Source organism: Barrientosiimonas humi (assembly GCF_006716095.1).
Classification (GTDB): domain Bacteria; phylum Actinomycetota; class Actinomycetes; order Actinomycetales; family Dermatophilaceae; genus Barrientosiimonas; species Barrientosiimonas humi.
Window position 1 is genome coordinate 904,936 of the sequence record NZ_VFOK01000001.1, and the last position, 57,671, is coordinate 962,606.

Annotated in this window: 47 protein-coding genes and 2 riboswitches (2 of these 49 only partly in view); of the genes, 34 read left to right on the forward strand and 13 right to left on the reverse strand. The window is 73.0% G+C overall.

Translation table 11 applies throughout. The features are described from left to right. The 4 genes from FB554_RS04295 to holA form a co-directional block, all read left to right on the forward strand. Nucleotides 1–1,851 carry the 3' portion of an MGH1-like glycoside hydrolase domain-containing protein gene (locus FB554_RS04295; protein ID WP_211344528.1) on the forward strand. Its footprint begins 783 nt before the window's first position, so 1,851 of the gene's 2,634 nt are visible here — the last part of the coding sequence; its start codon lies beyond the left edge, outside the window; the stop codon is at nt 1,849–1,851. A gap of 116 nt (nt 1,852–1,967) precedes the next feature. Beyond that, nucleotides 1,968–2,447 (forward strand): glutathione peroxidase, encoded by a 480-nt coding sequence (locus tag FB554_RS04300; protein ID WP_142004790.1) that lies wholly within the window; start codon nt 1,968–1,970, stop codon nt 2,445–2,447. A 183-nt stretch (nt 2,448–2,630) separates the two neighbouring features. Then, complete coding sequence (locus tag FB554_RS04305) at nt 2,631–4,853, forward strand: ATP-dependent DNA helicase (RefSeq protein WP_142004791.1); 2,223 nt, start codon at nt 2,631–2,633, stop codon at nt 4,851–4,853. A 58-nt stretch (nt 4,854–4,911) separates the two neighbouring features. Continuing rightward, on the forward strand, nt 4,912–5,868 hold the full coding sequence (holA, locus tag FB554_RS04310) for a DNA polymerase III subunit delta (RefSeq protein ID WP_142004792.1): 957 nt from the start codon (nt 4,912–4,914) through the stop codon (nt 5,866–5,868). A gap of 192 nt (nt 5,869–6,060) precedes the next feature. On the opposite strand, the gene FB554_RS04315 is transcribed toward holA, so the two are convergent. Further along, entirely contained in the window at nt 6,061–6,924 is an 864-nt protein-coding gene (locus FB554_RS04315; protein ID WP_236022261.1) for a S1 family peptidase, read from the reverse strand. A gap of 299 nt (nt 6,925–7,223) precedes the next feature. Between FB554_RS04315 and rpsT the strand changes: the two genes are divergently transcribed. The 5 genes from rpsT to FB554_RS04340 all read left to right on the forward strand — a co-directional run bounded on the left by rpsT (nt 7,224) and on the right by FB554_RS04340 (nt 15,427). After that, entirely contained in the window at nt 7,224–7,484 is a 261-nt protein-coding gene (gene rpsT / locus FB554_RS04320) for a 30S ribosomal protein S20 (RefSeq protein ID WP_142004793.1), read from the forward strand. Between the two features lie 336 nt (nt 7,485–7,820). After that, nucleotides 7,821–10,691: a leucine--tRNA ligase gene (leuS, locus tag FB554_RS04325; protein WP_142004794.1), complete on the forward strand. Its 2,871-nt coding sequence runs from the start codon at nt 7,821–7,823 to the stop codon at nt 10,689–10,691. Between the two features lie 12 nt (nt 10,692–10,703). Then, a complete protein-coding gene (locus FB554_RS04330) occupies nt 10,704–11,594 on the forward strand; it encodes a DegV family protein (RefSeq protein WP_142004795.1) in 891 nt (296 codons plus the stop codon). A 232-nt stretch (nt 11,595–11,826) separates the two neighbouring features. Beyond that, complete coding sequence (locus FB554_RS17555) at nt 11,827–13,020, forward strand: ComEA family DNA-binding protein (protein ID WP_236022262.1); 1,194 nt, start codon at nt 11,827–11,829, stop codon at nt 13,018–13,020. A gap of 4 nt (nt 13,021–13,024) precedes the next feature. Beyond that, nucleotides 13,025–15,427: a ComEC/Rec2 family competence protein gene (locus FB554_RS04340; protein WP_142004796.1), complete on the forward strand. Its 2,403-nt coding sequence runs from the start codon at nt 13,025–13,027 to the stop codon at nt 15,425–15,427. Between the two features lie 66 nt (nt 15,428–15,493). On the opposite strand, the gene FB554_RS04345 is transcribed toward FB554_RS04340, so the two are convergent. Then, nucleotides 15,494–16,438 carry a LysR family transcriptional regulator gene (locus tag FB554_RS04345; protein ID WP_142004797.1) on the reverse strand — a complete coding sequence of 315 codons (945 nt, stop codon included), beginning with the start codon at nt 16,436–16,438 and terminating at the stop codon, nt 15,494–15,496. Nucleotides 16,439–16,478: 40 nt separating this feature from the next. Here FB554_RS04345 and FB554_RS04350 point away from each other — a divergent pair, with 40 nt between their 5' ends. Continuing rightward, a complete protein-coding gene (locus FB554_RS04350; protein WP_236022263.1) occupies nt 16,479–17,339 on the forward strand; it encodes an NAD-dependent protein deacetylase in 861 nt (286 codons plus the stop codon). Between the two features lie 25 nt (nt 17,340–17,364). On the opposite strand, the gene lexA is transcribed toward FB554_RS04350, so the two are convergent. Then, on the reverse strand, nt 17,365–18,081 hold the full coding sequence (lexA, locus tag FB554_RS04355) for a transcriptional repressor LexA (RefSeq protein WP_142004799.1): 717 nt from the start codon (nt 18,079–18,081) through the stop codon (nt 17,365–17,367). Nucleotides 18,082–18,376: 295 nt separating this feature from the next. On the opposite strand from lexA, the gene FB554_RS04360 reads away from it, so the two are divergent. From FB554_RS04360 to FB554_RS04385, 5 genes are all read left to right on the forward strand, one after another. Next, nucleotides 18,377–18,772, forward strand: coding sequence for a LysM peptidoglycan-binding domain-containing protein (locus FB554_RS04360; RefSeq protein WP_142004801.1), 396 nt, complete (start codon nt 18,377–18,379; stop codon nt 18,770–18,772). Between the two features lie 359 nt (nt 18,773–19,131). Then, nucleotides 19,132–19,677 (forward strand): transcriptional regulator NrdR, encoded by a 546-nt coding sequence (nrdR, locus tag FB554_RS04365; RefSeq protein ID WP_142004803.1) that lies wholly within the window; start codon nt 19,132–19,134, stop codon nt 19,675–19,677. Nucleotides 19,678–19,732: 55 nt separating this feature from the next. After that, complete coding sequence (locus FB554_RS04370; RefSeq protein ID WP_142004805.1) at nt 19,733–22,630, forward strand: vitamin B12-dependent ribonucleotide reductase; 2,898 nt, start codon at nt 19,733–19,735, stop codon at nt 22,628–22,630. A 698-nt stretch (nt 22,631–23,328) separates the two neighbouring features. Next, complete coding sequence (locus tag FB554_RS04380; RefSeq protein WP_170206779.1) at nt 23,329–23,808, forward strand: cysteine dioxygenase; 480 nt, start codon at nt 23,329–23,331, stop codon at nt 23,806–23,808. After that, complete coding sequence (locus FB554_RS04385) at nt 23,805–24,233, forward strand: rhodanese-like domain-containing protein (RefSeq protein ID WP_420809460.1); 429 nt, start codon at nt 23,805–23,807, stop codon at nt 24,231–24,233. Before FB554_RS04380 ends, FB554_RS04385 begins: the two co-directional genes overlap by 4 nt. A gap of 113 nt (nt 24,234–24,346) precedes the next feature. Here the strand turns inward: FB554_RS04385 and FB554_RS04390 are convergent, their stop codons facing one another. Continuing rightward, on the reverse strand, nt 24,347–25,933 hold the full coding sequence (locus tag FB554_RS04390; protein ID WP_142004809.1) for an alkaline phosphatase D family protein: 1,587 nt from the start codon (nt 25,931–25,933) through the stop codon (nt 24,347–24,349). A 99-nt stretch (nt 25,934–26,032) separates the two neighbouring features. Here FB554_RS04390 and FB554_RS04395 point away from each other — a divergent pair, with 99 nt between their 5' ends. Continuing rightward, nucleotides 26,033–26,395, forward strand: coding sequence for a hypothetical protein (locus tag FB554_RS04395; RefSeq protein ID WP_142004811.1), 363 nt, complete (start codon nt 26,033–26,035; stop codon nt 26,393–26,395). A 40-nt stretch (nt 26,396–26,435) separates the two neighbouring features. Beyond that, the gene (locus FB554_RS04400) at nt 26,436–27,041 is read left to right on the forward strand and encodes an HD domain-containing protein (protein WP_211344529.1); all 606 of its coding nucleotides are present in this window, start codon (nt 26,436–26,438) and stop codon (nt 27,039–27,041) included. A 40-nt stretch (nt 27,042–27,081) separates the two neighbouring features. Here the strand turns inward: FB554_RS04400 and FB554_RS04405 are convergent, their stop codons facing one another. Continuing rightward, entirely contained in the window at nt 27,082–28,050 is a 969-nt protein-coding gene (locus tag FB554_RS04405) for an NADPH:quinone oxidoreductase family protein (protein ID WP_142004815.1), read from the reverse strand. Nucleotides 28,051–28,168: 118 nt separating this feature from the next. On the opposite strand from FB554_RS04405, the gene serA reads away from it, so the two are divergent. After that, complete coding sequence (gene serA / locus FB554_RS04410; protein WP_236022264.1) at nt 28,169–29,365, forward strand: phosphoglycerate dehydrogenase; 1,197 nt, start codon at nt 28,169–28,171, stop codon at nt 29,363–29,365. Here the strand turns inward: serA and FB554_RS04415 are convergent. Then, nucleotides 29,355–30,026, reverse strand: coding sequence for a DUF6891 domain-containing protein (locus tag FB554_RS04415; protein ID WP_142004818.1), 672 nt, complete (start codon nt 30,024–30,026; stop codon nt 29,355–29,357). The genes serA and FB554_RS04415 overlap by 11 nt on opposite strands. Nucleotides 30,027–30,099: 73 nt before the next feature. Here FB554_RS04415 and FB554_RS04420 point away from each other — a divergent pair, with 73 nt between their 5' ends. The 8 genes from FB554_RS04420 to hrpA all read left to right on the forward strand — a co-directional run bounded on the left by FB554_RS04420 (nt 30,100) and on the right by hrpA (nt 40,564). After that, the gene (locus tag FB554_RS04420; RefSeq protein WP_142004820.1) at nt 30,100–30,636 is read left to right on the forward strand and encodes a hypothetical protein; all 537 of its coding nucleotides are present in this window, start codon (nt 30,100–30,102) and stop codon (nt 30,634–30,636) included. A 110-nt stretch (nt 30,637–30,746) separates the two neighbouring features. Further along, the gene (locus FB554_RS04425) at nt 30,747–31,484 is read left to right on the forward strand and encodes a hypothetical protein (protein WP_142004821.1); all 738 of its coding nucleotides are present in this window, start codon (nt 30,747–30,749) and stop codon (nt 31,482–31,484) included. Between the two features lie 401 nt (nt 31,485–31,885). Beyond that, nucleotides 31,886–32,302, forward strand: coding sequence for a hypothetical protein (locus FB554_RS17560; RefSeq protein ID WP_236022265.1), 417 nt, complete (start codon nt 31,886–31,888; stop codon nt 32,300–32,302). Nucleotides 32,303–32,469: 167 nt separating this feature from the next. After that, entirely contained in the window at nt 32,470–33,744 is a 1,275-nt protein-coding gene (locus FB554_RS04435; RefSeq protein WP_338070553.1) for a DUF445 domain-containing protein, read from the forward strand. Between the two features lie 77 nt (nt 33,745–33,821). Beyond that, nucleotides 33,822–33,938: riboswitch (SAM riboswitch) on the forward strand. A 68-nt stretch (nt 33,939–34,006) separates the two neighbouring features. Next, nucleotides 34,007–35,335 (forward strand): bifunctional o-acetylhomoserine/o-acetylserine sulfhydrylase, encoded by a 1,329-nt coding sequence (locus FB554_RS04440; protein WP_142004825.1) that lies wholly within the window; start codon nt 34,007–34,009, stop codon nt 35,333–35,335. Between the two features lie 124 nt (nt 35,336–35,459). After that, complete coding sequence (locus tag FB554_RS04445; protein ID WP_142004826.1) at nt 35,460–36,167, forward strand: DsbA family protein; 708 nt, start codon at nt 35,460–35,462, stop codon at nt 36,165–36,167. After that, nucleotides 36,164–36,637 (forward strand): vitamin K epoxide reductase family protein, encoded by a 474-nt coding sequence (locus FB554_RS04450; protein ID WP_142004828.1) that lies wholly within the window; start codon nt 36,164–36,166, stop codon nt 36,635–36,637. Before FB554_RS04445 ends, FB554_RS04450 begins: the two co-directional genes overlap by 4 nt. 48 nt (nt 36,638–36,685) lie before the next feature. Then, nucleotides 36,686–40,564: an ATP-dependent RNA helicase HrpA gene (gene hrpA / locus FB554_RS04455; RefSeq protein WP_142004830.1), complete on the forward strand. Its 3,879-nt coding sequence runs from the start codon at nt 36,686–36,688 to the stop codon at nt 40,562–40,564. Between the two features lie 171 nt (nt 40,565–40,735). Here the strand turns inward: hrpA and FB554_RS04460 are convergent, their stop codons facing one another. Beyond that, nucleotides 40,736–42,007, reverse strand: coding sequence for a class I SAM-dependent methyltransferase (locus FB554_RS04460; RefSeq protein WP_142004831.1), 1,272 nt, complete (start codon nt 42,005–42,007; stop codon nt 40,736–40,738). 281 nt (nt 42,008–42,288) lie between these two features. Between FB554_RS04460 and FB554_RS04465 the strand changes: the two genes are divergently transcribed. Together FB554_RS04465 and FB554_RS04470 are read left to right on the forward strand one after the other, a co-directional pair. Beyond that, nucleotides 42,289–42,714 carry an HIT family protein gene (locus FB554_RS04465; RefSeq protein ID WP_142004833.1) on the forward strand — a complete coding sequence of 142 codons (426 nt, stop codon included), beginning with the start codon at nt 42,289–42,291 and terminating at the stop codon, nt 42,712–42,714. A gap of 109 nt (nt 42,715–42,823) precedes the next feature. Beyond that, nucleotides 42,824–43,792, forward strand: coding sequence for a PAC2 family protein (locus tag FB554_RS04470; RefSeq protein ID WP_142004834.1), 969 nt, complete (start codon nt 42,824–42,826; stop codon nt 43,790–43,792). Between the two features lie 75 nt (nt 43,793–43,867). On the opposite strand, the gene FB554_RS04475 is transcribed toward FB554_RS04470, so the two are convergent. The 4 genes from FB554_RS04475 to FB554_RS04490 are packed head-to-tail and all read right to left on the reverse strand — an operon-like array spanning nt 43,868 to nt 48,283. Then, on the reverse strand, nt 43,868–45,628 hold the full coding sequence (locus tag FB554_RS04475) for a DNA polymerase (RefSeq protein WP_170206780.1): 1,761 nt from the start codon (nt 45,626–45,628) through the stop codon (nt 43,868–43,870). A gap of 35 nt (nt 45,629–45,663) precedes the next feature. Next, nucleotides 45,664–46,884, reverse strand: a complete 1,221-nt coding sequence (locus tag FB554_RS17295; RefSeq protein WP_211344530.1) for a hypothetical protein — start codon at nt 46,882–46,884, stop codon at nt 45,664–45,666. After that, entirely contained in the window at nt 46,833–47,399 is a 567-nt protein-coding gene (locus FB554_RS04485; RefSeq protein WP_142004837.1) for a SufE family protein, read from the reverse strand. The genes FB554_RS17295 and FB554_RS04485 overlap by 52 nt, the downstream gene beginning before the upstream one ends. Beyond that, entirely contained in the window at nt 47,396–48,283 is an 888-nt protein-coding gene (locus tag FB554_RS04490) for a sulfurtransferase (protein ID WP_142004838.1), read from the reverse strand. The genes FB554_RS04485 and FB554_RS04490 overlap by 4 nt, the downstream gene beginning before the upstream one ends. A gap of 89 nt (nt 48,284–48,372) precedes the next feature. Here FB554_RS04490 and FB554_RS04495 point away from each other — a divergent pair, with 89 nt between their 5' ends. The 6 genes from FB554_RS04495 to FB554_RS04520 all read left to right on the forward strand — a co-directional run bounded on the left by FB554_RS04495 (nt 48,373) and on the right by FB554_RS04520 (nt 54,420). Further along, entirely contained in the window at nt 48,373–49,074 is a 702-nt protein-coding gene (locus FB554_RS04495) for an EcsC family protein (RefSeq protein WP_142004840.1), read from the forward strand. 57 nt (nt 49,075–49,131) lie between these two features. After that, nucleotides 49,132–49,467: a YkvA family protein gene (locus FB554_RS04500; protein ID WP_236022266.1), complete on the forward strand. Its 336-nt coding sequence runs from the start codon at nt 49,132–49,134 to the stop codon at nt 49,465–49,467. Between the two features lie 104 nt (nt 49,468–49,571). Next, a complete protein-coding gene (locus tag FB554_RS04505) occupies nt 49,572–50,900 on the forward strand; it encodes a DUF4192 domain-containing protein (protein ID WP_142004842.1) in 1,329 nt (442 codons plus the stop codon). Between the two features lie 28 nt (nt 50,901–50,928). After that, nucleotides 50,929–51,037: riboswitch (SAM riboswitch) on the forward strand. Nucleotides 51,038–51,075: 38 nt separating this feature from the next. Next, nucleotides 51,076–52,263: a homoserine O-acetyltransferase MetX gene (metX, locus tag FB554_RS04510; protein ID WP_170206781.1), complete on the forward strand. Its 1,188-nt coding sequence runs from the start codon at nt 51,076–51,078 to the stop codon at nt 52,261–52,263. A gap of 58 nt (nt 52,264–52,321) precedes the next feature. Continuing rightward, on the forward strand, nt 52,322–52,696 hold the full coding sequence (locus FB554_RS04515; protein WP_142004844.1) for a universal stress protein: 375 nt from the start codon (nt 52,322–52,324) through the stop codon (nt 52,694–52,696). Between the two features lie 248 nt (nt 52,697–52,944). Next, nucleotides 52,945–54,420 carry an RNA polymerase sigma factor gene (locus FB554_RS04520; protein WP_420809461.1) on the forward strand — a complete coding sequence of 492 codons (1,476 nt, stop codon included), beginning with the start codon at nt 52,945–52,947 and terminating at the stop codon, nt 54,418–54,420. A 196-nt stretch (nt 54,421–54,616) separates the two neighbouring features. Here the strand turns inward: FB554_RS04520 and FB554_RS04525 are convergent, their stop codons facing one another. Beyond that, a complete protein-coding gene (locus FB554_RS04525; RefSeq protein ID WP_142004848.1) occupies nt 54,617–56,962 on the reverse strand; it encodes a transglutaminase TgpA family protein in 2,346 nt (781 codons plus the stop codon). Beyond that, nucleotides 56,962–57,671 carry the 3' portion of a DUF58 domain-containing protein gene (locus FB554_RS04530; RefSeq protein WP_142004850.1) on the reverse strand. The gene runs 553 nt beyond the window's last position, so only the last 710 of its 1,263 coding nucleotides appear in the window; its start codon lies beyond the right edge, outside the window; it ends in the stop codon at nt 56,962–56,964. Before FB554_RS04530 ends, FB554_RS04525 begins: the two co-directional genes overlap by 1 nt.

Consider the following 57,671-nt stretch of genomic DNA (forward strand, 5'->3'; position numbering starts at 1 on the left):
GCGACGTTCGGCGGTGCGGACGGGCAGCCGGCGTACCCGATCACGGCGGTCGACCGGGCGGTCGTGCACGGCGACGACTCGCTCCTCGCGCCCGACGACCACGCCGCGACCAAGGCCGGGCTGTGGTGGCACTTCGAGCAGGTCGCACCGGGCGAGACGGTCGGCGTGACGCTGCGGCTGACCCGCACCGACCAGGACGCCGGCGCGACCGCCGACGAGGTCGTCGCCCGCGGGCGCCGCGAGGCCGACGAGTTCTACGGCCAGGTCATCCCGGCCGGCACCAGCGAGGTCGACCGGCAGGTGGCCCGCCGCGCGTTCGCCGGGCTGCTGTGGTGCAAGCAGCTCTACCGCTACGACGTGCGGCAGTGGCTCGAGGGCGACCCGGCGCAGCCGGCACCGCCGCCCGAGCGGCTGCAGCCCCAGCCGGCGGGTCGCAACACCGACTGGCGCACGCTGTCGCTCGCCGACGTGATCTCGATGCCGGACGAGTGGGAGTACCCCTGGTTCGCGTGCTGGGACCTGGCGTTCCACACGGTGGCGCTGGCCCACCTCGACCCGTGGTTCGCCAAGGAGCAGCTGGTCCTGATGTGCCGCGAGTGGGCGATGCACCCCAACGGCCAGCTCCCGGCGTACGAGTGGAACTTCTCCGACGTCAACCCGCCCGTGCACGCGTGGGCGGCCTGGCAGGTGTACGAGCTCGACGGCCGGACCGACACCGGGTTCCTCGTGCGGATCTTCACCAAGCTGCTGCTCAACTTCGGCTGGTGGGTCAACCGCAAGGACTCCGACGACTCCAACCTGTTCGAGGGCGGCTTCCTCGGGATGGACAACATCGGCCCGTTCGACCGCTCCGCACCGCTGCCGGAGGGGCAGCGGCTGGAGCAGTCCGACGCGACGAGCTGGATGGCGTTCTTCTGCCTGTCGATGCTGCGCATGGGGTGGGAGCTGGCGCGCATCGACCGGGCCTGGGACGACACGGCCACGAAGTTCCTCGAGCACTTCCTGTCGATCGCCGAGGCGATGGACAGCTTCGGCACCACCAACGTCTCGCTGTGGGACGAGGACGACGGCTTCTTCTACGACGTGGTCGTCGACGACGACGGCAGCGTCACGCAGGTGCGGGTCCGCTCGCTCGTCGGTCTGCTGCCGCTGCTCGCGGTCGTCTGCGAACCCGACTGGGTGCGAACGGATCTCGCCGACTACACCGCTCGGATGGGGTGGCTGCTGGAGCGGCGCCCGGAGCTCACCGACGCGGTGGTGCACAGCGAGCACGACGGCAGTCCCGACACCACGCTGTCGGTGCTCACGAACGAGCGGCTGCAACGGCTCCTCGGGCGGATGCTCGACGAGGGCGAGTTCCTCTCGCCGCACGGCATCCGGTCGCTGTCGGCGGTCTACCGGCAGGGCACGACCGTGCCGATCGACGGGGCCGACCTGCCGATCGCGTACGAGCCCGCCGAGTCGCGCAGCAACCTGTTCGGCGGCAACTCCAACTGGCGCGGACCCGTGTGGTTCCCGATCAACCTGCTGCTCACCGACGCCCTGCGCACCTTCGCCACGGACATGGCCCGCGACCTGCAGGTGGAGTTCCCCACCGGGTCGGGTCGCCAGGCCGGTCTCGTCGAGGTCGCCGACGCGATCGACGACCGGCTCATCGCGCTGTTCCGGCCCGACGCGTCGGCCGACGGGCGGCGGCCGAGCGACCCGGTGCACGTGCCGACGGGGGAGCGGTGGCAGGCGCACCCGACGTTCAGCGAGTACTTCCACGGCGACACCGGCCGCGGCCTCGGCGCCTCCCACCAGACCGGCTGGACCGCCGGCGTCGCCCACCTGATCTGCCGCCCGCGCTGACCCGGCCCCTCCCCGCCCCGAGTCCGTCCGCATGAAACCGGGTTAGGTGCATGTGACCCTGATCCAGTGGGGTCAGATGCACCTAACCCGGTTTCATGCCGGCGTAGCCTCCGACCATGACCTCCCTCTCGCAGTTCAGCGCCACCACGATCAGCGGCGAGGACAAGCTGCTGTCCGACTACGACGGACAGGTCGTGCTGGTCGTCAACACCGCGAGCGAGTGCGGTTTCACCCCGCAGTACGCCGGGCTCGAGGAGCTGCAGGGCAAGTTCGCCGGCCGCGGGTTCACCGTGCTGGGCTTCCCCTGCAACCAGTTCGGCGGGCAGGAGCCGGGCGACGCGCAGCAGATCGGCGCGTTCTGCGAGAAGAGCTACGGCGTCACCTTCCCGATGTTCGACAAGGTCGAGGTGAACGGCTCCGGCGCGCACCCGCTCTTCGCGTGGCTGCGCACCCAGAAGTCGGGGCTGCTCGGCGACCGCATCAAGTGGAACTTCACCAAGTTCCTGCTCGGCCGCGACGGGCAGGTGATCGAGCGCTACGCCCCGACCACCAAGCCCGAGGCGCTCGAGGCCGACATCGAGCGCGCGCTGGGCTGACGCGCCCGGGCCCGCACGGCGCCGGAGGTCCGTTCCGCTGCTGCGGTGCTCCGCCGGAGGGTGCGCTGAGCCGCACGGTTCTGCGGTGGTCCGCGAGGGCGTACGCCCGCGGCGGAGCCGCCGTGCACCGCACCTGGGGACGACGCTCCGACCCGTGCGCCGGATCGGCCTACCCTGGGCCGCATGCCACCGACGCCCTCGCTCGACGAGCTGATCCATCAGGCGGTCACGGCGATCGGGGGGACCGAGCGCCCCGGCCAGGTGCAGATGGCGCACGCGGTCGCCGAGGCCGTGCAGACCGGCGAGCACCTGCTCGTCCAGGCCGGGACGGGCACCGGCAAGTCGCTGGCCTACCTCGTGCCGGCCGTGGTGCACGCCCAGCGCAGCTCGCGCCCGGCGATCGTCGCGACCGCGACCCTGGCCCTGCAGGCGCAGATCGTCGACCGCGACCTGCCCCGGCTCGCCGACGCGCTGCAGCCGGTGCTGGGCCGCCGCCCGACGTACGCCCTCGTCAAGGGCCGCCGCAACTACCTGTGCAAGCACAAGCTCGAGGGCGGTTACCCCGACGACGACGAGGGCCTGCTCTCCGTCGGTGAGGTCGACTCCGCCGCCGGGCGCGTCGGCCAGGAGGTCGTGCGCCTGCGCGAGTGGGCCGACGAGACCGAGTCGGGCGACCGCGACGAGCTGGTGCCCGGGGTGTCCGAGCGGGCGTGGCGGCAGGTGTCGGTCTCGGCCCGCGAGTGCCTCGGCAGCAAGTGCCCGATGGTGCAGGAGTGCTTCGTCGAGCAGGCGCGGGCCGTGGCGAAGGACTCCGACGTCGTCGTCACCAACCACGCGTTCCTCGCGATCGACGCCTTCGAGGGGCGGCACATGCTGCCCGAGCACGACCTGCTGGTGGTCGACGAGGGCCACGAGCTGGTCGACCGGGTCACCTCGACCATCACCGACGAGATCGCCGCCGGCTCGGTCGCGGGCGCCGCCAAGCGGGTCGGGCGGCTCGCCGAGACCGAGGCGCTGGTCGACGCCGGCGAGGGCCTCGGGCAGGCGCTGGGGCAGATCGCCGAGGGGCGGGTGCTCAACCTGCCCGAGGTGCTGGTCGCCGCGCTCGGCCGGGTGCGCGACACCTCGCGCGACCTGCTGTCGGAGCTGAAGTCGCAGGGCTCCGGCGAGGGCGACGGCGGCCGCCAGATGGCCCGCGCCGCCGTGCAGGAGCTGTTCGACATGGCCGAGCGGGTGCTCGAGCAGCGCGAGCTCGACGTGGTGTGGGTCTCCGAGGACCCCCGCCGCGGCCCCGTGCTGCGGGTGGCGCCGATGAGCGTCGCGATGCTGCTGCGCGACGCGATCTTCGACGAGCGCACCGTGGTGCTGACCTCTGCGACCCTCGAGCTCGGCGGCACCTTCGACGCGGTGGCCGGGCAGCTCGGCCTGCGCGGCGAGGGCGGCCCGAAGTGGCGCGGCCTCGACGTCGGGTCGCCGTTCGACTACCCCCAGCAGGCGATGGCGTACGTCGCCCAGCACCTCCCCGCGCCCGGTCGCGACGGCATGTCGGGGCAGGCGTTCGACGAGATCGAGGCGTTGATCCGCGCGGCCGGCGGCCGCACGCTCGGGCTGTTCTCCTCGCGCCGCGCCGCCGAGGCGGCGGCCGAGGAGATGCGCGCCCGGTTCGGCGACGAGATCCCCGTGCTGTGCCAGGGGGACGACCAGCTGCCCACGCTGGTGCGTCAGTTCGCGGCCGACGGCCCGACCTGCCTGTTCGGCACCCTGTCGCTGTGGCAGGGCGTCGACGTGCCCGGCTCGGCCTGCCAGCTGGTGATCATCGACCGCATCCCCTTCCCCCGCCCCGACGACCCGCTGTCGTCGGCGCGCTCGCAGGCGATCGCCAAGATGGGCGGCAACGGGTTCATGGCCGTCTCGGCGACCCACGCGGCGCTGCGCCTGGCGCAGGGGGCCGGCCGGCTCGTACGCCGTTCCACCGACCGCGGGGTCGTCGCCTTCCTCGACTCGCGGATGATGACGGCCCGCTACGCCGGGTTCCTGCAGCGCTCGCTGCCGCCGTTCTGGCCCACGACCGACCGCACGCTCGTGCTCAAGGCGCTCGGCCGGCTGGACGCGACGGCGCCCGAGGTCGTCGGGGTCGACACCCCGGCGCTGCGCGGGGTCGGCGGGGGAGCGCCGGCCACCCCCGCGCCGGACGCGGTGCCCGACGCCCCGGTCGAGACGCCGGTCGCCGACTCGTCGCGCACCGCCGTGACCGATGGCCGGGCCTGGAGCGAGGAGGACGACGAGGAGCTGCGCGACGGCGCCGACATGGGCCTGACCGTCGAGGAGCTCGCCGACCACCTCGACGTCTCCGCCGAGCAGGTGAGCGCCCGCGCCGGCCAGCTCGGCCTGGTGCTCGAGGGGTGAGCGCCGCGGCCGGGGCAGCGCGCGTCCCCGTGTCGGTGGCGCCTGGCAGGCTGGCCCCGTGAGCGTGCCACCCCTGGTCCTGATCTCCGGGCCCGAGCAGGTCATCGCCGACCGGGCGCTCGCCGAGACGCTCGACGCGGTGCGCCAGGACGACCCCGAGGCCGAGATCATCCGCATCGACGGCTCGGCCTACGCCCCCGGCGACCTCTCGATCCACACCAGCCCGAGCCTGTTCGGCGGCACCAAGGTCGTCGTCGTGCGCGACCTCGACGAGGGCACCGACGCGCTGATCGACGAGCTCACCACCGTCGTGCAGCAGGGCGTCGACGGCGTGCTGATCGTCACCCACAAGAGCGGCCAGCGCGGCAAGCGCGCGCTCGACGCGATCAAGAAGGCCGGTCCGCGGGTCGTCAACGCCCCGGCGATCAAGAGCGACCGCGACAAGAGCGCCTTCGTCACCAACGAGTTCCGCGCCCGCCGGCGCAAGGTCACGCCCGACGCGGTGCGCGCGCTGCTCGAGGCCGTCGGCAAGGACCTGCGCGAGCTGGTGCAGGCCTGCCAGCAGCTGGTCGACGACACCGAGGGCCTCATCGACGCCGACGTGGTGGCGAGATATCACGGCGGCAAGGTCGAGGCCACCGGCTTCCGGGTCGCCGACGCCGCCGTCGCGGGCGACGCCCCCGAGGCGCTGCGCCTGCTGCGGCACGCCCTCGCGAGCGGGGTCGACCCGGTGCCGATCGTGGCGGTGCTCGCGAGCCAGCTGCGCCAGGTCGCCCGGGTGGCCAGCGCCGGCCGCGGCCGCTCCGACCAGCTCGCCAAGCAGCTGGGCATGGCCCCCTGGCAGATCGACCGCGCCCGCGCCGCCTCCCGCGGCTGGGACGGCGACCGCCTCGGCCGGGCGATCCAGGCGGTCGCCGCCGCCGACTTCGACGTCAAGGGCGGCGGGCGCGACCCGGTCTACGCCGTCGAGCGGGCCGTCCTGGAGATCACCCGCCAGCGGCACGCCACCGCCTGACCGCCCGCAGACCCTCGCCCTGTCCCCGGCGAGCCCCGCCCCGGCATCCTCCTGCGCACCCGGCTGCCCGCCGGACCGCCCGCGCGACGACGGCGGACCAGAAACCACGACGGCGGCACAGATCAGATCTGTGCCGCCGTCGTCGTACGTGGGCCGCCGTCGTCGGGCGGCGGGCCACCGCGCGAGCCGGCCTCAGCCGGCCGTCACGCCGAACGTCGCCAGCCAGTCCTGCACGCCCTGGATGTCGACGCGCTGCATGCCGTCGAGGTAGCGGCAGTTCTGGGTGTAGCCGTAGCTGGTGACCGTGACGACCTGCCCCTGGTAGAACGTCGGGCCGCCGGAGTCGCCGAAGCAGGACCCGCCGCCGCCGCGCACGTCGTTCGGGTTGCCGTTGAGCTGCAGGATCTGCGGCGTCAGCTTCTGCCCGGGCGCGGTGGTGTTGCGCCGGATCAGCGGGTAGCTCATCGGCGTCGGCTTCTGCGGGCCGCTCTCGGGCTTGCGCACCTCGGTGCCGTATCCGACGATCGTGAACAGCGTGTGCGCCAGCTGCGACCGCGGGATCTCGTCCAGCGTGCCGACGGGAGCGATCTCGGCGGGCTCGATGCCGGTGATCGGCTCGTCGAGCACGATCACGCCGACGTCGTTCCAGTTCGCCATGTCGGTGAAGTCGGAGTAGTCGGGGTGGCTGTAGGCCGTGCCGATGTACCAACCCTCCTCACCCGCGATGTCCTCGGGCGTGTAGCCGACGGAGGGGTCGGACGCCTCCGGGATGCCCGACGGGGGCTCCTCGGCGATGACCGGGTCGAAGGTGACGATCGTCTGGCCGACGGTGCCGCTGGTGCAGTGCGCCGCGGTCAGCAGCACGGTCGGGCTGACCAGCGTGGCGCTGCAGCGATAACGACCGGTGCCGTCGTAGAACAGGATCAGCCCCACGTTGGGGTGCTGGTTGCCGTCCGGCTCGCCGCCGGTGATCGCGGTGGCACGCAGCGCGGGCGCGAACATCATCGCCATGGCCACCAGGATCACGGCGATGAAGCGCCGATAGGTGCGGGTCACGGGTTCTCCCTTGTCCGGTGTGCGGATCCCCGAGACTTCGCAGTCAACTCCCGCCCGGGCGGGGTGTCCAGCGATTCCCGCGATTGACGTACGCCCTCGCCGGGCTCCGCGCGGCCGGCTCGTTTTGGGGGAGCGGCGCCAGCGCTGGTAACTTTGCTCATTGCGTGCGCGCTCTGGTCGTGCGCGCATGCAAGCACCAACCACCGCCGCTCGTCGCCGGGTGTCCCCACGCCCCATCCCGAGCCGGCGGACCGTCGCCCTCAACGACACCGACACAGACCGACCGAGGAAGAGTTTTCGTGGCAAACATCAAGTCGCAGATGAAGCGGATCAAGACCAACCAGGTCCGCACCGAGCGCAACCGGGCCTACAAGTCCGAGCTGCGCACCTGGATCCGCAAGTTCCGCGAGGCCGCCGAGTCCGGCGACAAGGCCGCTGCCGCGGACGCGCTGCGCGCGGCGTCGACCAAGCTCGACAAGGCCGTCACCAAGGGCGTCATCCACAAGAACCAGGCGGCCAACAAGAAGTCCGCCATGGCCAAGGCGCTCAACAAGATCTAGTTCGTTCTGCCGCGTCTCCTCCTCCCGGTGGACTCGCGGGCTCGCCCACCCGGCATCGTCGACACGGCGATGCTCCCGGGCCGGCACGAATCCGACGGCCGCCTTCCCTCGGGGAGGCGGCCGTCGGCGTACCCGCTCCCGGCTGCGCTATCCTGCGGCCATGAAGCGCTCGCTGCTCCTTACCCGGCCGCGTTGACCGACTCGGACATCAACGCGGCGAACCCCTCCATGGTGAGGGGTTTTCTCATGGGCGAGTCCGCGCCTCCCGACCGAGACCCGGTCACCTGAGCCTTCGAGCACCACCTGAGCTTCGAGCAACCCGCGAGGACGACCACTGTGAACGCACAGACCGACGCAGACACCCCTGCACACCGGTACACCGCCACGCTGGCCGGCGAGATCGAGCGCCGCTGGCAGGACCGGTGGGAGGCCGACGGCACCTTCGAGGCGCCGAACCCGAGCGGCCCGTGGGGCGAGCCGGGCGTGGCCGAGCAGCCCAAGCTGATGATCCAGGACATGTTCCCCTACCCCTCCGGGGCGGGGCTGCACGTCGGGCACCCGCTGCCGTTCATCTCGACCGACGTCTACGCGCGCTACCAGCGCATGCGCGGCAAGAACGTCCTCTACACCCAGGGTTTCGACGCGTTCGGCCTGCCCGCCGAGCAGCACGCCGTGCAGACCGGGCAGCACCCGCGCAAGACGACCGAGGACAACATCGTCAACTTCACCCGGCAGACGCGACTGCTGGGGCTCTCGCACGACCCGCGCCGCCGGATCCAGACCATCGACCCCGGCTACTACCGCTGGACGCAGTGGATCTTCCTGAAGATCTACGACAGCTGGTACGACCAGCGCGCCGGCAAGGCCCGTCCGGTCAGCGAGCTGCGGGCCGGGCTGGAGAGCGGCGAGATCGAGACGCGCGCGGGCCGCCCGTGGTCGGAGCTGACCGAGGACGAGCGGCGCGAGGAGATCGACGGGCGGCGGCTGGCGTACCGCAAGGACGTGCCGGTCAACTGGGCGCCCGGCCTGGGCACCGTCGTCGCCAACGAGGAGGTCACCAACGAGGGCCTCACCGAGCGCGGCGACATGCCTGTCTTCCGGCGCAACCTGCCGCAGTGGATGATGCGCATCACCGACTACGCCGACCGGCTGCTCGACGACCTGGACCGCGTGGAGTGGACCGAGTCGATCAAGCTGATGCAGCGCAACTGGATCGGCCGGTCGCACGGTGCGTCGGTGCGCTTCCCCGTCGAGGGCGCCGCGCCGCTGGAGGTCTTCACCACCCGTCCCGACACCATCTTCGGCGCGACGTTCATGGTCGTGGCCCCGGAGCACCCGCTGCTGGTCGGCGCGGTGCCGCAGGCGTGGCCCGAGGGCACCAAGGAGGCCTGGACCGGCGGGGCGAGCACGCCGCGCGAGGCGGTCACGGCCTACCAGGCGCAGGCGGCCCGCAGGTCCGAGCTCGACCGGCAGACCGACGACAAGGCCAAGACGGGCGTCTTCACCGGCATCCTGGCCACGAATCCCGTGACGGGCCAACAGGTTCCGGTCTTCACGGCCGACTACGTGCTGATGGGCTACGGCACCGGCGCGATCATGGCGGTGCCGGGGGAGGACCCCCGCGACTGGGCGTTCGCCGCGGCCTACGACCTGCCGGTCGTGCGCACCGTACAGCCGCCCGAGGGGCACGACGAGAACACCGCCTACACCGGCGCCGGCCCGCTGATCAACTCCTCCAACGACCGAATCTCGTTGGACGGCAAGGAGATCGAGGAGGCGAAGGCCGAGACCATCGCGTTCCTCGAGCGCGAGGGGACGGGACGCGGCACGGTCACCTACAAGCTGCGCGACTGGCTGTTCAGCCGGCAGCGCTACTGGGGCGAGCCGTTCCCGATCGTCTACGACGAGCAGGGCAACGCGCACGCGGTGCCCGACGAGCTGCTCCCCGTCGAGCTGCCCGAGGTCGCGGACTACTCGCCGAAGACGTACGCCCCCGACGACGCCGCCTCGATGCCGGAGTCGCCGCTGTCGCGCGCGACGGACTGGGTCGAGGTCGAGCTCGACCTGGGCGACGGGCCGAAGACGTACCGCCGAGAGACCGACACCATGCCCAACTGGGCCGGATCCTGTTGGTACGAGCTGCGATACACCGACCCCGACAACACCGAGCGCTTCGTCGACCGCGGCTGCGAGGAGTACTGGATGGGTCCCGGGCGCGGCGCCGGCGAGGGCGTCGCGAACGACCCCGGCGGCGTCGACCTGTACGTCGGTGGCCCGGAGCACGCCGTGCTCCACCTGCTCTACGCCCGGTTCTGGCACAAGGTGCTGTTCGACCTGGGCGAGGTCAGCTCGGAGGAGCCGTTCCGCCGGCTGTTCATCCACGGTTACGTGCAGGCCTACGCCTTCCGCGACGGCCGTGGTCAGCCGGTCCCGGCGGCCGAGGTCGAGGAGGGCGTCTCCGCCGACGGCACCACGGCGAGCTGGACCTGGCAGGGCCAGCCGGTCACCCGTGAGTACGGCAAGATGGGCAAGTCGCTGAAGAACGTCGTGACGCCTGACGAGATGGCGCGCGACTACGGCGCCGACACCTTCCGCGTCTACGAGATGTCCACCGGGCCGCTGGACCAGTCGCGTCCGTGGGAGACGCACGCCATCGTCGGCGCGCACCGCTTCCTGCAGCGGCTGTGGCGCACCGTCGTCGACGAGACGACCGGCGAGGTGCGGCTGGCCGACGAGATGCCGCTGGAGCTGCAGCGGGAGCTGCACCGCACCATCGACGGCGTCACGCGCGACTACGACGAGCTGGGCTTCAACACCGCGGTGGCCAAGCTGACGTCGTGGGTCAACTCGGTGACCAAGGCCGGGGCCATGACCCGTGAGGCGGCCGAGGCGACCGTGCTGCTGCTGGCGCCGCTGGCGCCGCACGTCGCCGAGGAGCTGTGGTCGCGGCTGGGGCACGAGGAGTCGCTGGCGCACCAGCCGTTCCCGACGGCCGACCCGGCGCTGCTGGTGCAGGAGTCGGTGACCTGCGTGGTGCAGGTGCAGGGGAAGGTGCGCGACCGCCTGGAGGTGTCGCCCGACGTCTCCGACGAGGAGCTGGAGGAGCTGGCGCGAGCCAGCGAACGCGTACGGGCTGCGTTGGGGGACAAGCAGATTCGCAAGGTGATCGTGCGCGCCCCCAAGCTGGTCAACATCGTCGCGGGCTGAGCCGAGCCGCCCATGATCGCGCTCGTCACCGACTCGACCGCCGGGCTCCCGCCGGAGCTCGCGGCCGAGCTCGGTGCGCGCGTGGTGCCGCTGCACGTGCTCCTCGACGGGGAGTCGTTCGTCGAGGGCGTGGACATCGGCCCCGACGAGGTGGCGGCGGCGCTGCGCGAGGGTCGGCGGGTGTCGACCTCGAAGCCGTCGGCCGGGGCCTTCCTCGACGTCTACGAGGAGGCGGTCGCGGCGGGGGCCGAGCAGATCGTCTCGGTGCACCTGTCGAGCGCGATGTCGGGCACGATCGCGTCGGCGCGGGTCGCGGCCGACGAGGTGCCCGTGCCCGTCACCGTCGTCGACTCCCGGTCGCTCGGCATGGCCCTCGGCTATGCCGTCGCGAGCGCCTCGGAGGCCGTCGCCTCCGGCCGGTCGGCGCTGGCGACCGCCGCCTCCGCGCGGGAGCGGGCCGAGGCCGCCTCCACGGTGTTCTACGTCGACACGCTGGAGTACCTCCGTCGCGGCGGGCGCATCGGCCGCGCGTCCGCCCTCGTCGGGTCCGCGCTGGCGATCAAGCCGCTGCTGCAGCTCAGCGAGGGCGAGGTGGGTCCGCTGGAGCGGGTGCGCACGTCGTCCAAGGCGCTGGCCCGGCTCGAGGAGCGCACGGTCGAGGCGGCCGAGGCGGCGGCCGACAACCCGCTCGGCCTCGATATCGCGGTGCAGCACGTCGACGCCGGGGAGCGGGCCGAGGCGCTGCGCGACCGGTTGCGCGAGCGGTGCGCCGACGCCCACGAGGTACGTCTGGTCGGGCTCGGCGCGGTCGTCGCCGCCCACGCCGGGCCGGGAGCGATCGGCACCGTGGTGAGCCCGCGCGTGCGCACCACGCCCCCGGTGATCGGCGCCGCCGCGGTCTGAGCGGCCGGCGGCGCGGCCGTGCCGCTGCGTGCCCAGCCCCCCTTGGCGAGGAGGGGCGGCCCAGATGATGCAGGGGCGGCCCAGTTAACAAGGGGGCCACCCCTGTCGTATGGGGGCCGCCCCTCCTCGGCGGGAGGCGGCCGTCCACAGGGCATACGTCCGGGGCCGGGTTGTCCACAGGGCCGTCGGCGGCCGCAGCGGGAACCTCGTTGTCCCGCTTAGGTTCTCGGACATGTCACGCCAGACGTCGTCTCCGCCGCCCGACCGGCTCGCCGCCGTGCTGGGCGAGGTCGACCGTGCGCGCCGGGGCGAGGGGTGGACCCCGGCTGAGCCACCGGACGACCGGGGCCGGCGGCGTGCCCGCAGGGGTGGCGCGGCGGGCGACCGCGAGCTGGACCAGCGGTCCGGTCGGCGCAGCGGCCGCGGGCGGGAAGGGGCCGCGCGCGACGAGCCGGGGGAGCGGCGGCGCGGCGGGCGCCACCGGCGCGACCCCGACGCCGACGACGACGTGCTGCGCCCGCACACCCCGCTGGTCCGGGCGCCGGTGAGCCTGCGCGACGCCGTGGTGGCGCCCGGGAGGCTCGCGGCGGTCGCGGTGCTCGTGCTGGTGATCGCGGCCGGGTCGGTGCTGGGCGGTCGGCTGCTGTGGATGCGGGCGACCAGCGAGCCGCGTCCGGCGTCGGCCTCGATGCTGCCCGACGCGTCCGGCAGCCCCGGGCTGCAGGGCACGCCCCGGGCCTCGGCACCGGCTGCCGCAGGGGTGCAGCCGGGCGGGGCGCCAGGCGTGCCCGGACCAGGGGCGAGCGGACCGGGCGCGGCACCCGGCGCGGCAGCACCCGGTGCCGCGGGGCCTGGTGTGGCAGGGCCTGGTGCGGCAGGGCCCGGGGCCGCGAGCACCGGTGCCGCCGCACCCGCCACCGTGTTCGTCCACGTGGTCGGCCAGGTCGCACGCCCGGGCGTGGTGACCCTGCGGCCCGGCGCGCGGGTGCGCGACGCGGTCGCCGCGGCCGGCGGCGCTCGTGACGGCGCCGACCTGGCCAGGGTCAACCTGGCCCGGCCGGTGTCGGACGGCGAGCAGGTCGTGGTCCCGAAGCCGGGGGAGGAGGTGACCCCGGCCCCCGGAGCCCCCGCCCCCGGCGGCCTCCCAGGATCACCCGGCGGGGCGCCCGGTGCGGGCGGCGCCCCGCCGGGCGGGGCCGCGGGCAGCGCGCCCGGGGCGGCCGGTCCGGCGACGGGGCCGGTCAACCTCAACCAGGCCGACGCGGCGGCCCTCGACACGCTGCCGGGCATCGGACCGGTGCTCGCCTCACGCATCGTGCAGTGGCGCACCGACAACGGCCGGTTCACGTCGGTCGACGAGCTGGGCGAGGTGAGCGGCATCGGCGACAAGCTGCTCGAGCAGGTGCGGCCGCTGGTCACCGTCTGAGGCGGTGACCGACCACGAGAGCGACGAGCCGGACGCGGCGGACGCGGCGGACGCCGTCCGCCGGCTCGACGTCCGGCTGCTGCTCCCGGCCGGGTGCGCCTGGATCGCCGTGCTCGTCGGGCTGCGCTTGACCCCGGCCGTCCTGCTGCCGACCGCGGTCGCCGCCGGGTCCACCGCGCTGCTGCTGGCCCGGCGCGACCTCGGCAGCGCGCGCAGCATCGCCGCCCTGTGCCTCGCCGCGACGTCGCTCACGACGCTCGCCACCGGGCTGCACCAGGCCACCGCCCAGGTCGGCCTGGTCGACGAGCTGACCGCCCAGCGCGCGACCGTCACGGTGCGTGCCTCGCTGGCGACCGACCCCCGGCTGGTCAGCAGGCGCTCGGACGCCGCCGGAGCCGACGACCCGATGTACGTCCTCACCCTCACCGTGCGCGAGGTCGCCGGCCGCGGGGAGCAGAGCGGTTCGGGCGCCCGAGTGCTCGTCTTCGGCGACGAGGCGTGGGCCGAGATGCGTTGGGGCCAAACGGTTCTCGTGACCGGACGCCTGTCCGAGCCCGACCCGGGAGCGGCCGAGACGGCCGTGCTCGCGGTGTCCCGGCCGCCCCGGCTCGTGGCCGACGCCCCGGCGCCCTTCCGCGCCGTCGAGGTGCTGCGCGAGCGGTTGCGTGAGGCCACCGACCCGCTGCCGGCCGACCCCCGCGGGCTCGTCCCCGCGCTGGTGATCGGCGACACCTCGCGGCTGCCGGGCGACCTCGTCGACGACATGCGGGCGACGGGCATGACCCACCTGACCGCCGTGAGCGGCGCCAACGTCTCGATCCTGCTGCTGGCGGTGGTGTGGTGCTGCGGCTGGCTGCGCATCCCGCGCCGTGGCCGGCTGCCGGTCTGCCTCGTGGCGCTGGCCGTCTTCGTGCTGCTGTGCCGACCCGAGCCGAGCGTGGTGCGCGCCTCGGCCATGGGGGTCGTCGGGCTGCTCGCCACCAGCTCGGGCCGCCCCCGCGCCGCGGCACCCGCGCTCGGTGCCGCCGTCGTCGGACTGCTGGTCATCGACCCGTGGCTCGCGGCGTCGTACGGCTTCGCGCTGTCCGTGCTGGCCACGCTCGGCCTGGTGCTGTTCGCCCGCAGCTGGGGCCGGCGGATCGCATCAGCGCTGCCGCGCAGGCTCGCCTGGCTGGGGGAGCCGATCGCGATTCCCGTTGCGGCACAAGCGATGTGCGCGCCCGTCATCGTCCTGCTGCAGAGCTCGGTGAGCGTGGTCGGCGTGCCGGCCAACCTGCTCGCCGCACCCCTCGTCGCGCCCGCCACGCTCGGCGGCATCGCAGTGGTGCTCCTCGCTCCGCTGTCCCTGCCGCTCGGGGTCGCGATCGCCTGGGTCGCCGGCCTGCCGGCCTGGGGCATCGCGGCCGTCGCTCACCTGGCGGCCCAGGTGCCGTGGGGCAACCTGCCCTGGCCGGCGGGTCCGCCCGGGGCGCTGTTGCTGGCCGCGCTCGTGCTGCTCGCCCTGCTCACCGGCCCGCGGCTGGTCGTGCGCGGCCGCCGGCACCCGGTCGTCGTGCTGGCCTGCGCGTTGCTGGTCTCGGCGGCCGTGTGGCCGCTGCCGCAGCCGGGCTGGCCACCCCCGGGCTGGGTGCTCGTCGTCTGCGACGTGGGCCAGGGCGACGCCGCGGTGCTGCGCACCGGCCCCGACCGGGCGCTCGTGATCGACGCCGGACCCGACGAGGCCGCCGTCGGCCGGTGCCTCGACGACCTGGGCGTGCGCCGCGTCGAGGCCGTCGTCCTGACCCACCTGCACGCCGACCACGTCACCGGCCTCCCGACCCTGCTCGACGGACGCGGCGTCGGTGAGGTCGTCACCACCCCGGTCCGCGCCGAGGACTCCGGCGCCGCCGAGCAGCCGACCGTGGGTCCGCTCGTGGTGCGCGCGTCGGCCGCCGCCGGCGTACCGCTCACCGAGGCGCGCGCCGGGGACCGGTTGTCCTGGGGGCGGGTGCAGGCCACGGTGCTGTGGCCGGGCCGCACCATCCGCACCGGTTCGCTGCAGAACAACGGCTCGGTGGTGCTCGACGTGCGCGTCGCGGGCGTACGCCTGCTGCTGCTCGGCGACGCCGAGCAGGAGGCGCAGCGCGAGACGCGGCGAGCCCTGGCCCGCCTCGGTGACCCCACCCCGGTGCTGGCCATGAAGGTGGCCCACCACGGCTCGTCCAACCACGACCCGGCGCTGCTGCGCCAGGTGCGGGCGACGTACGGGCTGATCAGCGTGGGGTCCGACAACGACTACGGGCACCCGGCGCCGCGGCTGCTCGGCTCGCTGCGCGACTCCGGGACGCTCGCCGTGCGCACCGACCGCGGGGGCGACCTGGCGGTCGTGGTGCGCGAGGGGCGCGGGTCGGTGGTGAGCCGACGATGACGCGACGGGCGCCGCGACCGGGCCGGGCCCGTGGGCTCGACCGGCGGGGCCTCACCCTGCGAGGCCTCAGCCCGCGGGCGCCGCCTCGACGTCGGGCCGGCAACCGGTCTGCTTGGCCGCCTCGGCGAGCGCCTCGACGGTCGCCTGCACCGCGGGCACGCGGGCGAGGTCGGGGGTGGTCACCAGCTGCACGGTGCGGCGGTTGGGCGGGTTCATCGGCCGCACGACCACGCCGTCGTTGCTGGTGGAGCGCAGGATCAGCTCGGGCACGAGCGCCACCCCGAGGCCCGCGGCCACGAGCGCGAGCACCGCGACGTAGTCCTCGGTCTCGAAGGCCACCTCGGGCTCGAAGCCCGACTGCTGCGCGAGCGAGAGCAGGTGACCGCGACAGCGCGGGCAGCCGGCGATCCAGGCCGACTCGTCGAGGTCGGCGAGGTCGACGCGCTCCTGCGCGGCCAGCGGGTGGTCGCGGGGGAGAACGATGCGCACCTCGTCCTCGAGCAGCGTCTGCACCGAGAACGGGTCGAGGTCGTCCTCGCCGCGCGGCAGGGTGTCACCGTCGTAGACGAACGTCACCGCCACGTCGCAGTCGCCCGCGCGCAGCGAGGCCAGCGCCTCGGGCGGCTCGGCCTCGGTGAAGGCGACCCGCACGTCGGGGAAGCGCTGCTTGACCAGCGCCAGGGCCTGCGGCACCAGCGTCGAGGCGGCCGACGGGAACGCGGTGAGACGCACCCGCCCCGACTGCAGCCCCGCGATGGCGCGGATCTCGCCCTCGGCCCGGTCCAGCGCGGTGAGCACCGGCACGGCGTGCCGCGCGAGCACCTCGCCGGCCTCGGTGAGCCGCACGCTGCGCCCGATGCGCTCGACGAGCACGGTTCCGGTGCGTTCCTCGAGGCGGCGCACCATCTGGGAGATGGCGGGCTGGGAGTAGCCCAGCGACGCGGCCGCCGCGGTGAAGCTGCCCTCTTCGGCGATGGCGCGCATCACGCGCAGCCCAGCGGCGTCGATCATGCCTCCGGATCCTACGTTCTCGCTGACGGATACTGGTCGGGTGCTGACCTCCACCACCCCTGACCCGGCCCTGGCGCCGGGCCTGTGGGACGAGCTCGTCCGGCTGGTGCGCGGCGGCGACGTGTGCGTGCTGACCGGCGCCGGCATCTCCACCGAGTCGGGCATCCCGGCCTACCGCGGCGCCGACGGCGAGCGGCGCGTGACCCCCATGACCGTGTCCGAGCTGCTCCGGAGCCCGGCGGCGCGACAGCGCTACTGGGCGCGGGCGTACACAGGCTGGCCGAGGTTCGCCGCGGCCGAGCCGAACGACGGGCACCGCGCGGTCGCGCGGCTACAGGACCTCGGCCTGGTCGGCGCGGTCATCACCCAGAACGTCGACGGGCTGCACCAGCAGGCGGGCGCGCGCGACGTCACCGAGCTGCACGGGTCGTTGTCGTTCGTCGTCTGCGCCGACTGCGGGGAGCGGTACGCCCGCGAGGTCGTCGACGAGTGGCTCGCCGGGGCGAACCCGCACTTCGACCGGGAGATCAGCGGTCAGGTCCGGCCCGACGGCGACGTCGTGCTCACCGACGAGCAGGTGGCCGGCTTCCGGATCGCCGCGTGCGTGGTCTGCCGGTCGGACCGGCTCAAGCCCGACGTCGTGATGTTCGGCGAGTCGGTCGTGCGGCCGGTGGTCGACGCGTGCTTCGAGGCGGTCGACCGGTCCCGGGCGCTGCTGGTGCTGGGCTCGTCGCTGATGGTCATGTCGGGCTACCGCTTCGCCCGGCACGCGGCCCGCGAGGGCATCCCGGTCGCCGCGATCACCCACGGCGTCACCCGGGCCGACGACCTGATCGACGTGAAGGTGGACGCCCCGCTGGGGCCGACCCTGCGCAGGCTCGTCGAGGCGGTCGCGGCGTAGAGCCCGCGCCGGGTAGGCCCGGCGGTCAGACGCGGCGCAGGACCGCGGTGACCTTGCCGAGGATGGTGGCGTCGCTGCCGTCGATCGGCTCGTAGGCCTCGTTGTGCGGCATCAGCCAGACCTTGCCCTTGGTGCGCTTGAAGGTCTTGACGGTCGCCTCGTTGTCGAGCATCGCGGCCACGATGTCGCCGTTGCTGGCGGTCGGCTGCTGCCGCACGACCACCCAGTCGCCGTCGCAGATGGCCGCGTCGACCATCGAGTCGCCGACCACCTTGAGCAGGAACATGTCACCCTCGCCGACGATCTGGCGGGGGAGGGGGAAGACGTCCTCGACGACCTCCTCGGCAAGGATCGGGCCACCCGCGGCGATGCGGCCGACGACCGGGACGTACTCGGCCTCGGGGTGGTCGTCGTGCAGGCCGGTCTCGTCGACCAGGCTCTCGCTCGCCTGGCTCACCGAGCGGCCGCGATAACCGCGCTCGCGCTTGCTCTGCCCGGGGGCGATCACCTCGATGGCGCGCGGGCGCATCGGGTCACGGCGCAGGTATCCCTTGCGCTCGAGCATCGTCAGCTGGTGGGCCACCGAGCTGGGTGAGGTCAGGCCGACGGCGTCGCCGATCTCGCGCATGCTCGGCGGGTATCCGCGGCGGTCGACCGAGTTGCGGATCACCTCGAGCACCTTGCGCTGACGCGTGGTCAGGGCCTGCCCGTCGGGTTCGGGCATCTCGTGGATCTTGGCCATGGGTTTCGGTCCTCGTTCCGCGTCGCGCCGCGGCCGGTGACGGTGCCCGCTGGCGCCGGACCGGTCGTCGTCGGCGAGGGGCTGTCGGTGGTCGCTGCTTGTCTTGGTGACTGTGCGAACAGCCTATGAAGACCCGCAGCAGGTTTCAAACACCTGTACGACGCGTGTCGGCGGGGTCTCCCGGCCGAGCCGGCCGCGCGAGGCCTTGAGCCGTTCGAACGTCCGTGCTATACATCGTACAGACGTTCCATCGCACACTTGTTCGTCGAGTTCGTCACCGTCCTTGGAGGAAGACATGAGCGCCGCCACCGTCACGCCGGCCATCGCCCCGCACCCGCGGTTCGGGTCCGCCCAGCCCGCGCGGCGCCGGCACCTGCGAGTCGTGCCGCCGCTGCCCCAGCAGGAAGCCCGCCCCGCGGCCTTCCGGCTCACCCGCCGCGGCCGCCGCGCGCTGGCCCTCGCCGTGGTCGTCCTGGCGATCCTGGTCGGCGCGGCCATCAGCGCGACCGCTGGGGGAGCGCAGGCCCAGCAGGTCGTCACCGTGAGCTCCGGGGAGACCCTGTCCGACCTGGCCCGTGCCCACCTTCCCGGCGTCCCGGTCGGCACGGCCGTCGCCCAGATCCAGGTGGCCAACGGCCTCAACTCCCTGCAGGTCTCCAGCGGTCAGCAGCTGGTGATCCCGGCGCCCTGAGCAGGGTGCAGGTCAGTCGCCCGAGCGCGGCGACAGCCTCGATCTCGTGGCCGGTGACGGGCTCCTCCGTCACCGGCCACGTCCACTTCTCCCGCCGTTCCGGGCGCCTGAGCGGGTGGTGCGCGGGTGACGTGGTGAGCGACACGCAGGCCGCCGCGGCGCGGCCTTGCGCGTCGGGCCAAAGCGTCCTAACCTCCCTATATCTAGTAGTTACAGCCGTGTAAGTTCTCCACATCTAGTCCACAAGGACATCCACAGCCGGAGGCCGGTTTTCCACCGTCCGTCCCCAGGTTTTCCCCCGAACCGGCCTCGTGGAGCGCCCTCCCGGACCCGATCGAACCGCGCGAAGGAGGTGCCCGATGCACTGCCCGTTCTGCCGCCACGACGACTCCCGAGTCGTCGACAGTCGTACGTCCGAGGACGGCACCAGCATCAAGCGGCGCCGCCAGTGCCCGGCCTGCGGCAAGCGGTTCAGCACCCTGGAGACCGCGAGCCTGACCGTGGTCAAGCGCTCGGGGGCGAGCGAGCCGTTCGCCCGCGGCAAGGTGCTGGCCGGGGTCCGCAAGGCCTGCCAGGGCCGACCGGTCTCCGACGACGACCTGGCGCTGCTGGCGCAGCAGGTCGAGGAGAGCATCCGCTCCCAGGGGCTGGCCGAGATCGACGCGCACGACGTCGGGCTGGAGATCCTGGGGCCGCTGCGCGCGCTGGACGAGGTGGCCTACCTGCGCTTCGCCAGCGTCTACCAGGCCTTCGAGTCCACCGACGACTTCGAGACCGCCATCACGCTGCTGCGTGCCGAGCGCGAGGCCGCGGGCGTCGAGCCCGACCGGGCCGAGCGCCCCGCGTCGACCTCGTCGACGGGGCCTGTCGGTGGTGGCGGCGACGATGAGACCGCCAGCACCTGAGCACCACCCCCCGAAGAAACCTGCCGAGCACAAGACACCCACCGGAGGAGCTGTCATGACCGAGACGACCAGCGCTGGATCCAGGGCCCGTCGCAAGAACAAGGGCCTGAAGATCGAGCGCATCTACACGACCCCGGGCGTCCACCCCTATGACGAGGTGACCTGGGAGTCGCGTGATGTCGTCCAGCAGAACTGGAAGACCGGCGAGACCATCTTCGAGCAGCGCGGCGTGGAGTTCCCCGACTTCTGGTCGCTCAACGCCTCGACCATCGTCACGACGAAGTACTTCCGCGGTGCGCTCGGCACCGACGCGCGCGAGCGCAGCCTGAAGCAGCTCATCGACCGCGTCGTGCTGACCTACGTCAAGGCCGGCAAGGAGCACGGCTACTTCGCCTCCGACGACGACGCCGACGTCTTCGAGCACGAGCTCACCTACGCCCTGCTGCACCAGGTGTTCTCGTTCAACTCCCCGGTGTGGTTCAACGTGGGCACCAAGAGCCCGCAGCAGGTCTCGGCGTGCTTCATCCTGTCGGTCGACGACTCGATGGACTCGATCCTCAACTGGTACAAGGAGGAGGGGTTCATCTTCAAGGGCGGCTCCGGTGCCGGCCTCAACCTCTCCCGCATCCGCTCGTCCAAGGAGCTGCTGTCCTCCGGCGGCACCGCCTCGGGTCCGGTCTCCTTCATGCGCGGCGCCGACGCCAGCGCCGGCACCATCAAGTCCGGTGGCGCCACCCGCCGCGCCGCCAAGATGGTCGTGCTCGACGTCGACCACCCCGACATCGAGGAGTTCATCGAGACCAAGGCGCGCGAGGAGGACAAGATCCGCGCGCTGCGCGACGCCGGCTTCGACATGGACCTCGGCGGCAAGGACATCACCTCCGTCCAGTACCAGAACGCCAACAACTCCGTCCGCGTGAGCGACGAGTTCATGCGCGCGGTCGAGGAGGGGACCTCCTTCGGCCTGCGCGCCCGCGGCACGGGTGAGGTCATCGAGCAGGTCGACGCCCGCGAGCTGTTCGGCAAGCTCAACCAGGCCGCGTGGGAGTGCGCCGACCCGGGCGTCCAGTACGACGACACCATCAACGCCTGGCACACCAACCCCGAGACCGGCCGCATCACCGCGTCCAACCCGTGCTCGGAGTACATGTCGCTCGACAACTCCTCGTGCAACCTGGCGAGCCTGAACCTGCTGAAGTTCCTCAAGGACGACGACACGTTCGACACCGAGACCTTCCAGAAGGTCGCCGAGCTGGTCATCACCGCGATGGACATCTCGATCTGCTTCGCCGACTTCCCGACCGAGGCGATCGGCGACACGACCCGCGACTACCGCCAGCTGGGTATCGGCTACGCCAACCTCGGCGCGCTGCTCATGGCGACCGGTCACGGCTACGAGTCCGAGGGCGGCCGCAGCCTCGCCGCCGCGATCACCTCGCTGCTCACCGGTGCCGCCTACAAGCGTTCCGCCGAGATCGCCGGCGTGGTCGGCCCGTACGCCGGGTTCGCCCGCAACGCCGAGGCGCACCGCCGCGTCATGCGCAAGCACCAGGCCGCCAACGACCAGGTGCGCACGCTCGACGCGATGGACTCCGGCATCCACGCCGCGGCCACCAAGGCGTGGGCCGACGTGATCTCCCTCGGTGAGCGCAACGGCTTCCGCAACGCCCAGGCGTCGGTGCTCGCGCCCACCGGGACCATCGGCTTCATGATGGACTGCGACACCACCGGCATCGAGCCCGACTTCTCGCTGGTGAAGTTCAAGAAGCTCGTCGGCGGCGGGTCGATGCAGATCGTCAACCAGACCATCCCGCGCGCCCTGAAGAAGCTCGGCTACCAGCCGGAGCAGATCGAGGCGATCGTCGAGCACATCGCCGAGAAGGGTCACGTCATCGACGCCCCGGGGCTGAAGACCGAGCACTACGAGGTCTTCGACTGCGCGATGGGCGAGCGGGCGATCACGCCCATGGGCCACGTGCGGATGATGGCGGCCTGCCAGCCGTTCCTGTCCGGCGCGATCTCCAAGACCGTCAACCTGCCCGAGACCGCCACCGTCGAGGACATCGCCGAGGTGCACCTCGAGGGCTGGAAGCTCGGCCTCAAGGCGCTCGCGGTCTACCGCGACAACTGCAAGGTCGGCCAGCCGCTGTCCGACGGCAAGAAGCAGGACAAGCCGGCCGCCACCGAGGAGCCCGTGCTCGAGAAGGTCGTCGAGTACCGCCCGGTCCGCAAGCGGATGCCCAAGCGCCGCAGCAGCCAGGTGACCTCGTTCGCCGTGGGTGGCGCCGAGGGCTACCTCACCGCCAGCCGGTACGACGACGGCGAGCTCGGCGAGATCTTCCTCAAGCTCGGCAAGCAGGGCTCCACCCTCGCCGGGATGATGGACGCCTTCTCGCTGGCGATCTCGGTGGCGCTGCAGTACGGCGTGCCGCTGGAGACGTACGTCGAGAAGTTCACGAACATGCGGTTCGAGCCGGCCGGCCTGACCGACGACCCGGACGTGCGGATGGCGCAGTCGATCATGGACTACGTCTTCCGTCGCCTGGCGCTGGACCACCTCGACTTCGAGACCCGCTCGTTCATGGGCATCCACTCCGCCGAGGAGCGGGCGCGCCAGCTCGAGACCGGTTCGTTCGCCGAGGCCACCAGCGAGAGCGACTCCGGCGACGACGTGGCCGACGAGCTCGAGGGCTACTCCCAGTCGGCGGCGCCGGCGGTCAAGAAGGCCGAGGCCGAGCAGGCCGACGTCGAGGCAGACGACGTGAAGTCCGGCTCCGGCGCGGCCGACGTGCGTGAGGTCTCCTCCGAGATCCACTCCTCGGCCGAGCTGATGGAGAAGTTCCAGGGCAAGGCGGCCGACGCCCCGATGTGCATGACCTGCGGCACGAAGATGCGCCCCGCCGGTTCCTGCTACGTCTGCGAGGGCTGCGGCTCCACCAGCGGCTGCAGCTGACGCCGCGACCGCGCCCCGCGCGGTCCCGCCCGGCCGGCCCCGGCACGCACCCCGCGTGCCGGGGCCGACCCATGTCCGCCGGGAGTGCGGTGGGGTGCACGGTTCGGCGGTGGTCCGCCGGAGGGTGCGGTGGGGCGCACGGTTCGGCGGTGGTCCGTGCGGGCGTACGGGGCTTGGTCACGCTTGCGCGGTGGTCCGCTGAGAGGTGCGGTGGGGCGCACGGTGCGGCGGTGGTCCGGGAAGACGGGGGAGTCACGACCTGGCGGTGGTCCGCCGGGGGGTGCGGTGGGGCGCACGGTTCGGCGGTGGACCGGGAAGACGGGGGAGTCACGACCTGGCGGAGGACCGCCGGGGAGTGCGGTGGGGCGCACGGTTCGGCGGTGGACCGTGCGGGCGTACGGGGCTTGGTCACGCTTGCGCGGTGGTCCGCTGAGAGGTGCGGTGGGGCGCACGGTTCGGCGGTGGTCCGGGAAGACGGGGGAGTCACGTCCTGGCGGAGGACCGCCCGACGTGGTTACATAGAGTTATGCAAAACAAAGCACGCGATTATGTACGGCGGGGGCCGTGCCTGCGTGCGCCCGGCGGCCGGGTCTACCTCCCGCACCGCCGGATCCACCTCGATCTGCAGCTGCGCCTCGGCCTGGTCTGTCGCGAGCGTCCGCACGCCCGCCACCACCAGACCTCGAAGGAGCAGTCCCATGACCACGATCCACCGTGCCCTGCCGACCGGCCTGGCACCCGCCGACCCTGACGAGCTGCTGCGTCTCACGCTGCTGCTCGCCCACGACGAGCGCCTGCCCGAGCTGCTCGACCTGACCTCTCCCGAGCGCAGCTGGACCCGGCTCGAGGCCACCGACCTGATGGAGGTCTGGCTCATCGGCTGGCCGCCCGGCACCGCGACCGGTTGGCACGACCACCAGGGATCCAGCGGCGCGTTCCGGGTCGTCCACGGCGCGCTGACCGAGCACACCTGGGACCGCGGCCCGCGCACCCGCGACCTCGCCCGCGGCGAGGGGCGCTCGTTCGCGGCCTCGCACGTGCACGACGTGCGCAACGAGGGGTCGACCGCGGCGGTGTCGGTGCACGCCTACGCGCCGGCGCTGCGCGGGATGACGCGGTACGCCGTCGCGGGCGGAGCGCTCGTGCGCCAGCAGGTCGAGCGGGCCGGCCAGTGGTGAGGCCGCAGCAGCTGGTCGAGCCGGCGCCGACGTACGACGGGATCGACGGCATGCTGGCCGACGCCCGCAGCCGGCTGACCCGGGTCACCGCGCAGCGGGCGTACGCCCTCGTCGCCGCCGGCGACGCGCTGCTGGTCGACATCCGGCCGGCCGCCCAGCGCAGCGCCGAGGGTGAGGTGGCCGCCGACGTCGGGGCGCTGGTCGTCGAGCGCAACGTGCTGGAGTGGCGCCTCGACCCGCGCCAGGACGCGAGCCTGCCGGTCGCCGACCTCGAGGCGCGGGTGCTCGTGCTGTGCCAGGAGGGCTACACCTCCTCGCTGGCCGCCGACAGCCTGCAGCGCATCGGTGTGCACCGGGCGACCGACGTGATCGGCGGCTTCCGGGCCTGGCGCGCGGCCGGCCTCCCCGCCACCCGAGCGCGCTGAAGCGCGGTTAGAGCGCTACGACTCCGCTGCAGCGAAGTGCAAGCGCTCTAACCGCGTTTCAGCACCGGGGCGCTGCCCCACCGGCCGGTACGCCGGCGCGGCCGGCCCCGGGGTCAAGCCTTGCGGCGCAGCCCCCGCTGCCCGTCCACCAGCTCGAACGAGGCCGCCGTGCTGATCGGGCGGTCCTTGACCGTCACGGCGTCCAGCACCTTGAAGTCGGCGGTCATCGACTGCGGGCGGATGGTCGTCGAGACGTAGCCGCGCTGGTCGGCGTAGTACTTCAGGTGCGGGTTGATCGCCAGGTTGGGGTTGGTGGCACCAGGCTTCCCGTTCCCGGTCGAGGTGATCGAGGTGCACACCAGCTCCGAGCCGACGACGGGCGCGTCGGGGTCGCGGTAGTCGACCTTGAGGTCGTTGGCCCAGTGGCGGTGCACGTCGCCGGTCAGCACCACCGGGTTGCGCACCCCGGCCGACACCCAGCCCTGCGTGATGCGCTTGCGGGAGGCGGCGTAACCGTCCCAGGAGTCCATCGACACGTCGGTGACGCCCTCGCTGGCGTTGCGGTCCTGCTCGGCGAAGAAGACCTGCTGCCCGAGGATGTCCCACTGCGCCTTGGACGCCTTGAACCCGTCGAGCAGCCACTTCTCCTGGCGCGCCCCGGTGATCGACCGGTTCGGGTCCAGCCGCGGCTCGCAGTTGGCCTTCCACCCGTCGCCGCACGCCTGGTCGTCGCGGTACTGCCGGGTGTCCATCATGTGGAAGTTCGCGAGCCGGCCCCACTGCAGCCGGCGGAACACCTGCATGTCCGGGCCGCTCGGGATGCTGCTGCGCCGCAGCGGCATGTTCTCCCAGTACGCCTGGAACGCCGCCGCCCGCCGCGCCCGGAAGCGCGCGGTCGTGTCGTTGCCCTCCCAGGAGTTGGTGTTCTCCGGGATCTCGTCGGCCCAGTTGTTGTCGACCTCGTGGTCGTCGAACACCACGAGCCACGGCGCGGCCGCGTGCGCCGCCTGCAGGTCGGCGTCGGACTTGTACTGCCCGTGCCGCTGGCGGTAGGTCGCCAGGTCGGTCGTCTCCGGACCGGCGTGGTCGCGCACGTTGCCGTCGCGCCCGAGGTACGACTTCGCCTTGTACTCGTACTGGTAGTCACCCAGGTGCAGCACCAGGTCGGGGTTCTCCTCGGCCATCCGGCGGTAGGCGGTGAACCAGCCGTGCTCGAACTGCGAGCACGACGCGAACGCCATGGTCAGCGCCGCGGGCAGCTCGTGACCCGCCGGGGCGGTGCGCGTGCGACCCACCGGGCTGATGTGCCGACCGGTGCGGAAGCGGAACCAGTACTCCGCCCCCGGCCGCAGCCCGGTGAGCTCGACGTGCACCGAGTGCGCCGACTCAGGTCGGGCAATCACGTTGCCGCGCTTGACGACTCGGCGCATGCCCTCGTCGCTGGCGACCTCGTAGCGCACCGACACGGGGCGGCTCGGCATCGCGCCGGTGCCCGACTCGTCGACCGGGTCCAGGGCCAGTCGGGTCCAGAGCACGACACCGTCGGGGGTGGGGTCGCCCGAGGCGACACCGAGGGTGAAGGGGGACACGCGCAGCGCGGCGCCGGGGGAGGGGTCGGCGGCGCGGGCGGGGATCGTGGTCGCGGCGACGGCCGTCGTCGCGAGGGTGCCGGTGAGGAGGGTTCTGCGGGAGAGTTCCATGCTCGCCAGGCAACCGCGCCGGGGCGACGCCCGGGGTGTCGCGCGCATGACGACCGGATGAACCCTGGCGCGGACGCCTCCCGTGGCTACCCTGGCGCCGTGCCTTTCTGGAAGCGACGCACCGATGCCGACCTGCCCGACGACGACGCCGAGCCCCTCGAGCCGCGCGCCCTGCTGCGCCTGTTCGACGAGATCGGCCAGTCGTGCGCCGACGAGGTGGGCCGCCTGGGCGGCGACCGCGACCAGGTGATCGCCACGGTCTGGTTCGCCGAGAACCAGGAGGTCAGCCGGGTCAACCTCACCAGCGACGGCCTCCCGGTCAACGCCGGCAAGAAGTTCGTGCGCGAGCTGTCGACCCAGGCCGCGCCGCTGCGTCGCCAGCCCTCCGACGGGCGGCTCGACCGGCTCGACGCCACGGTCGAGAACGGCGCCCTGAGCACCCAGGTGACCTATCGCGACTGACCAGCCGTTCGACTCCTGGTGGCCGCTGCGCGACCGGGCGGTGCTGGGGGAGCTGCTCCAGGCGTACGCCGACCCCGGCCGGGGCTATCACGACCAGGAGCACCTGCGCGAGGTGCTGGAGCGGGTCGACGAGCTGGCCGCCGCCGACCCGCGCCCGCTCGACCTCGACGTGATTCGCCTGGCGGCGTTCTTCCACGACGCCGTCTATCGCACCGGTCCGCCGGAGCCGGACGGGGCGGACGCGCAGCCGTCGAACGAGGAGGCCTCTGCCCGCTGGGCCGAGCGTGCCCTCGGCCACGAGCCGCAGCTCGCCGCGCGCGTGGCCGGGTTGGTGCGCGCCACGACCACCCACGAGGCCCCGTCCGACGACGCCGAGGCCGCCGTGCTGCTGGACGCCGACCTGGCGATCCTCGCGGCCCCGCCCGAGCGCTACGCCCGCTACGCCGCCGGCGTGCGCCGGGAGTACGCCTGGGTCGCCGCGCCCGACTTCCGCGCCGGCCGTGCCCGGGTGCTGCGCGACCTGGCGAGCCGGGAGCGGATCTACCGCACGGCGTACGCCCGCGCCCGCTGGGAGGGTCCGGCCCGGGCCAACCTCGCGGCCGAGCTGGACGACCTCGAAACTCCCAAGAATGATCGAGACGGATAGGCACGCCGGTCCGCCTCGATCATTCTCGGGTGTTTCGCCGTCAGTCGCGCACCTGCAGCAGCACCTTGCCGGCCGCCTTGCGCTCGTCCAGCGTGGCGATCGCCTCGCCGACGTCCTCCAGGTCGAGCCGGGCGCCGATCGGCGGCGCGACGTGGCCGCCCTCCCACAGCTCGAGCAGCCGGGTCCACTGCTGCTGCAGGTATGCCGGCTGCCGCAGCCAGAAGGCGCCCCACCCGACGCCGACGACCGAGATGTTGTTCAGCAGCAGGCGATTCACCTTCACCTCGGGGATGGAGCCGCCGGTGAACCCGATGACCAGCAGACGCCCCTCGGGGCCGAGCGAGCGCAGCGAGTCGGTGAATCGGTCACCGCCGACCGGGTCGACCACCACGTCGACCCCGCGCCCCTCGGTGAGGTCCTTGACGGCGTCCTTGAACCCGTCGGCCAGCACGACCTCGTCGGCCCCGGCGACGCGGGCGGTGTCGGTGCGGTCCTCGCTGGACACGACGGCGATCGTGCGGGCACCGAGCGCCTTGGCCAGCTGCAGCGACGCGGTGCCGATGCCGCCGGAGGCGCCGTGCACCAGCACGGTCTCGCCCTCGGCGAGGCGCCCGCGGTGCTCCAGCGCGAACAGGCAGGTGAGGTAGTTCATCGGCAGCGCGGCGGCGGTGTCGAGGTCCATCGCGTCCGGCAGCGCGAAGACCATGTCCGGCCCGACCGCCACCTGCTCGGCGAACCCGCCGAAGCCGGGGAAGGCGGCCACCCGCTGACCCGGCTCGAACGTGCCGGCCGGCGCCTGGCGTACGACACCGGCCACCTCACCGCCCGGGACGAACGGCAGCTCGGGCTTGAGCTGGTACTCACCCCGGGTCAGCAGCACGTCGGGGTAGGCCACGCCGGCACGGTGCACGTCGACCAGCACCTGGTCCTCGCCGGGCTGCGGCTCCGGCAGGTCGGCGACCTTCACCGACGCCGGGCCGTCGAGCGTGCTGACCTGGGCTGCGCGCATGGGAACTCCTCGATCCGGGGACGAGCTTTCGCGCCAACCTACCTGCGGGTCACCCCGGACCTTCCGCTGCGCGGACACCACCCCGGCGAGGGGGCCGCCCCCTGAGACACTGGGGGGCGTGAAGGCTTTGTTGCTGGAGAGCGTGCACCCCCTGGCCGAGAAGATGCTCGGTGACGCCGGCGTGGAGATCGAGTCCCGTCCCGGCGCCCTCGACGAGGACGAGCTGATCGAGGCGCTGCAGGGCGTCGACCTGCTGGGCATCCGGTCCAAGACCGAGGTGACCGACCGGGTGCTCGCCAGCGCGCCGCAGCTGCAGGCGGTCGGCGCGTTCTGCATCGGCACCAACCAGATCGACCTCGCCGACGCCGCCGGCCGCGGCATCCCGGTGTTCAACGCGCCGTTCTCCAACACCCGCTCGGTCGTGGAGCTCGCGATCGCCGAGATCATCGTCATGGCGCGCCGCCTCACCGAGAAGGACCGCGCGCTGCACGACGGCGTCTGGGACAAGAACGCCAAGGGCAGCCACGAGATCCGCGGCCGCCGGCTCGGGATCGTCGGCTACGGCAACATCGGCTCGCAGCTGTCGGTGGTCGCCGAGATGCTCGGGCTGCAGGTGTTCTTCTACGACACCGACGACAAGCTCGCGCTCGGCAACGCCCAGCGCTGCTCGAGCCTGAACGAGCTGCTCGACATCGCCGAGGTCATCACGCTGCACGTCGACGGCCGCAACGGCAACGCCGGCTTCTTCGGCGCCGAGCAGTTCGCGCGCATGCGCCCCCGCTCGCTGTTCCTCAACCTTTCCCGCGGCTTCGTCGTCGACTACGAGGCGCTGCGCGACAACCTGCTGTCCGGCCACATCGCCGGTGCCGCGGTCGACGTCTTCCCGCAGGAGCCCAAGCGGCGCGGCGACCCGTTCAGCTCGCCGCTGCAGGGCATCCCCAACGTCGTGCTCACCCCGCACGTCGGCGGCTCCACCGAGGAGGCGCAGGAGGACATCGGCCGGTTCGTCGCCGGCAAGCTGCGCGACTACGTCGCCCAGGGCACCACGACGCTCAACGTCAACATGCCGGCGCTCAGCCTCGGCTCGACGCCGGGGGAGTGCCGCCTGGTGCACTTCCACGCCAACGTCCCGGGCGTGCTGGCCAAGGTCAACAGCGTGCTCGCCGAGCACGGCGTCAACATCGACGGCCAGATGCTCAGCACCCGCGGCGAGACGGGCTACGTCGTCACCGACGTGGCCGAGGGCCTGTCCGACGCGGTGCTCGACGAGCTGCGCGCGATGCCCGAGACCATCCGGCTGCGCGTCATCGACTGAGCCGGCCACGCTGCTCGACGTCTTCGGGCGGCGCGACCTCGTGCAGCGCGTGCCCGTGGAACGGCACCGCCCAGCGCACCGGAGCGACCACGACCCGCTGGCGCTCCTCGTCGTCCTCGGCCACCGGCAACCCCTGCGCACCCAGCACCTCGCGCACGCGCTCGGCGACCTCGGCGACGCTGAGCCCGGTCTCCGCGAACACGCCGTACGTCATCGGCAGCCGACCCTCGGCCACCAGCTCGGCCACGTCGGAGGAGGTCGAGTAGCAGTAGCCCTCGACCGTCGCCCCGTGCCCGATGGCCACCCCTGCCGAACGCACCACCGCGTCGAGCGCGGCGTCGTCGTCGCCGCCCTCGCCGAAGCTCACCGCGAGCCCGCGCGTGGGAAGCCCGTCGATCGCGTCGAGGAGTTGGATCGCCTCGGGCGTGGCCCGGCGTACGTGCTCGTTGTGGTCGGCGATCACCGCGTCGACGAGGTCGGCGACCTCGGCGGGGGTCGGCTGCGTCTCGCCCGGGAAGACGTCCGGCACGTCGACGTCACCGAAGCCCTCGACCAACGCGTCGCGGGTGTCGATGGCCGCCGCGACCCGCAGCGCGATCGTGCCGGCGAAGGTGTCGCGCGCCGGCGGGAAGCGGCGCGGTGCGGTCTGGTCGTTGCTCACGTGGGGTGCCTCTCCGTCGGCGGCGGGTCTCCCGGACGATACTGATCCCGTCGTCGACCCGAAGGGCTTCCCCGTGTTCCGCAACGCCGGCCTGATCCTGCTGCTCATCGTGATCGCCTCGATCGTGTGGTTCTTCGTCAAGGGTCGGGTCACCCGGGCACAGGAGCAGGTGCGCGACCGCGCGCTCGAGGGGGCCAGCGTGGGCCGGGCCGCGACCGCGCGCCCCGCGGCGAAGCACCTGGCGATGATGGGCCGCACGCTCACCCTGGCCGCCGACCCGCAGCGCACCGGTGAGCTCATCGCGCAGGTGGCCGGTGCCGACGACCGGGTCACCGACGTACGTCCGGAGCCGCAGGCCCTGATCGTCGAGATCGACGGTTCTCGCCCGCTGGTGCGGGCGCACCTGCTCCCCGACCGCACGGTCGTGGGGGTCGACGAGATGACCTGGGAGATGGGCTTCCCGCAGGGGGCGTCGGTGTGGGACCGGGTCGCCGCGGCCATCGCCCAGGCCGCGACCGCGCAAGGCATCCCGGTCTCGGAGGGGACCCGGGAGTTCGTGCGGGCGGACCGGCCGCAGGAGCGCGCGGAGGTGTGGGTCGTCAAGACCTGACCGGAAAAGTCGGTCACGATCGCGGAACGGAGCAGGTGGCTGCGGCGTCGCACCATTACTCTCAGCACGGCAGCAGGGGAGCTGCCTTCTTTCCCCGAAGGGACTACACAATGAAGAACCGCCGCGCCAGCCTCCTGGTGGTGCCCGCCGTCCTCGCCGCCATGACGTTGTCGGCGTGCCAGGACGAAGCGCCCACGGCCGCCCCTCCGACGCCGGCGTCACAGCCACCGTCGCCCACGCAGACGCAGCAGCCGCAACAACCCGCCCCGTCGACCCAGGCGCCGGCCCCTGCTCCGAGCACGTCGGAGGCGCCCGCCCCGGCGCCGACGACCCAGACCCCGTCGTCGTCCGCCGCGCCGGCTCCGAGCGGTAGCGGTGCGGGCGGTCAGTGCGAGAGCAGCTCGCTGTTTCCGATCAAGCGCGGTTCGGTGCAACCAAAGCCCCTGAACACCCCGCAGACCGGCACGAGCCTCTCCGACCGCACGGCCGAGATTCGGATCGGCAACCCCGAGATCGACACCTCCGGTGGGGACAGCTACTTCCCTGGTGACGGCATGCAGACCGTGATCTACCCGGTGACCATGAAGATCACCAACGGCAGCTTCATCGTGGCCCGGCTCGCATACGGGCTCGTCGACGACCAGGACAACCCGTGTCAGCCGGACACCCTCGGCGGGGTGCTGCCGAAGGGGGAGCAGTTCGAGGTCGAAACCGTCCAGGAGGGCTCGAGCCTGACCAAGAAGATCGCCTTCGCCGTCCCGATCGGGGCCGACCTGAGCAAGTACAGCGTCGTCTTCGCTGACGACTACAACTCCGGCGACGCCGAACTGGCCTGGACGGCCAAGTGACCCAGTGGCGTGACCGCCACACCGATGCACGACGACCCAGCTCGACAGCCGTGGCGCTGTCCGGCACGCCCGAGAGGAAACCGAACGCTATGAGCAAGACCCGCCGAGCCAGCCTGGCCGTGGTGCCCGCCGTCCTCGCCGCCATGACCTTGTCGGCGTGCCAGGACGAGGCGCCGACCGCCGCGCCTCCCACGGCTGCGTCCCAGCCGCCGTCACCGAGCCAGACCCAGGAGCCTGCTCCGACCAGCCAGGCGCCGGCCCCCGCGCCGTCGACCACCGAGCAGCCAGCGCCGACGCCCACGTCGGTGCCGCCTAGCTCGGCGGCACCCGCGCCGTCGGCCAGCGGTAGCGGAGGTGGTGTGTGCGAGGACACCGGCTCCTACACGATCGATCGTGGGTCCGTGAGCGCCAAGCCCCTGAACACCGTGCAGAAGGGCAAGGGCATCGGCGGGACGATCGACATCAGCTTCGGTCAGCCCACCCTCGACACCTCCAGCGGCAACAGCTTCTTCCCGGGGGAGGGGATGCAGACGGTGATCTACCCGGTGACCCTCAAGCTCTCGGACGGCGACTTCTTCACGGCGAGCTACCTGAAGTTCGGACTCACCGACCAGTCCGGAAACCCGTGCAAGGCAGACGTGCTGAACGCGGTGATCTCCGGCAGCGACAAGCTCGACGTCGAGTCGCTGAGCCCCGGCGACACGCTGACCAAGAAGCTGGCATTCGCCGTGCCGGTGGGCGCCGACCTGAGCAAGTACTCCCTGGTCTTCAACGACGATTCCAACGGCGACGCCGAGGTGGCCTGGACGGCCAAGTAGGTCGTGACCGCTCCGGGAGACCGGATCACAGACGCCGCGCGGGCCACCCGCGCGGCGTCTGCGCGTCGGGACGCACCGGTGACAGGCCGCTGCCCGACGGTGCGCCGTGTGGTGCCGGATAGGGTTGCCGCCGTTGTCGTCCCGCGTGACGCGAAGGAACCTCGAGCGTGACCCAGTCCACCCGCCCTGATGCTGTCGCCGGCCCGTTGCTGGGCCCGGCCGACGAGCAGCGTCGCGCCGGCCTGCGCCGGATGCGGCTGGTCGCGACGGGGCTGCTCGGCCTGGCCGCGGTGATCTTCGTGCTCACCCTGGACCGCGACGGCTTCTGGGGATACGTCAACGCGGCGTCCGAGGCCGCGATGGTCGGTGCGGTCGCCGACTGGTTCGCCGTGACCGCGCTGTTCCGCCACCCGCTCGGCCTCAAGGTGCCGCACACCGCGCTGATCCCGCGCAAGAAGGACCAGCTCGGCGCGAGCCTGGAGGACTTCGTCACCGAGAACTTCCTCACCCCCGAGCTGGTCCAGGAGCGGCTCGCGCAGGCCGACGTCACGCTGCGCCTGGGGGAGTGGCTGCGCCAGCCGGAGAACGCCGACCGCGTGGTGCAGGAGGTGGCGCCCACCCTGGCCCACGCCGTGGGGTCGGTGCGCGACGACGAGGTGCGCACCCTGCTGGAGAACTTCCTGCTGCCGCGTCTGGCCCGCGAGCCGATCAGCCCGGTGGCCGGCAGCCTGCTGGAGGGCGTGGTCGAGGACGGCTCGCACCACGGGCTGGTCGACATCGCCACCCGCGAGCTGCACACCTGGGCCTCGGCCAACAAGGCCGTCATCGCCGGCATCATCGGCGAGCGCGCCCCCTGGTGGTCGCCCAAGTGGCTCGACGACACGGTCATCGACCGCATGTACGTCGAGATCATGAGCTGGCTCACCGACGTGCGCGACCAGCCGCAGCACCCCGCCCGGCGCGCGCTCGACGACCTGCTGCGCCAGCTCGCGCAGGACCTGCAGCACGACCCCTCGACCATGCAGCGCGCCGAGCAGCTCAAGGCCCGGCTGCTGCTGCACCCCGGCGTCGCCGACGGGATGCTCTCGCTCTGGGGGTCGGTGCAGCGCACGGTCGTCGACGCGCTGGGCGACCCCGGCGGCCCGCTGCGCACCCGCCTCGCGGTGATCCTCGCCGACCTCGGTGACCGGGTCGTGCGCGACGCCGACCTGCGCGACTCGCTCGAGCGCCGGCTCAGCGACGCCGTGGGCTACGTCGTGCAGACCCACGGCCGCGAGATCTCCACCCTCATCTCCCAGACCGTGGCGCGCTGGGACGGCGACGAGGCCGCCCGCCGCATCGAGCTGCAGGTCGGGCGAGACCTGCAGTTCATCCGGATCAACGGCACCGTCGTCGGCGGGCTCGTCGGCCTGGTCATCCACGCCCTGACCCAGCTGGCCTGACCCGGTCCGGCGCCGACCCTTCTCGCGATGCGAGAGCGGCGTCCTGCGCGTCAAGACGCTGTCGTACGCTCGACGCAGGTCAAGAGCGCCAGCGCCAAGTCCCGGCTCGCTGGCCGGCAACCCTCCACCGCGGTGGGGTGCCCCGGGAACAGACCTGGCCGGTGCTCGACGGGAGGGCCCGGCAAGCGCGGGCGCAGAGTCCCTGAACCCGCACCGCCACCGGCGCGGGCCGGTGGCGACCGTTCGACGCGAGGAGACGGCCATGACCACCGAGACCACCAGCCCCAACTGGTCCTTCGAGACCCGCCAGCTGCACGCCGGCCAGGAGCCCGACCCGACCACGGGCGCCCGGGCGCTGCCGATCTACCAGACGACGTCGTACGTCTTCAAGGACACCGAGCAGGCGGCAAACCTGTTCGGGCTCAAGGAGTTCGGCAACATCTACTCCCGCCTGATGAACCCCACGCACGACGTGGTGGAGCAGCGGATCGCGAGCCTCGAGGGTGGCGTCGCCGCGCTGCTCGTCGCCAGCGGCCAGGCGGCCGAGACGCTGGCCATCCTCAACATCGCCGAGGCCGGTGACCACGTGGTGGCCAGCCCCTCGCTCTACGGCGGCACGTTCAACCTGCTGAAGTACACGCTCCCGAAGTACGGCATCGAGGTCACCTTCGTCGAGGACCCCAACGACCCCGAGTCGTGGCGGGCAGCCGCGAAGGACAACACCAAGCTGTTCTTCGGCGAGACGATCTCCAACCCCAAGAGCGAGGTGCTCGACATCGAGGGGGTGGCCGCGGTGGCGCACGACCTCGGGGTGCCGCTGGTGGTCGACAACACCATCGCGACGCCGTTCGTCACCCGCCCGCTCGAGCACGGGGCCGACATCGTGGTGCACTCGGCGACGAAGTACCTCGGCGGCCACGGCACGACCATCGCCGGTGTCATCGTCGACGGCGGCAGCTTCGACTTCGGCAAGGACCCCGAGAAGTTCCCCAACTACAACACGCCCGAGGAGAGCTACCACGGGCTGGTCTACGCCCGTGACCTCGGCGTCGGCAGCGAGCTCGGCGCCAACCTGGCGTTCATCCTCAAGGCGCGCGTGCAGCTGCTGCGCGACCTGGGCCCGGCGAGCTCGGCGTTCGACGCCTTCCTCATCGCGCAGGGACTGGAGACGCTGAGCCTGCGCATCGAGCGGCACCTGGAGAACACCCGCAAGGTCGCGGAGTTCCTGCAGGGCCACGACCAGGTCGAGTCGGTGCGCTGGGCCTCGCTGCCCGGCGACGACAGCTACGAGCAGGCGCAGAAGTACGCCCCGCGCGGCGCGGGCGCGGTGCTCGCCTTCGAGATCGCCGGCGGCATCGACGCCGGTCGGCGCTTCGTCGACGGCGTGACCCTGCACTCGCACGTGGCGAACATCGGCGACGTGCGCTCGCTGGTCATCCACCCGGCCTCGACCACGCACAGCCAGGGCGGCGACGAGGACCGGCTGGCCGCCGGGGTCACCCCGGGGCTCGTGCGCCTCTCGGTGGGCATCGAGCACATCGACGACATCATCGCCGACCTCGAGCAGGGGTTCGCCGCCGCGAAGGGCTGACCAGCGAGCGTCCAGCCAGTCTTCAGGCGCACCGCCTAGGGTGCGCCGCGTGGTGAGCGAATCAGCAGACGTACGAACCGCTTCCGGTGACCGAGCCTGGCGCCCGACGACGCGCGGTCGGGGAGTGACCCGGCGCAGCGCGCTCGTCGGGGGCTCGGTGCTGGGCGCGCTGGCCCTCGCCGGCTGCAGCGACGACGCGAGCTCCGGCGGCGGCTCCGGGACGTCTGCGTCCGGGTCGGGGGCCTCCGGCTCCGGCGGCGCGACGCAGGCGACGCCGCTGAAGCACCCGGCCGGGCTGTCCTACGGCACCTGGCTGCGGCCGACCTCGCACCTGCTCGACGCCGCCAGCACCAAGGCGGTGCTCGTGGAGTTCCTCGACTTCGAGTGCGAGGCCTGCGGCGGCATCTTCCCGGTCATCGAGCAGCTGCGCGAGGAGCTCAAGGGCCAGCTGACGTACGCCATCCGCTTCTTCCCGCTGGGCGGTCACCGCAACTCGGTGCCGGCCGCGCAGGCCGCCGAGGCCGCCGCGCGGCAGGGCAAGCTGGAGCCGATGTATCGCCAGCTGTTCCAGAACCAGACCGCATGGACCGAGCAGCAGGGACCGGTCGACCAGCAGCTGCGCGGCTTCGCCCAGGCCGCGGGCCTCGACCTGACCCAGTGGCAGCGCGACCGCACCTCGCAGTCGGTCGCGAGCCGGGTGCAGGCCGACCTGACTGACGCGAACACCCTTCGGCTGCAAGGGACTCCGAGCTTCTTCTTCAACGGCCAGCCGTTCCAGCCGCAGAGCGTCGACGACATCCGCAACCGGGTGCGCGACGCGAACAAGGCATGAGCGGGCACGGGGTGGCGATGCCGCGGTGGCGCGCCGCGGTCGTCACGGTGGCCGGGCTGATCGGCCTGGCCGCCGCCCTGGTGCTGTCGATCGAGAAGTACCAGCTGCTCGTCAACCCGTTCTACCGGCCCTCGTGCAGCGTCAACGAGAAGGTCAACTGCACGGCCGTGATGCAGTCCGAGCAGTCGGCGCTGCTCGGCTTCCCCAACCCCTACCTCGGGCTCATCGGCTTCGCGATCGTGCTGACGATCGGCGTGGCTGCGCTCGCCGGCACCCGCTTCCCGGGGTGGATCTGGAAGGGCCTGTCGCTCGGCATCCTGGCCGGGCTCGCGCTCGTGGCGTGGCTGGCGTACCAGAGCATCGTGGTGATCGAGGCGCTGTGCCCCTACTGCATGGCGGTGTGGGTCGTGACGATCGTGCTGGCCGCCGTGGTGTGGCCGTTCGCGCTGCGCCGGTCCTCCTCCCGCTGAGGAACGGGGGAGCGGGCCGCGAGCGGCGGGTGGGAAGATGGGGGACTGATGAGTTCTGCTGCCCCCGCCGAGTCGCGTCCGCCCCGCCGACGGGGGCGCGGACGCGGCCACCGACGTACGCCGGAGTCGCCCGAGCAGCGCCGCGCGCGGCAGGAGCGGCGCCGGGCGACGGTGCCCGCCATCACCTATCCCGAGGCGCTGCCCGTCTCGGCGGCGCGCGACGACATCGCCGCGGCGATCCGCGACCACCAGGTCGTGGTCGTCGCCGGAGAGACCGGCTCCGGGAAGACCACCCAGCTGCCGAAGATCTGCCTGGAGCTGGGGCGCGGCATCGACGGGACGATCGGCCACACCCAGCCGCGGCGCATCGCCGCCCGGTCGGTGGCCGAGCGGATCGCCGAGGAGCTCGACGTCGAGCTGGGCCAGCAGATCGGCTACCAGGTGCGCTTCACCGAGCAGGCGCAGCGCGACACCCTGGTCAAGGTGATGACCGACGGCATCCTGCTGTCGGAGATGCAGCGCGACCGCGACCTGCGCCGCTACGACACGCTGATCATCGACGAGGCGCACGAGCGGTCGCTCAACATCGACTTCATCCTCGGCTACCTCAAGCAGCTGCTGCCGCGCCGCCCCGACCTCAAGGTGATCATCACCTCGGCCACCATCGACCCCGAGAAGTTCGCGAATCACTTTGCGGTCGAAGGGGTTCCGGCGCCCATCATCGAGGTGTCGGGGCGGACGTACCCCGTCGAGGTGCGCTATCGCCCGCTGGTGCGCACCGAGGAGACGGGGGAGGGCGCGACCGAGGTCGACGTCGACCAGGTCACCGGCATCGTCGAGGCGGTCGAGGAGCTGTGGACCGAGGCGCGGCCCGACGGCGGGCCGCAGGACATCCTCGTCTTCTGCTCGGGCGAGCGCGAGATCCGTGACGCTGCAGAGGCGTTGGCGGGTCTGCAGCTGCCCAGCACCGAGATTCTGCCGCTGTTCGCCCGGTTGTCGGCGGCCGAGCAGCACCGGGTGTTCAGCCGGCACAGCGGTCGCCGGGTCGTGCTGGCCACCAACGTCGCCGAGACCTCGCTCACCGTGCCGGGCATCCGGTACGTCATCGACACCGGCACGGCGCGCATCTCGCGCTACAGCCAGCGGCTCAAGGTGCAGCGGCTGCCGATCGAGCCGGTCTCGCAGGCCTCGGCGACGCAGCGCACCGGTCGTGCCGGGCGGCTCGCCGACGGGATCTGCATCCGGCTCTACTCCGAGGAGGACTTCGCGTCCCGGCCGGAGTTCACCGACCCGGAGATCCAGCGCACCAACCTGGCCTCGGTCATCCTGCAGATGACCTCGCTGGGCCTCGGCGACATCGCGCGCTTCCCGTTCGTCGACCCGCCCGACGCGCGGCAGATCACCGACGGTCTGCGGCTGCTCGAGGAGCTCCAGGCGGTCGACCCGCACGCGGTGGACCCGCGCAAGCGGCTGACGGCGGTCGGCCGGGCGATCGCGCCGCTGCCGGTCGACCCGCGGCTGGCGCGCATGCTGGTGGCCGCCTCGGAGAACGGCTCGCTGCGCGAGGTGCTCGTGATCGTGGCGGCGCTGTCGATCCAGGACCCGCGGGAGCGGCCGGCCGACCAGCAGGCGCAGGCCGACCAGAGCCACGCCCGGTTCAAGGACGAGCACTCCGACTTCGTCGGCTACCTCAACCTCTGGCGATACCTCAAGGAGCAGCAGAAAGCGTTGAGCGGCAGCGCTTTTCGGCGCATGTGCAAGCGCGAGTTCCTGCACTACCTGCGGGTGCGCGAGTGGCAGGACCTGCACACCCAGCTGCGGCAGGCGTGCAAGCAGCAGGGCCTTGTGCGCAGCGACAACGACGCCTCGCCCGACCAGATCCACCAGGCGCTGCTCACCGGGCTGCTGTCGCACGTCGGCCTGCGCGACCGCGACCGCCGCGACTACTTCGGCGCCCGTGGTGCACGGTTCGCGATCCAGCCGGGCTCGACGCTGTTCCGCCGGCAGCCGGACTGGGTCATGTCGGCCGAGCTCGTCGAGACCACCCGGTTGTGGGCGCGCACCAACGCCGTCACCGACCCGGCCTGGGTCGAACGCGCCGCTGCGCACCTGGTGAAGCGGACGTACGCCGAGCCCCACTGGTCGCGCAAGCGCGGCAGCGTCATGGCGGCCGAGCGGGTGACGCTGTACGGCGTGCCGCTGGTGGCCGGGCGACAGGTCGGCTACGGGTCGGTCGACCCGGCGCTCTCCCGCGAGCTGTTCATCCGCAACGCGCTGGTCGAGGGCGACTGGGAGACGCGGCACGCGTTCTTCCGCGAGAACCAGCAGCTGGTGCGCGAGCTGTCCGACCTCGAGGCGCGGGCGCGACGCCGCGACCTGCTCGTCGACGACCACGCGCTGATGGAGTTCTACGACGAGCGGATCCCCGAATCCGTCGTGTCCGCAGCGCATTTCGACGCCTGGTGGAAGAAGCAGTCGCGCGAGACGCCCGACCTGCTGACCTACAGCCGCGAGCTGCTGCTGGCCGAGGGGGCCGAGGAGGTCGACCAGTCGGCCTTCCCCAAGAGCTGGCGGCAGGGCGAGCTGCGGCTGCGGCTGACCTATCAGTTCGAGCCCGGCACCGACGCCGACGGCGTGACCGTGCACATCCCGGTCGAGCAGCTCAACCAGGTCGACGACGAGGGGTTCGACTGGCTGGTGCCCGGCATGCGCGAGGAGCTCGCGGTGGCGCTGATCAAGTCGCTGCCCAAGGCGATCCGCCGCAGCGTCGTGCCCGCGCCCGACCACGCGCGGGCCGCGCTCGCGACGATCGGCCCCGAGGACGGTCCGCTCGACGAGGCGCTGGCCAGGGCGCTGCGCGAGCGGGTCGGTGCGCCGGTCGCTGCGGCCGACTTCGACTCGGCGCGGGTGCCCGACCACCTGCGCATGACGTTCCGCGTCGAGGACCACCGGCGCCGCCGGCTCGCCGAGGGGAAGGTGCTCGCCGAGCTGCAGCAGCAGATGGCCGGACGGGTGCGCTCGACGATCGCGCGAGCCGCGTCGTCGGTCGAGCGAGAAGGCTTGCGGCAGTGGAGCTTCGGCGACCTGCCCGCGACGTTCGAGACCAAGCAGGGCAAGCGCAGCGTGCAGGGCTTCCCCGCGCTGGTCGACGAGGGCGACTCGGCGGCGGTCAAGGTGCTGGCGAGCCGGCAGGAGGCCGATGCCGCCAGCCGCCTCGGCGTGCGGCGGCTGCTGCTGCTCGGCACCGACGTGCCCTGGAAGCGCATCCTCGGGCTGCTCGACAACCGGCAGCGGCTCGCGCTCGGCAGCAACCCGCACGGCACCATGCAGGACCTGCTCGACGACGCCCTGGCCGCGGCCGTCGACTCGGTCGTGGCCGAGCAGCCGCAGGGCCAGGTGCGCAGCGACGCGGCGTTCGAGCAGGCCCTCGCCGGCGTGCGCCAGCAGGTGGTGCCGCGCGTCATCGAGATCGTCGACGACCTGGTGCCGGTGCTCGACCACAGCCGGCAGCTGACGTTGCGGCTCGACGCGATGAGCCAGCCGTCCGTGGCCCAGCTGCGCGAGGACGTACGTCAGCAGCACGCCGCGCTGATCTTCCCGGGCTTCGTGGCGGCGACCGGCAAGGGGCGCCTGCGCGACCTCGACCGATATCTGCGGGCGGCGCTGGAGCGGCTCGACAAGGCGCCGGGTGACCTGCCCCGCGACGACGAGCGCGCGGCGGTCGTCGCGACGGTCGAGCGTGAGCGCGCCGACCTGCTCGCGAAGCTGCCCGCGCCCCGCCGCCTCGACCGCGACGTGGTGGAGCTGCGCTGGATGACCGAGGAGCTGCGGGTCAGCCTGTTCGCGCAGCGCCTCGGCACGGCCTACCCGGTCTCGGAGAAGCGGATCTACGCCGCCATGGACGCGGTGGAGGACGCCACCGCCTGACCCGAACCGGTCGCGGAGGACGGCGTGGCGGAGCGAGACCGCGATGCCGAGTGGTCACTCGTTGCCGGTGCTGACGCCGCGCAACCCGCAACGAGTGACCACTCAGCACGCCACGGGCGTGGCCGCGTCGGCGCCGAAGCGTGGGGGCGTGGTCGGCGTGGGGGGCGTGGCTCATGGTGCGGTGATCCAGACCGAGGGGGACCCGTAGGGCCGGCCGGTGGCGCGCCGGGCCCGCACGGGCGTACGCCCGGCGACGGCGTGTCCGGCGCGCGTCACGTGGATCTGCGCCGAGCACTCCGGGCGCGGGTCGTAGCAGCTGACCAGGAGTCGCCCGCCCGGGGTCGTGCTCGCGAGGGCGTTCGTGATCGCGGCGGCGTGCAGCCCGGCGGGAAGCACGTCCAGCAGCAGGTGCACCAGGTCGAACCGCTGCCCCTCCGGGTGCCGCCAGTCGAGGGCGTCTCCCACCCAGAAGCGTTGCGACCACTGCGGATTCAGCTCGCGTGCTCGCTCGACGAGCTCGGGGCTGATGTCGACGCCATGTGGCTCGACCAGGACCCCGCGCTCGGCGCCCCAGGTGACCATGCTGGCGGCGAGGTGACCGTTGGCGCTGCCGAGGTCGAGGAGGGTCACCGGCAGGCCCGGCCGTCCGAGGTCGTCGGCGAGCCCGTCGAGCGCGGCCGCCAGCCCCGACCGGGCGTCGCGCCAATCGTCCTCGTCGCCGCCGAACCCCGAGCCGCCGGCGTGCGTGCTCGACCGGAGGTAGGCGCCGGTGAGGGTGCGGCGCAGGTCGCGCTTGTGCCGGTCGTACGTCATCGCGTCCTGGTCCTCGCCGGCCGCCTCGACCAGGCGCGCCAGGGCGCCGTCGCCCTGCTGGGTCAGCAGGCGGGCCGCCTCGGCGATGGTCAGCGTGCGCGTCTCTGCGTCGCGTCGGTGCGGCTTCGCGCCGGTATAGAGAGACCCGTCCACCCAGAAGGCGACGTGCCGTCGTGCGTCGTCGATGGCGTACGCGTGCGTGCCCTGTCGTCGAAAACCCATGGCCTGCAACGGGATCCGCAGCACCGCGTCGTCCCACGGGTCCTCCCCGCGCAGCAGGCTGCCGCGCGGCGCGACCCAGCGCTCGCCGTCGCGGTAGAGCATGACCCGGCCCGGCTGCGGCAGGCAGACCACCGTCACGGCGCGGACACGCTCCCACGGGATGGTGGCGAGCTCGGCGGGCGCGAAGGACTCGGCGTCGCGGACCAGCGCGGCCCACGAGTCGTAACCGGCCTCTCGGGCGAGCGCGTGCTGGGCGTCGCTCAGCAGCACGGGGGAGTGCGGCCGGTGCAGCCGCGCGACCGCCGTGAGGTCTCCTGCGCGAGCGTCGGCCAGGAGCCGTCGCGCGGCCCGTCGGGCGGTGCGCAGGTCGGGGCGCTGCTCGGCGCGCGGGGAAAGGTGCTCGGACATGACGGTGCTCCTCGGGGCGCCGGAGGTCCGCTGGACCGGCAGAGCGACCGTGGGGCGGTCCTGCACGTGTGGAGCCGGGTGGCCTGGCCTTCCCGCGGACGGGCGGCGCCCCGGAGCGCCTGGTCAACCCTAGCCCCGCCGCGACGACGGCGGCCCAGAAACCACGACGGCGGACCACGTAATAAGTGGTCCGCCGTCGTACGAGCTGTGCCGCCGTCGAACGGCACGGCCGACCGCCGTCGCCGATGCCGGGCGGGGCACGGCGGCCGTAGGCTCGGGGCATGGCCACCTTGTTCACCAAGATCATCGACGGCGAGATCCCCGGGAAGTTCGTGTGGAAGGACGACACCTGCGTCGCCTTCCTGGTCATCGACCCGATCACCGACGGGCACACCATCGTGGTGCCGCGCGAGGAGGTCGACCAGTGGCTCGACGCCGACCAGGCGCTGCTGGCGCACCTCACCGACGTGGCGCAGCAGATCGGCCTGGCGCAGCGGGCGACGTTCGACGCGCCGCGGGTGTCGCTGCTGACCGCAGGCTTCGAGGTGCCGCACCTGCACCTGCACGTCTTCCCGATCACCGGTGAGGCCGACATCTCCTTCGCCAACGCCCAGCGCGGGCAGGACCCGGAGGTGCTCGACGCCAACGCCGCCAAGCTCAAGGCCGCGCTGCGCGACCAGGGCCACGGCGAGCGGGTGCCGGACTGACCGAGCCGGCCGCGGGCGTACGCCCTCCACCCCCCGAGGGGGAATCGCCGGGCTGGGTCGTGCGTTGTCCCGACCAAGACGTTGACCACCCTGCGACCAGGAGACACCTGTGCTGGACCCCGCCGCGCTCTACCGGCTGGAGACCGACCCGACCCGTGACGACCTGCACGCCTCGACGCTCATCGTGGCGCTCGGCGGGCTGATCGACGCCGGCATGACCCAGCGCCTGATGATCGACCACGTGCTCGAGGTCAGCGACGCCGAGGTCATCGCCTCCTTCGACATCGACCAGCTGCTCGACTACCGCGGGCGGCGCCCGGCGATGACGTTCAGCAGCGACCAGCTGACGTCGTACGACGACCCCACGCTGCTGCTGCACCGCGTCACCGACGAGGAGGGCAACGCCTTCTTCGTGCTCGAGGGGCCCGAGCCCGACTACCAGTGGGAGCGGGTCGTCGAGGCCGTGCGCCAGCTGGTCCGGCTCCTCGGCGTGCGCCTCGTCGTGAGCGCCCAGGGCATCCCGATGGCCGTGCCGCACACCCGCCCGGTCGGCATGACGCGCTACGCCAGCGACCGCAGCCTCATCCCCGAGAACGACCCGGTCTTCGGCACCATGCAGATCCCCTCCAGCCTGGAGAACCTGCTGCACCTGCGGCTGGCCGAGTCCGGCACCGACACCGTCGGGTTCGCCGTGCACGTGCCGCACTACCTCGCGCAGGTCGAGTTCGGCGACGCCGCCGTCGCGGCGCTGGAGGCCATCCACGGCGTGACCGGTCTGGCCATCCCGATCACCGACCTGGCCGCCCAGGCGGGGCTGCACCGCGCCGAGATCGCGCGGCAGATCGAGGAGAACCCCGAGGTCACCCAGGTCGTTTCGGGCCTCGAGCAGCAGTACGACACGTTCATGGAGGGCCGCGAGCGCAAGAGCCTGCTGGCCACCGAGATGGCCGAGCTGCCCTCCGCCGACGAGATCGGCGCGCAGCTCGAGCAGTTCCTGCGCGAGGAGACCGACGAGGTCGACGAGGACGAGGCGGTCGAGAGCGACCGGCACGACGAGGGGCCCGACTTCCTGCGCTGAGGTCTCGTGGGGCGGGTCTGGTCTCGATACGGCCTCGCCCAGCGGCTCGGCCTGCTCGACCAGCATGGGGGTGGGTCAGTCCTTGGCCTCCGACCAGCGGTGCACCAGGCGGGCGTCGACGACGAACCGCACCGGCGCCCCGCCCGACCAGCGGCGGCCGGCCGCGGCGAGGGTCTGCTCGACCAGGTCGAGCGCGCCCTCGGCGTCACGCTCGGGCAGCTCGATCAGCAGCTCGTCGTGCAGCATCAGCACGATCCGCCCGGCGCCGCTGCCGTGGTCGGCGAGGGCCGCGCGCACGGTCAGCGCCCACGCCTTGAACAGCTCCGCCGCGGCGCCCTGCACCACCGCGTTGCGCGTGAATCGCCCTGTCGCACGGGCCTGTTCGCCGTTCGTCGGGTGCGCGACGCGCACCACCCGCCCGCCGTACGTCTGCACCGGCTGCCCCTGCTCACCGCGCCGTGCCGCGGTCTGCAGGAAGCGCATCGCGGTGGGGTAGGTGCGCTCCATCCGCGCCAGGGCGGCGCCGGCCGGGCCGCTGGTCTGGCCGTACATCGCCGCGAGCACCGCGATCTTGGCCGTGGGGCGGTCGACGCCGAGCTGCCCGGCGACGTCGGCGTAGAGGTCGTCGGCGCGGCTCGCCTCGGCGAACGCCGGGTCGCGCGAGACGACCGCCAGCACCCGTGGCTCGACCTGCCCCAGGTCAGCGCGCAGCAGCACCCGACCCTCGGGTGCCGCGATGCCCGGCCGCAGCGCGGCGGGGAGGCTGTGCAGCCCGGCGCCGGCCGTCATCCGCCCCGCCCCGCCGTCGCACACCGTCCACGACCCGCGCAGCCGGTCGTCGGCGCCGACGTGCCGGTCGAGCCAGGCCCAGCCGTACGTCGTCGCGATCCGCTCGGCCTTGCGCCACTCCAGCAGCGGACCGACCACCGGGTGGGTGTGCCGGTGCGCCTCGAGCCGCCCCGATCGGGTGTCGTCGACCAGCACCCCGACGCCGCGCAGCAGCTCCAGCACCTGCGCCGGGTTGCGCAGGTCGGTGCCCTGGCGTCCGGGCACGTGGCGCAGCACCTCGGCGTCGCGCTGCCGCCGCAGCCGCACCGCCTCGGCCTCGCTGCGCGGCCGCTCGCCGGCGAACCGGGTGATCAGCCCCTCCAGCGTCGGCCGGTCGACGCCGAGGCCCAGCTGCTCCAGCTCGGTCACCAGCACCGCCGCCCCCGACTCGCTGTACGCCGTCGCCACCGCCTGCGGTCCGCGCTCGCCGAGCAGCGCGGCCTGGTGCCGGCAGACGTGCAGCGCGAGCGCACCCCAGGCGCTCAGCTGGTCGGGCCGGGGGAGCTCACCGGTGAGCAGCTGGGGCTCGAGATAGCCGTCGGCGCGCACCAGCCCCTCGTCCGCGGTCGGGGCGAGGTCGAACAGGTCACCCGTCGGCACCGGGGGCAGGCCGTCGTGGGGGAGTCCGACCGCGCTCGCCCACACCTGGTCCAGGCGCGCCGACCAGCCGCCGACGAGCAACCGGTGGACCTCCTGCAGGTCCCACCCGCGGCGCAGCCGGGCACCCCGGGCCGCGAGCGGCGCCAGGTCGGCGCGGTCCCACCACACGAGGCGGGTCGCGGGCGCGCTGCGCGCGAGCTCCTCGAGCACCGGCAGCAGCGCGCCGGCGTCGCCGGTGAAGCGCAACCTCCCGGCGCCCGGGGGGTCCCCGGCCGCGGCGCCGTCGGCCGGGACGCGGGAGGAGGGGCCGCCGTCGGAGGCAGCGGACGCGTCGTCGCCGGACTCGACGAGGGCGTACGTCTCGGTGCCGGGGGCGCGCACCAGCGCCAGCAACGACGAACCCCGCACCGGATCGCGCCGGTGCGGGGTTCCCTCGGTCTGGGTCAGTTGTTCTGGCCTCGGCCGTCGTCGTTGCTCTGCCAGGACGAACCCTGCGTCGGGTTGTTGCCCTGCTGCCACGGCTTCTGGTCGTCCTGCACCGGGGTGGCGCGGGTGGCCTGGTCGTGCACGTCGTCGCCGCCGCCCTCGACCGGTCGGACCGCCTGCGTGGGGGCGTCGTGGTCGCCGGACTGCCCGGTGCCCTCGCCCTGGCCGTAACCCTGGCCGAGCCCGCCCTGGTTGCCCTGCTGGCCCTGGTCGAAACCGCCCTGGCCGTAACCGGACTGGCCGCCCTGCTGGCCGTAGCCGGACTGGCCCTGGTCGAAACCGCCCTGGCCGTAGCCGGACTGACCGCCCTGCTGGCCGTAGCCCTGGCCCTGGTCGTAACCCTGCTGGCCGTAGCCGGACTGGCCGTAGCCGGACTGGCCCTGGTCGTAACCGCCCTGGCCGTATCCGGACTGACCGGCCTGCTGGCCGTAACCCTGCTGGCCGTAGCCGCCCTGGCCCTGGTCGTAACCCTGCTGGCCGTAGCCACCCTGGCCGTAGCCGGACTGGCCCTGGTCGTAACCGCCCTGGCCGTATCCGGACTGACCGGCCTGCTGGCCGTAACCCTGCTGGCCGTAGCCGCCCTGGCCCTGGTCGTAGCCCTGCTGGCCGTAGCCGCCCTGGCCGTAACCGGCGCCGCCGGCGTAGCCGTACTGACCCTGGTTCTGGTCGTAGCCGCCCTGCGTCGCGGGCTGAGCCTTCTTGCCGCGCATCAGCGAGAACGCGATGAGGGCGAGGCCGGCCAGCAGCAGGATCGGGCCGAGGATGAGGCCGAGCATGCGCATGGCGCCGCCACCGATGTTGTCGGCGCGCGGGCCGGCGAACAGGTTGCCGGAGCTGCCGTCGCACTGGACGGTGTAGGCGCCGGCGCCGAGGCCGTCGGTGCTGCGGGCGATCTCGTAGTAGGTGCTGCCGTCGGCCTCCACGGAGAAGTCGGAGGCGGGCCGGCCGAGCGTCGTGGCGTTGCCGTTCTGCTCGGCGGTGCAGGTGGAGCTGGCACGGGCGCCCTGCTCGGTGCTGAACACCGAGAAGCCGGCGTCCTCGGCGTTGATCGACTGTCCGTTCTGGAACGGGTTGAGCTTGACGCCACCGCCGGACATCAGCCCGACCACCAGCAGGACGAGCCCGATCAGGGCGAGCGCGGCACCGATCCCGAGGGGGGCCTTCGAAGACTTGGACATGCGCGAAACCTAACGTAAGGCGGGGCAGGTGAGCCTAACGACCCCGCGGACTTGTCGCGGATCTGACGCTTGATCCGAGCCAGCATCGCGACCATGCCGCGCATGCGCAACGGAGACACGGCCTGCGAGAGCCCGATCCGGAACGGGATGTCGTCGGGGACGCCCAGCACGGCCGAGACGGGCTGCCCGTCCAGACCGGTGTGCAGGATGCCGGCGAAGCCACGGGTCGTCGGTGCCTCGGGGGGCGCCCGGAAGAACAGGCGTACGACCGGCTCGGCGGCGCCGGGCCCCTCACCGGCGGCGTCGGCGGCGTCTTCCAGCTCGACCGCGAGGAACAGCGGCGACTGGCACTCGTGCACCTGCTCCATCTCGACGTCGGCGTAGCGCTCGGGCAGGTCGGGCAGCTCGTCGCTGAGCTCGAGCAGCAGCTGGAGCCGGTCGGGCTCGCTGAGCGCGTCGAAGTCGTCGATGACCTCGGCGAGCGGGGCCGGCAGGTCGTCGGTGACCTCGCTCACGACGGCTTGCCCTGCTCGACGGGCACACCGACGGAGTTGCCCCACTCGGTCCACGAGCCGTCGTAGTTGCGGACCTTGTCGAAGCCCAGCAGGTGGGTGAGCACGAACCAGGTGTGCGAGGAGCGCTCGCCGATGCGGCAGTAGGCGACGACGTCGTCGCCCGTGTCGAGGCCCTGCTCCTCGAGGTAGATCGCGGCCAGCTCGTCGCGGCCCTTGAAGCGGCCGTCGTCCTGGGCGGCGCGGGCCCACGGCACCGACTTGGCCCCGGGGATGTGGCCGCCGCGCACCGAGCCCTCCTGGGGGTAGTCGGGCATGTGCAGCAGCTCGCCGGAGAACTCACCGGGCGAACGCACGTCGACCAGCGGCTTGCCGAGGTGGCGCAGCACGTCCTCGCGCATGGCCCGGATCTGGGAGTCGTCGCGCTCGACCACGGGGTAGTCGACCGGCTCGACCTGCGGGACTTCGCGGGTGAGCTCGCGGTCCTCGGCGACCCAGGCGGCGCGGCCGCCGTCGAGGAGGCGCACGTCGGGGTGACCGAACAGCGACATGACCCACAGGGCGTACGCCGCCCACCAGTTGGACTTGTCGCCGTAGATCACGACGGTGGTGTCGCGGCCGATGCCGCGCTCGGACATCATCTGCGCGAACCGCTCGCCCCCGACGTAGTCCCGCACGACGGGGTCGTTGAGGTCGGTGTGCCAGTCGAGCTTGCGGGCACCCGGGATGTGGCCGGTGTCGTAGAGCAGGACGTCCTCGTCGGACTCCAGCACCACCAGGTCGGAGTCACCCTTCGCCAGCTGGTCGGCGAGCCACGAGGTCGACACCAGGCGCTCGGGGTGGGCGTAGTCGGCGAAGGCCGGGTTGTCGTCGATGGGTGCTGACATGGTCACCACGGTATCCGCCGGGTCCGACACTCCCGGGACACCCTTTGGGGGAGCGTCCGCGACGCGGGACCGCTGGCACAATGCGGGCCATGTTCGGATTCGGCAAGGACAAGAAGGACGAGACCGACCGTGCGGTCGCGCGCGCCAAGAACCCCGGAGAGGGCGGCGCGGTCGACGCGATGGCCACCGGGCTGGTCGAGCGGCTGCTCGCCACCGGTTTCGACGGCAAGCTCGCCTTCGACTCCGCCCACGAGGTGGCCCAGGCGGCCCTGAAGAAGCACAACGGCAACCGCGACAAGGCGATCGACGAGGTGATCGCCGACCACCGCAAGATGGCCGCGACCAGCGGTTTCGTCACCGGGCTCGGCGGCCTGTTCACCATGCCCGTCGCGCTGCCCGCCAACGTCATCGGCTTCTACCTGCTCGCCACCCGCATGGTCGCGGCCGTCGCGGAGCTGCGCGGCCACGACATCAACCGCCGCGAGCTGCGCTCGGCCGTGCTCCTCACCCTGGTCGGCACCGAGGCCGACGACGTGCTGGCCAAGGCCGGCGTCGCGACCACCGGCCGCCTCGCCGGCATGGCCTCGCAGAAGCTGCCGCCCGCCCTGCTGATGGTCGTGAACAAGGCCGTCGGATTCCGGCTCATCGGCCAGGTCGGCGCCAAGGCGTTCGCCCGCGTCGGCAAGGCCATCCCGGTCGCCGGCGGCGTGATCGGGGCGGGTCTGGACCTGCTGCTGCTCAACAAGATCGCGGCCAACGCGCGCGAGCAGTTCCCGACCGCCGGCGCCTGAGCGATGGCACCGAGCCGAGGTGTCCCGCGGCGGTCGCGCGCTGCCCAGTGGTCGGCGGTGCGCGAGCTGAGCAACGCCGTACGCCGGGCCAGCGCACCCGGTGCGCCGAGCCTCGCGACCCGCATGTCGGCGGTGCCGCGCATGGTGAAGGCGTCGTTGAACGGTGAGTACGACGGGGTCTCCCCGCTGCGCCTCGCGGCGCTGGCGGGGGCGGCGGCCTACGTCGTCTCGCCGGTCGACCTGCTCCCGGAGGCGGTGCTGTCGGTCGTCGGTCTCGCCGACGACGCGGTGGTGCTCGCCTGGTTCGCGACGGCGCTGGTGCAGGACACCGACGACTTTCTCGCGTGGGAGGCCCGGCGCAAGGGGACGGTGCGCGGCCAGCGGCTGCGCTGACCCGTCGGCGTACGCCGTGCACAGGGGTGCGAGACCGTCACCCGGTTTCCACAGGGGTCGCGTTCCCTCCTGACGGGGCGGTCCGGTCGCAGCACCGTGGGGGCATGACCGAGACCAGATCCGAACCCCGACACGTCTTGCACGGGCTGGGCGAGCTCGTCGCCTACGTCCCCTACCTGCTGGGCTTCCACCCCCGCGAGTCCGTCGTCGTGCTCGGCGGCGGGCCGGACGGTTACGGCCCCAGCGCGAGGTACGACATCGTCGCCCCGCCCGACCAGCGCGCGGAGCTGCTGCGCCAGGTCACGCAGATGATGCAGCGCGCCGGTGTCGCCTGGCACGACGTCGTGGTGTTCTCCGCCGCCCCCGATGTCGCGGCCGTCGCCGACGAGGCGGCCGAGGCGCTGCGGGCGGCGAACCCCGTCAACCACGTCGTGCTGGTGCGCCCCGCCGAGGGCGACCGGCCCGCGCAGTGGTGCATCGACGACTGCCGGTGCGGCGGCCGCTGCCCGCGCGAGGTGTGGCAGGCGGTGCCCGCCGCCGACCGCATCCCCGCCGTCGCCGACCACGTGCTGGGGGAGCGCACGCCCGCGGCCGAGCGCGAGGACCTGGTGCGCTCGCTGCGCCCGGCTCCGCTGCGCCCGGGCGCGGTCGCGCAGTGGGTCCAGACCCGCGTGCTCGGCCCGCACGAGGAGGGCGAGCTCGACGACCTCGACGACCGCTTCGCCGACTGGGCCGAGGCCACGGCCGACGACGACCTGTGCGACGACTGGGACGACGCGTGGGCGGCGGAGTGGGGCGAGCCCGACGACGATCGCGACGATCCCGACCTCGACCCCGACCACGTCGGCCCCGCCGGTGGGGAAGCGCTGCTCGACGCGCTCGAGCGGTCGGCGCAGGCGGCGAGACGGCTCGCCTGCCCCAACCCGTACGTCTGGGGCGACTACCCCGCGGCGCTCGCCCGGGTGCTCGACCCCTCGCTCGACGCGCCGAGGGTGCGCGACCTGCCCGTCGGCGACCTCGGCACGGTGCTGATGACGCTGCGCGAGCGGAACCTGCGCGACCACCTGATGGGCTGGCTGGCGATGACGCCGATGACGGTGCCCGGCCTGTTCCCCGACCTCACGCGGGCGATCCGCCGGGCGGGCGCCGTGCCGTTCGACGACCGGGTGCTCACCCCTGCCGAGGTCACCCGCGTCACCGAGCGGCTGCGCGAGCTGGTGCGCTCCGCGCCGGAGCCGATGGTGCCGGCTCCGGCCACGCTGCTGGCGTACTGGTGCTGGACGCACGGCGGGGGAGCGCTCGCGCTGGTCGCGCTCGACCGCGCCCTGGAGGCCGACCCCGACTACCGCATGGCAAGGCTGCTGATGCAGGTCGTGACCCACGGGATGCGGCCGCTCGACCTGTGTCCCACGACGCGAGAGGCGGCGGTCTGACCGCTCGGCCCGGTGCTAGCGTCGGTCGCGTCAAGAGTCTCAGCGACAAGCCCCGGCTGGCTGAGCGGCAACCCTCCACCGCGGTGGGGTGCCCCGGGTGAGGACAAGGTCGGCGACGCCGTCGACAAGCGCGGGGCAGCGACAGGTGCGAGCCCCCTGACCGGGAGCGAGGCCGATGACGCTGCAGGACCGACACCGCCCGCTGACGCGCCCGGCCTACGGCCGCCGCCCGGAGTGCTGGGTCCCGCTCGGTGCGGGCACCAACCCCGACGCGTTCGGGCTGCGCGTGGGTTCGGTGCCGCTGGAGACCGGGGGGCTGCTGCCCGACGTGGTCGTGGCGGTCCAGACCTGGGGCACGCTCGCCCCCGACGGCAGCAACGCGGTCCTGGTCGAGCACGCCCTCACCGGCGACACCCACGTCGTCGGCCCACCCGGTCCGGGGCAGCCGACGGCTGGCTGGTGGCCCGGGCTCGTCGGACCCGGCGCCGCCATCGACACCGACCGCTGGTTCGTCGTGGCCACCAACGTGCTGGGCGGCTGCCGCGGCACCACCGGGCCCGCCACCGAGGCCGCCGACGGGCAGCCGTGGGGCTCGCGGTTCCCCGAGGTCACGATCCGCGACCAGGTCCGGGTCGAGGCGCTGGTCGCCGACCTGCTCGGCATCCCCGCCTGGGCGCTGGTCATCGGCGGCTCGATGGGCGGGATGCGCGCGGCCGAGTGGGTCGCGACCTATCCCGACCGCACCCGCGCCGCCGCCGTCGTCGCCGCGTGCGGCGCCGCGACGGCCGACCAGATCGCCTGGGGCCAGGCGCAGACGCTGGCCATCGAGCAGGACCCCGACTGGCGGGGCGGCGACTACCACCGCAGCGGCGTCTCGCCCGACCAGGGCCTCGGGCTCGCGCGCCGCATCGCCCACACGACCTACCGCAGCGCGCCGGAGCTCGAGGAGCGCTTCGGGCGCTCGCCGCAGCCGGGGGAGGACCCGATGCGCGGCGGGCGGTTCGCGGTCGAGAGCTACCTGGACCACCACGCCCGCAAGCTGTCCGCCCGGTTCGACGCCGGGAGCTACGTCACGCTCACCCGCGCGATGGCGACCCACGACATCGGCCGCGGGCGCGGCGGCATCGCCAAGGTGCTGCGCCGCTACACCGGCGACCTCGTGGTGGCCGGGGTCGACAGCGACCGGCTCTTCCCGCTGGAGCTCTCCCAGCAGCTGGCCGCCGCGCACGGGCGCCGTCCGGCCGCCGTCATCGAGTCGGCGCACGGCCACGACGGGTTCCTCGTCGAGGTCGACCAGGTCGCCGATCTCGTCTCCGGCCAGCTCGCCCGATTGGCCTCCCGCCACCACCGCCGCGTCGGGTAGCGTCAGCCGCACCGGTGGCGCCGACGCCCCGGAGACGCCGCAGCGCAGGAGGCTCGAGATGACCGTGCTCGTGGGATTCGTCCCGACCGCCGAGGGGCGCGCCGCCCTGACCCGCGCCGTCGACGAGGCGCGGCGGATGTCCACCCAGCTCATCGTGCTGGACTCCGGCGGCGGCCAGTCGTCCGAGCTCGACGCCGTCGTCGCCGAGGCCGAGCAGTCCGGCGTGCAGGTCGAGCGCCGCCCCATCGAGCACAAGAAGGACCCGGCCGAAGACATCATCGCGGTCTCCGAGAAGGAGGGCGTCGACCTCATCGTCATCGGGCTGCGCCGGCGCACCCCGGTCGGCAAGCTGATCCTCGGCTCCAACGCCCAGCGCATCCTGCTCGACGCCGCCTGCCCGGTGCTCGCGGTCAAGGCCGACGCCGCCGACTGACCGAGGTGCCGCCGAGGGGCGAGCCGGCACCGGCGTACGTCGGGCTCGGGGGCCGCCCGACCCGCCGCCGGAGACGGTGGAACAACGCCACGGCGTGGGCGGTTGGAAAGAACGTCCCGTGCGTCGTTTTATAATGGTCGTGGAGCGTTCAGGAGATCAGCGTTCATCAGGTCCCCGATCAGGCGAACATTGATCCCAGACCGCGAGGCCCGCTCCACCCCCAACAACTCGGGCGCCGCCGACCGGCGGTGTCTCGTGGTGCCCAGACGGCGCCGCCCCGTGACGGAAGGTTGCTCGTGACTTCAGCGTCGAACCCCCCTGCCGACAGCGACGCCGGCGACGGCCGACGGGCCGTGCCTGCGACGTCGACCAAGCGCACCGTGTCGGCCAAGGCCCCGGCCTCGACGACCAAGAGCACCACCAAGCGTGCGGCGTCCAAGACCGCCAAGGCGACCCCGGCCAAGAGCGCCAAGTCCGCCGCGAAGCCGGTCGACGGCAAGAAGGCCGACACCGCGAAGTCCGCGACCACCAAGACCGCCGCGAAGTCGGCCGCGCCCAAGAGCGCCGCCAAGAAGACCGCCGCGACGAGCAAGACGGCCGCGGCCAAGACCACCGCCAAGAAGGCCGCCAAGAGCTCCCCGGCCAAGGCCGACGAGGCCACCGAGACGACCGAGGTCGTCGAGGAGGTCGAGGTCGCCGAGGGCGAGACCCCCGCGCAGCCGGCCCCCGAGGGCAGCACCGACGAGGCCGGCGGCTTCGTCATCCGCCAGGACGACGACGACGACGCCCCCGCCCAGCAGGTCGTCACCGCCGGTGCCACCACCGACCCGGTCAAGGACTACCTCAAGCAGATCGGCAAGGTCGCCCTGCTCAACGCCGAGCAGGAGGTCGACCTCGCCAAGCGCATCGAGGCCGGTCTGTTCGCCGAGGAGAAGCTCAACTCCGGCGAGAAGATCGAGATGAAGCTCAAGCGCGAGCTGTGGTGGATCGCCCAGGACGGCAAGAAGGCCAAGAACCACCTGCTCGAGGCCAACCTGCGTCTGGTCGTCTCGCTGGCCAAGCGCTACACCGGCCGCGGCATGCTCTTCCTCGACCTGATCCAGGAGGGCAACCTCGGTCTGATCCGCGCGGTCGAGAAGTTCGACTACACCAAGGGCTACAAGTTCTCGACCTACGCCACCTGGTGGATCCGGCAGGCGATCACCCGCGCGATGGCCGACCAGGCCCGCACCATCCGCATCCCGGTGCACATGGTCGAGGTCATCAACAAGCTCGCCCGCGTGCAGCGGCAGATGCTGCAGGACCTCGGCCGCGAGCCCACGCCCGAGGAGCTCGCCAAGGAGCTGGACATGACGCCCGAGAAGGTCGTCGAGGTCCAGAAGTACGGCCGCGAGCCCATCTCCCTGCACACCCCGCTCGGCGAGGACGGCGACAGCGAGTTCGGTGACCTCATCGAGGACTCCGAGGCCGTCGTCCCGGCCGACGCCGTGAGCTTCACGCTGCTGCAGGAGCAGCTGCACTCGGTGCTGGACACCCTGTCCGAGCGCGAGGCCGGCGTCGTCTCGATGCGGTTCGGCCTCACCGACGGCCAGCCGAAGACGCTCGACGAGATCGGCAAGGTCTACGGCGTGACCCGCGAGCGGATCCGCCAGATCGAGTCCAAGACGATGAGCAAGCTGCGCCACCCGAGCCGCTCCCAGGTGCTGCGCGACTACCTCGACTGAGCGCTCCCGCGGCGTCTCGCCGCCCGAGCCCGAGCCCGGCCCGGACCCGTGATGGGTCCGGGCCGGGCTCGTCTCGTCTCGGCTGGTCCGCGCGGGCGTGCGGGCACGCGGGCCGGTCACGCTTCGGCGGTGGACCGCCGGGGGGTGCGGTGGGGCGCACGGTTCGGCGGTGGACCGCGAGGGCGTGCGGGCGGCGCTACCCCCTGCGGCGCTGGGCGAGCCGGTCGTAGCCGCGGCGCGCCGCGCGGCCGGGGGCACCCGCCACCCGACGTACGCCCTCGGCCAGGGCCCGCCGGCCCGTCGCCGGGAACGCCACGGCCGAGACCCGGGTGGGCAGCGAGGACTGCTCGCGCACCTCGCGCACGATCCGGTCGGCGTCCTGCTGCAGGGTCGGCGGCTCGCCGGCGGGGGAGGCGTAGCGGGCGCGCTCGAGCGTCTGCACCGCGCGGTGCAGCGCCTCCTTGCCCTCGGCCTCCAGCGGCGCGCGCTGACGGTAGTGCTTCTCCAGCTGGCGCGGGCTGCGCTCGCCGGGGGAGTCGATGCCGAGGTCGTGCAGCCGCGACTCCAGCGCGCTCCACTCGGCCTCGACGTGGTCGCGCGGCTCGGCCGCGGCGCGCAGGTCCTGGTCGCGCCGCCAGCGCGCGGCGAGCGGCAGCACCATCGCGCCGGCGCCGCCGAGGATGACGGCGAGCAGCAGCCAGCGCAGCCACACCGGGAACCAGTCGCGGCCCTCACCGGCGGCCTGCGGCGCGGCCGACGGCGACGCGGTGGGCGCGGCGCTGGTCTGCGGGGCGGCGCTGCTCTCGCTCGGCTGGGCGGTGGTGCGGGTCGCGCGGGTGGCGGCCTCGTCGGCCTGCGGCAGCGTGTACGCCGGCACCTCGCCCGAGCGCACGCCGGGGGTCGGCTCGAACCGGGTCCAGCCCATGCCGGGGAAGTACAGCTCGGGCCAGGAGTGCGCGTCGGCCGCCCGCACCTGCAGGTTGCCGTTCTCGGCCGGGGAGCCCGGCAGGAAGCCGACCGCCATCCGCGCCGGGATCCCCTCGGCGCGGGCCATCATGATCATCGCGGTGGAGAACTGGGTGCAGTACCCGCGGCGGGTGACCAGGAAGTTGCTCAGCGGGTCGTAGGGCTGACCGTCGGGGCCGTTCTGCGTGGGCGCCAGCTGCAGCGAGTAGGTGAACCGGGACGGGTCGCGCAGCCAGTCCTGCATCGCGACGGCCTTGCCGAACGTGTCGTTGTCGTCGACGCCCTCGAGCGCCGCGGCGTTGGCCGCGGTGATCTGAGCCGTCGCCCGCGGGTCGGTGCGCAGCGTGAGCGGGTCGACCTGGGAGATCACCGGGCCGTCGCCGGGGCGGGCGTCGTCGGCGAGCACCTTGTAGGTGGTGCTGTACGCCGACGTGCGCTCGCGCACCCGCGGCTGGACCCCGGCGGGGTCGTAGTACCACGGGCTGCCCTGCATGTTGGCCTGCTCGACCGGCCACGGCGAGGCGATGTAGGGCTGCGTCAGGCCGTTGCCGACCACGTTGATCCGCTCGAGCCGGCGCGGGGTCTCGGAGTCCATGCCGATCGGGTCGGGCATCCGGGCGTTGTCCCGCCCGGTCACCGTGCGCGGGGGGTCCTCGCGCACCCACTGGCCACCGGCGTACGACGAGAGCGTGAGCACCTTCAGCGGCGGCGGGTTGGAGTCGGTGGTGGCATAGGTGAGGATCGGCGTCTGGTTGTCGCTGTTGAGGTCGGTCGACAGGTCCAGGGTGTCGGTGAAGCCGACCGAGGCGACGTCGCTGGACCCGGTGCGCTGGGCCAGTCCGTCGGCGAGATAGCGCGGCGGCAGGTGCGGGATCACGGCCGGCAGGGCGAGGGCGATGACGAGCGTCACCAGGCCCATCCAGCGCGCGGTGGCCGAGAAGGCGCCGAGGCCGAGCCGGTCCTCCTGCCGCTCGGGGGTGCGCGCGAACGCCTCGGTGGAGGACCAGGTGCTCACCTGGTTCATGCCCTGCTGCAGCAGCAGCACGAGCCAGACGACCGCGAGCGCCAGGAAGTAGACCGGGTTGAGGGCCTCGCCGGAGTTGGACGTGGAGAACAGGAAGATGCCGAGCAGCGGCAGCCCCGCGGCCGCGGGCATGCGCAGCCCGGCGGCGAGCACGTCGACGACGACGCCGACCAGCGGCAGGGTCAGGCTCAGCACGAACAGCACGCCCGGCGACAGCGGCGCGGGCGCGGAGTACGTCGTGAGCGTCTCGCGCGCGTCGAGCAGCAGGTCGTTGACCGCGAACGGCAGCTCGTCCCAGGCGGTCGGGACGAGCGTGTCGCCGACGTGCAGGGCCAGCACCGCGAGCACGACGGTGACGACCTGCACGGTCGCGGTGGCCCAGGTGCGCCAGCCGGCGTAGCGCCCGGCCATGCCGATCGCGGCCTGCAGGAGCAGCAGCAGCAGGACCGGCCGCACCCAGCTGCCGTCGTCGAGCAGGGTGGTGAGCGGCCAGCTGGCCACGAGCGTGCCGAGCGCGGCGAGGAGTCCGGGGACGACCCGGGCGCGGGTCATCACGTGAGCACCCCCGGCCGGCCGGAGGCGGTGAGCAGCTGCCACGCCTCGGGGATGCTGGTCTGCCCGCCGACCGGGACCGCCCGCCAGCCGGCGCGGTGCAGCAGCGCCTGGTGACCGAGGGTGACCTCGCCGACCTCGGCCGCGCCCTGCTGGAACGCGTCGGGGTCGATGACCATCGCCTGCGCGCCGGTGCCGGGGCGGCGCAGCGCCGCGAGGGTCGGCATCGACAGGTCGTCGACCGAGGTCACGACGGCGACGAGCCCGCCGGTGCGCTCGGTCAGGTCCTGCGCGGCCTGCACGAGGCGCTCGTGCTCCTCGTCGCTGCCGCGCTCGGCGACGGCGAGCTGCTCGAGGACGCTGGCGGGGTCGAGGTCGGTGTCGAGCTCCCCGGCGGCGAGCGTCTCGCGGGTCGCGAGGTGCAGGGTGTAGCCGAACCGGCCCAGGTGAGTGGCCACGGAAGCAACAGCGCTCACGGCCCACTCGAAGGTTCCCGAGTAGCTGCCGGGGGAGTGCCCGCTCTCGCGCGAGTCCAGCAGCAGCACCGCCGAGCGGCGGGCCGGGCGGTCCTCCTGGCGCACCATCAGCTCGCCGCGGTGCGCGGTCGCCGGCCAGTGCACCTTGCGCAGGTCGTCGCCGTCGCGGTAGGCGCGGATGCTGACGTCGTCCTCGCCGTGCAGGGCGACCATCTGCGGCGTCTCGCCCTCGA

What these genes read in the sequence shown, in the direction of transcription:
- FB554_RS04300 (WP_142004790.1), top strand. Translation starts at nt 1,968, where the DNA reads ATGACCTCCCTCTCGCAGTTCAGCGCCACCACGATCAGCGGCGAGGAC.
- FB554_RS04305 (WP_142004791.1), top strand. Translation starts at nt 2,631, where the DNA reads ATGCCACCGACGCCCTCGCTCGACGAGCTGATCCATCAGGCGGTCACG.
- FB554_RS04330 (WP_142004795.1), top strand. Translation starts at nt 10,704, where the DNA reads ATGATCGCGCTCGTCACCGACTCGACCGCCGGGCTCCCGCCGGAGCTC.
- FB554_RS17555 (WP_236022262.1), top strand. Translation starts at nt 11,827, where the DNA reads ATGTCACGCCAGACGTCGTCTCCGCCGCCCGACCGGCTCGCCGCCGTG.
- FB554_RS04345 (WP_142004797.1), bottom strand. Translation starts at nt 16,438, where the DNA reads ATGATCGACGCCGCTGGGCTGCGCGTGATGCGCGCCATCGCCGAAGAG.
- lexA (WP_142004799.1), bottom strand. Translation starts at nt 18,081, where the DNA reads ATGGCCAAGATCCACGAGATGCCCGAACCCGACGGGCAGGCCCTGACC.
- FB554_RS04360 (WP_142004801.1), top strand. Translation starts at nt 18,377, where the DNA reads ATGAGCGCCGCCACCGTCACGCCGGCCATCGCCCCGCACCCGCGGTTC.
- nrdR (WP_142004803.1), top strand. Translation starts at nt 19,132, where the DNA reads ATGCACTGCCCGTTCTGCCGCCACGACGACTCCCGAGTCGTCGACAGT.
- FB554_RS04370 (WP_142004805.1), top strand. Translation starts at nt 19,733, where the DNA reads ATGACCGAGACGACCAGCGCTGGATCCAGGGCCCGTCGCAAGAACAAG.
- FB554_RS04380 (WP_170206779.1), top strand. Translation starts at nt 23,329, where the DNA reads ATGACCACGATCCACCGTGCCCTGCCGACCGGCCTGGCACCCGCCGAC.
- FB554_RS04390 (WP_142004809.1), bottom strand. Translation starts at nt 25,933, where the DNA reads ATGGAACTCTCCCGCAGAACCCTCCTCACCGGCACCCTCGCGACGACG.
- FB554_RS04405 (WP_142004815.1), bottom strand. Translation starts at nt 28,050, where the DNA reads ATGCGCGCAGCCCAGGTCAGCACGCTCGACGGCCCGGCGTCGGTGAAG.
- FB554_RS04425 (WP_142004821.1), top strand. Translation starts at nt 30,747, where the DNA reads ATGAAGAACCGCCGCGCCAGCCTCCTGGTGGTGCCCGCCGTCCTCGCC.
- FB554_RS04440 (WP_142004825.1), top strand. Translation starts at nt 34,007, where the DNA reads ATGACCACCGAGACCACCAGCCCCAACTGGTCCTTCGAGACCCGCCAG.
- FB554_RS04450 (WP_142004828.1), top strand. Translation starts at nt 36,164, where the DNA reads ATGAGCGGGCACGGGGTGGCGATGCCGCGGTGGCGCGCCGCGGTCGTC.
- hrpA (WP_142004830.1), top strand. Translation starts at nt 36,686, where the DNA reads ATGAGTTCTGCTGCCCCCGCCGAGTCGCGTCCGCCCCGCCGACGGGGG.
- FB554_RS04460 (WP_142004831.1), bottom strand. Translation starts at nt 42,007, where the DNA reads ATGTCCGAGCACCTTTCCCCGCGCGCCGAGCAGCGCCCCGACCTGCGC.
- FB554_RS04465 (WP_142004833.1), top strand. Translation starts at nt 42,289, where the DNA reads ATGGCCACCTTGTTCACCAAGATCATCGACGGCGAGATCCCCGGGAAG.
- FB554_RS17295 (WP_211344530.1), bottom strand. Translation starts at nt 46,884, where the DNA reads ATGTCCAAGTCTTCGAAGGCCCCCCTCGGGATCGGTGCCGCGCTCGCC.
- FB554_RS04490 (WP_142004838.1), bottom strand. Translation starts at nt 48,283, where the DNA reads ATGTCAGCACCCATCGACGACAACCCGGCCTTCGCCGACTACGCCCAC.
- FB554_RS04495 (WP_142004840.1), top strand. Translation starts at nt 48,373, where the DNA reads ATGTTCGGATTCGGCAAGGACAAGAAGGACGAGACCGACCGTGCGGTC.
- FB554_RS04505 (WP_142004842.1), top strand. Translation starts at nt 49,572, where the DNA reads ATGACCGAGACCAGATCCGAACCCCGACACGTCTTGCACGGGCTGGGC.
- metX (WP_170206781.1), top strand. Translation starts at nt 51,076, where the DNA reads ATGACGCTGCAGGACCGACACCGCCCGCTGACGCGCCCGGCCTACGGC.
- FB554_RS04515 (WP_142004844.1), top strand. Translation starts at nt 52,322, where the DNA reads ATGACCGTGCTCGTGGGATTCGTCCCGACCGCCGAGGGGCGCGCCGCC.
- FB554_RS04525 (WP_142004848.1), bottom strand. Translation starts at nt 56,962, where the DNA reads ATGACCCGCGCCCGGGTCGTCCCCGGACTCCTCGCCGCGCTCGGCACG.